This is a genomic window from Acinetobacter junii CIP 64.5, assembly GCF_000368765.1.
In the GTDB taxonomy this organism is placed as follows: Bacteria; Pseudomonadota; Gammaproteobacteria; order Pseudomonadales; family Moraxellaceae; genus Acinetobacter; species Acinetobacter junii.
Genome location: NZ_KB849655.1, coordinates 917,231 through 974,901 on the forward strand (window position 1 = coordinate 917,231; position 57,671 = coordinate 974,901).

The 57,671-nt window shown below is 39.4% G+C and carries 50 protein-coding genes, 4 tRNA genes and 6 pseudogenes (1 of these 60 cut by a window edge); 23 read left to right on the forward strand and 37 right to left on the reverse strand.

Annotated features, from left to right (window positions below; genetic code table 11):
- Nucleotides 1-87 precede the first annotated feature (87 nt).
- Complete coding sequence (locus F948_RS09975; RefSeq protein WP_004963341.1) at nt 88-702, reverse strand: carbonic anhydrase; 615 nt, start codon at nt 700-702, stop codon at nt 88-90.
- A 236-nt stretch (nt 703-938) separates the two neighbouring features.
- On the opposite strand from F948_RS09975, the gene F948_RS09980 reads away from it, so the two are divergent.
- The gene (locus F948_RS09980; RefSeq protein WP_004963343.1) at nt 939-1,955 is read left to right on the forward strand and encodes an alpha/beta fold hydrolase; all 1,017 of its coding nucleotides are present in this window, start codon (nt 939-941) and stop codon (nt 1,953-1,955) included.
- A gap of 19 nt (nt 1,956-1,974) precedes the next feature.
- Complete coding sequence (locus F948_RS09985) at nt 1,975-2,988, forward strand: hypothetical protein (RefSeq protein WP_004963346.1); 1,014 nt, start codon at nt 1,975-1,977, stop codon at nt 2,986-2,988.
- A gap of 27 nt (nt 2,989-3,015) precedes the next feature.
- Here F948_RS09985 and F948_RS09990 read toward each other — a convergent pair whose 3' ends face one another.
- Nucleotides 3,016-5,025, reverse strand: coding sequence for a ligand-gated channel protein (locus tag F948_RS09990; protein WP_004912665.1), 2,010 nt, complete (start codon nt 5,023-5,025; stop codon nt 3,016-3,018).
- A gap of 227 nt (nt 5,026-5,252) precedes the next feature.
- Nucleotides 5,253-5,891 carry a Fe-S biogenesis protein NfuA gene (nfuA, locus tag F948_RS09995; RefSeq protein ID WP_004956172.1) on the reverse strand — a complete coding sequence of 213 codons (639 nt, stop codon included), beginning with the start codon at nt 5,889-5,891 and terminating at the stop codon, nt 5,253-5,255.
- Nucleotides 5,892-6,044: 153 nt separating this feature from the next.
- Here nfuA and F948_RS10000 point away from each other — a divergent pair, with 153 nt between their 5' ends.
- The 3 genes from F948_RS10000 to F948_RS10010 all read left to right on the forward strand — a co-directional run bounded on the left by F948_RS10000 (nt 6,045) and on the right by F948_RS10010 (nt 8,324).
- On the forward strand, nt 6,045-6,662 hold the full coding sequence (locus tag F948_RS10000; protein ID WP_004963349.1) for a rhomboid family intramembrane serine protease: 618 nt from the start codon (nt 6,045-6,047) through the stop codon (nt 6,660-6,662).
- Nucleotides 6,663-6,826: 164 nt separating this feature from the next.
- Nucleotides 6,827-6,991, forward strand: coding sequence for a hypothetical protein (locus F948_RS16495; protein ID WP_004912673.1), 165 nt, complete (start codon nt 6,827-6,829; stop codon nt 6,989-6,991).
- A 205-nt stretch (nt 6,992-7,196) separates the two neighbouring features.
- Nucleotides 7,197-8,324 carry a helix-turn-helix transcriptional regulator gene (locus F948_RS10010; protein WP_004963353.1) on the forward strand — a complete coding sequence of 376 codons (1,128 nt, stop codon included), beginning with the start codon at nt 7,197-7,199 and terminating at the stop codon, nt 8,322-8,324.
- Between the two features lie 5 nt (nt 8,325-8,329).
- Here the strand turns inward: F948_RS10010 and epmA are convergent, their stop codons facing one another.
- Together epmA and F948_RS10020 are read right to left on the reverse strand one after the other, a co-directional pair.
- The gene (epmA, locus tag F948_RS10015) at nt 8,330-9,313 is read right to left on the reverse strand and encodes an EF-P lysine aminoacylase EpmA (protein WP_004963354.1); all 984 of its coding nucleotides are present in this window, start codon (nt 9,311-9,313) and stop codon (nt 8,330-8,332) included.
- Nucleotides 9,310-10,377: a 4-phosphoerythronate dehydrogenase gene (locus tag F948_RS10020; protein ID WP_004963357.1), complete on the reverse strand. Its 1,068-nt coding sequence runs from the start codon at nt 10,375-10,377 to the stop codon at nt 9,310-9,312. Before F948_RS10020 ends, epmA begins: the two co-directional genes overlap by 4 nt.
- A gap of 192 nt (nt 10,378-10,569) precedes the next feature.
- Here F948_RS10020 and F948_RS10025 point away from each other — a divergent pair, with 192 nt between their 5' ends.
- Nucleotides 10,570-10,944: a diacylglycerol kinase gene (locus tag F948_RS10025; protein WP_004963359.1), complete on the forward strand. Its 375-nt coding sequence runs from the start codon at nt 10,570-10,572 to the stop codon at nt 10,942-10,944.
- Nucleotides 10,945-11,010: 66 nt separating this feature from the next.
- On the opposite strand, the gene F948_RS10030 is transcribed toward F948_RS10025, so the two are convergent.
- From F948_RS10030 to F948_RS10050, 5 genes are all read right to left on the reverse strand, one after another.
- The gene (locus tag F948_RS10030; RefSeq protein WP_228128839.1) at nt 11,011-11,682 is read right to left on the reverse strand and encodes a porin family protein; all 672 of its coding nucleotides are present in this window, start codon (nt 11,680-11,682) and stop codon (nt 11,011-11,013) included.
- Between the two features lie 225 nt (nt 11,683-11,907).
- Complete coding sequence (gene groL, locus F948_RS10035; protein ID WP_001274625.1) at nt 11,908-13,542, reverse strand: chaperonin GroEL; 1,635 nt, start codon at nt 13,540-13,542, stop codon at nt 11,908-11,910.
- Nucleotides 13,543-13,599: 57 nt separating this feature from the next.
- Nucleotides 13,600-13,890, reverse strand: coding sequence for a co-chaperone GroES (locus F948_RS10040; protein ID WP_000065579.1), 291 nt, complete (start codon nt 13,888-13,890; stop codon nt 13,600-13,602).
- 175 nt (nt 13,891-14,065) lie between these two features.
- Complete coding sequence (locus F948_RS10045; RefSeq protein ID WP_004963365.1) at nt 14,066-14,836, reverse strand: metallophosphoesterase family protein; 771 nt, start codon at nt 14,834-14,836, stop codon at nt 14,066-14,068.
- Nucleotides 14,817-15,755 carry a diacylglycerol/lipid kinase family protein gene (locus F948_RS10050; protein WP_004963368.1) on the reverse strand — a complete coding sequence of 313 codons (939 nt, stop codon included), beginning with the start codon at nt 15,753-15,755 and terminating at the stop codon, nt 14,817-14,819. Before F948_RS10050 ends, F948_RS10045 begins: the two co-directional genes overlap by 20 nt.
- Before the next feature lie 395 nt (nt 15,756-16,150).
- On the opposite strand from F948_RS10050, the gene F948_RS10055 reads away from it, so the two are divergent.
- Entirely contained in the window at nt 16,151-17,980 is a 1,830-nt protein-coding gene (locus F948_RS10055) for a phosphoenolpyruvate carboxykinase (GTP) (protein ID WP_004963370.1), read from the forward strand.
- Between the two features lie 85 nt (nt 17,981-18,065).
- Here the strand turns inward: F948_RS10055 and glpD are convergent, their stop codons facing one another.
- The 3 genes from glpD to glpK form a co-directional block, all read right to left on the reverse strand.
- Complete coding sequence (gene glpD / locus F948_RS10060; protein WP_004963374.1) at nt 18,066-19,586, reverse strand: glycerol-3-phosphate dehydrogenase; 1,521 nt, start codon at nt 19,584-19,586, stop codon at nt 18,066-18,068.
- Nucleotides 19,587-19,840: 254 nt separating this feature from the next.
- Nucleotides 19,841-20,599, reverse strand: coding sequence for a DeoR/GlpR family DNA-binding transcription regulator (locus F948_RS10065; RefSeq protein WP_004963376.1), 759 nt, complete (start codon nt 20,597-20,599; stop codon nt 19,841-19,843).
- Nucleotides 20,600-20,645: 46 nt separating this feature from the next.
- On the reverse strand, nt 20,646-22,160 hold the full coding sequence (gene glpK / locus F948_RS10070) for a glycerol kinase GlpK (protein WP_004963379.1): 1,515 nt from the start codon (nt 22,158-22,160) through the stop codon (nt 20,646-20,648).
- A 264-nt stretch (nt 22,161-22,424) separates the two neighbouring features.
- On the opposite strand from glpK, the gene F948_RS10075 reads away from it, so the two are divergent.
- Entirely contained in the window at nt 22,425-22,847 is a 423-nt protein-coding gene (locus F948_RS10075; RefSeq protein ID WP_004963386.1) for a hypothetical protein, read from the forward strand.
- A gap of 55 nt (nt 22,848-22,902) precedes the next feature.
- Here F948_RS10075 and F948_RS10080 read toward each other — a convergent pair whose 3' ends face one another.
- The 3 genes from F948_RS10080 to folD all read right to left on the reverse strand — a co-directional run bounded on the left by F948_RS10080 (nt 22,903) and on the right by folD (nt 24,933).
- Nucleotides 22,903-23,187 carry a GNAT family N-acetyltransferase gene (locus tag F948_RS10080; protein WP_004963389.1) on the reverse strand — a complete coding sequence of 95 codons (285 nt, stop codon included), beginning with the start codon at nt 23,185-23,187 and terminating at the stop codon, nt 22,903-22,905.
- Nucleotides 23,188-23,355: 168 nt separating this feature from the next.
- On the reverse strand, nt 23,356-24,030 hold the full coding sequence (locus tag F948_RS10085; protein ID WP_004956126.1) for a class I SAM-dependent methyltransferase: 675 nt from the start codon (nt 24,028-24,030) through the stop codon (nt 23,356-23,358).
- A 54-nt stretch (nt 24,031-24,084) separates the two neighbouring features.
- Nucleotides 24,085-24,933 carry a bifunctional methylenetetrahydrofolate dehydrogenase/methenyltetrahydrofolate cyclohydrolase FolD gene (folD, locus tag F948_RS10090; RefSeq protein ID WP_004956122.1) on the reverse strand — a complete coding sequence of 283 codons (849 nt, stop codon included), beginning with the start codon at nt 24,931-24,933 and terminating at the stop codon, nt 24,085-24,087.
- 152 nt (nt 24,934-25,085) lie between these two features.
- Here folD and F948_RS10095 point away from each other — a divergent pair.
- Nucleotides 25,086-25,159, forward strand: a tRNA-Cys gene (locus tag F948_RS10095).
- An 8-nt stretch (nt 25,160-25,167) separates the two neighbouring features.
- Nucleotides 25,168-25,253: transfer RNA gene (locus F948_RS10100), tRNA-Leu, on the forward strand.
- Between the two features lie 121 nt (nt 25,254-25,374).
- Here the strand turns inward: F948_RS10100 and F948_RS10105 are convergent.
- Nucleotides 25,375-27,135, reverse strand: a complete 1,761-nt coding sequence (locus F948_RS10105) for an alkaline phosphatase D family protein (RefSeq protein ID WP_004963392.1) — start codon at nt 27,133-27,135, stop codon at nt 25,375-25,377.
- 208 nt (nt 27,136-27,343) lie between these two features.
- Here F948_RS10105 and F948_RS10110 point away from each other — a divergent pair.
- Nucleotides 27,344-27,429 (forward strand) — tRNA-Leu (locus F948_RS10110).
- 134 nt (nt 27,430-27,563) lie between these two features.
- Here F948_RS10110 and pgaD read toward each other — a convergent pair.
- The 7 genes from pgaD to F948_RS10145 all read right to left on the reverse strand — a co-directional run bounded on the left by pgaD (nt 27,564) and on the right by F948_RS10145 (nt 34,275).
- Nucleotides 27,564-27,980, reverse strand: coding sequence for a poly-beta-1,6-N-acetyl-D-glucosamine biosynthesis protein PgaD (gene pgaD / locus F948_RS10115; RefSeq protein WP_004963395.1), 417 nt, complete (start codon nt 27,978-27,980; stop codon nt 27,564-27,566).
- Nucleotides 27,981-28,012: 32 nt separating this feature from the next.
- Nucleotides 28,013-29,269 carry a poly-beta-1,6-N-acetyl-D-glucosamine synthase gene (pgaC, locus tag F948_RS10120; RefSeq protein ID WP_004963397.1) on the reverse strand — a complete coding sequence of 419 codons (1,257 nt, stop codon included), beginning with the start codon at nt 29,267-29,269 and terminating at the stop codon, nt 28,013-28,015.
- 13 nt (nt 29,270-29,282) lie between these two features.
- A complete protein-coding gene (pgaB, locus tag F948_RS10125; protein WP_004963399.1) occupies nt 29,283-31,280 on the reverse strand; it encodes a poly-beta-1,6-N-acetyl-D-glucosamine N-deacetylase PgaB in 1,998 nt (665 codons plus the stop codon).
- A 223-nt stretch (nt 31,281-31,503) separates the two neighbouring features.
- Nucleotides 31,504-31,899, reverse strand: coding sequence for a hypothetical protein (locus F948_RS10130; protein ID WP_004963404.1), 396 nt, complete (start codon nt 31,897-31,899; stop codon nt 31,504-31,506).
- A gap of 389 nt (nt 31,900-32,288) precedes the next feature.
- Nucleotides 32,289-32,630: an FKBP-type peptidyl-prolyl cis-trans isomerase gene (locus F948_RS10135; protein ID WP_004912770.1), complete on the reverse strand. Its 342-nt coding sequence runs from the start codon at nt 32,628-32,630 to the stop codon at nt 32,289-32,291.
- A 32-nt stretch (nt 32,631-32,662) separates the two neighbouring features.
- Nucleotides 32,663-33,193 carry a YaeQ family protein gene (locus tag F948_RS10140; protein ID WP_004963407.1) on the reverse strand — a complete coding sequence of 177 codons (531 nt, stop codon included), beginning with the start codon at nt 33,191-33,193 and terminating at the stop codon, nt 32,663-32,665.
- A gap of 80 nt (nt 33,194-33,273) precedes the next feature.
- Complete coding sequence (locus F948_RS10145; protein ID WP_004963410.1) at nt 33,274-34,275, reverse strand: CobW family GTP-binding protein; 1,002 nt, start codon at nt 34,273-34,275, stop codon at nt 33,274-33,276.
- Between the two features lie 474 nt (nt 34,276-34,749).
- Between F948_RS10145 and F948_RS10150 the strand changes: the two genes are divergently transcribed.
- Entirely contained in the window at nt 34,750-34,962 is a 213-nt protein-coding gene (locus F948_RS10150; protein WP_004963411.1) for a hypothetical protein, read from the forward strand.
- A gap of 120 nt (nt 34,963-35,082) precedes the next feature.
- Here the strand turns inward: F948_RS10150 and F948_RS10155 are convergent, their stop codons facing one another.
- From F948_RS10155 to F948_RS10165, 3 genes are all read right to left on the reverse strand, one after another.
- Entirely contained in the window at nt 35,083-35,604 is a 522-nt protein-coding gene (locus F948_RS10155; protein WP_004912784.1) for an acyl-CoA thioesterase, read from the reverse strand.
- A gap of 200 nt (nt 35,605-35,804) precedes the next feature.
- Nucleotides 35,805-36,431 carry a MarC family protein gene (locus F948_RS10160; RefSeq protein ID WP_004956101.1) on the reverse strand — a complete coding sequence of 209 codons (627 nt, stop codon included), beginning with the start codon at nt 36,429-36,431 and terminating at the stop codon, nt 35,805-35,807.
- Nucleotides 36,432-36,815: 384 nt separating this feature from the next.
- Nucleotides 36,816-38,231 (reverse strand): aspartate ammonia-lyase, encoded by a 1,416-nt coding sequence (locus F948_RS10165; protein WP_004963414.1) that lies wholly within the window; start codon nt 38,229-38,231, stop codon nt 36,816-36,818.
- 135 nt (nt 38,232-38,366) lie between these two features.
- Here F948_RS10165 and F948_RS10170 point away from each other — a divergent pair, with 135 nt between their 5' ends.
- Entirely contained in the window at nt 38,367-39,257 is an 891-nt protein-coding gene (locus F948_RS10170; RefSeq protein WP_004963417.1) for a LysR family transcriptional regulator, read from the forward strand.
- Between the two features lie 124 nt (nt 39,258-39,381).
- Here F948_RS10170 and F948_RS10175 read toward each other — a convergent pair whose 3' ends face one another.
- The 3 genes and pseudogenes from F948_RS10175 to F948_RS10185 form a co-directional block, all read right to left on the reverse strand.
- Complete coding sequence (locus tag F948_RS10175) at nt 39,382-40,680, reverse strand: dicarboxylate/amino acid:cation symporter (protein ID WP_017397543.1); 1,299 nt, start codon at nt 40,678-40,680, stop codon at nt 39,382-39,384.
- A 499-nt stretch (nt 40,681-41,179) separates the two neighbouring features.
- Nucleotides 41,180-41,269, reverse strand: a tRNA-Ser gene (locus F948_RS10180).
- Nucleotides 41,270-41,365: 96 nt separating this feature from the next.
- Nucleotides 41,366-41,713, reverse strand: a pseudogene (locus tag F948_RS10185) (GreA/GreB family elongation factor); the annotation flags it as partial.
- Nucleotides 41,714-41,821: 108 nt separating this feature from the next.
- Between F948_RS10185 and gmtY the strand changes: the two are divergent.
- The 7 genes and pseudogenes from gmtY (at nt 41,822) to F948_RS16115 (ending at nt 49,366) form a co-directional block, all read left to right on the forward strand.
- Nucleotides 41,822-43,132, forward strand: a pseudogene (gene gmtY / locus F948_RS16820) (gamma-mobile-trio recombinase GmtY).
- Nucleotides 43,129-45,889, forward strand: a pseudogene (gene gmtZ, locus F948_RS10195) (gamma-mobile-trio integrase GmtZ). The pseudogenes gmtY and gmtZ overlap by 4 nt, the downstream one beginning before the upstream one ends.
- Nucleotides 45,879-46,489: pseudogene (gmtX, locus tag F948_RS16800) on the forward strand (gamma-mobile-trio protein GmtX). Before gmtZ ends, gmtX begins: the two co-directional pseudogenes overlap by 11 nt.
- Entirely contained in the window at nt 46,486-46,986 is a 501-nt protein-coding gene (gene greB / locus F948_RS10205; protein WP_004963439.1) for a transcription elongation factor GreB, read from the forward strand. Before gmtX ends, greB begins: the two are co-directional and overlap by 4 nt.
- A 40-nt stretch (nt 46,987-47,026) precedes the next feature.
- Nucleotides 47,027-47,547: pseudogene (locus tag F948_RS16110) on the forward strand (transposase); the annotation flags it as partial.
- Between the two features lie 228 nt (nt 47,548-47,775).
- The gene (locus F948_RS10215; protein WP_004963450.1) at nt 47,776-48,030 is read left to right on the forward strand and encodes a hypothetical protein; all 255 of its coding nucleotides are present in this window, start codon (nt 47,776-47,778) and stop codon (nt 48,028-48,030) included.
- A gap of 636 nt (nt 48,031-48,666) precedes the next feature.
- Nucleotides 48,667-49,366 (forward strand): IS1 family transposase gene (locus F948_RS16115; RefSeq protein WP_415271139.1). Its coding sequence is split into 2 segments (ribosomal slippage): nt 48,667-48,869 and nt 48,868-49,366, totalling 702 coding nucleotides; the frame shifts between segments, so codons are not numbered across the junction.
- A 1,110-nt stretch (nt 49,367-50,476) separates the two neighbouring features.
- On the opposite strand, the gene F948_RS10225 is transcribed toward F948_RS16115, so the two are convergent.
- From F948_RS10225 to F948_RS16130, 4 genes are all read right to left on the reverse strand, one after another.
- Entirely contained in the window at nt 50,477-51,628 is a 1,152-nt protein-coding gene (locus tag F948_RS10225; protein ID WP_004963463.1) for a S1C family serine protease, read from the reverse strand.
- A gap of 19 nt (nt 51,629-51,647) precedes the next feature.
- The gene (locus tag F948_RS16120; RefSeq protein ID WP_004963468.1) at nt 51,648-52,508 is read right to left on the reverse strand and encodes a zinc metalloprotease HtpX; all 861 of its coding nucleotides are present in this window, start codon (nt 52,506-52,508) and stop codon (nt 51,648-51,650) included.
- Nucleotides 52,495-52,983, reverse strand: coding sequence for a phosphate-starvation-inducible PsiE family protein (locus F948_RS16125; RefSeq protein WP_004733151.1), 489 nt, complete (start codon nt 52,981-52,983; stop codon nt 52,495-52,497). The genes F948_RS16120 and F948_RS16125 overlap by 14 nt, the downstream gene beginning before the upstream one ends.
- A gap of 116 nt (nt 52,984-53,099) precedes the next feature.
- Nucleotides 53,100-53,396, reverse strand: coding sequence for a GGDEF domain-containing protein (locus F948_RS16130; RefSeq protein WP_228128837.1), 297 nt, complete (start codon nt 53,394-53,396; stop codon nt 53,100-53,102).
- Between F948_RS16130 and F948_RS10245 the strand changes: the two genes are divergently transcribed.
- The 3 genes from F948_RS10245 (at nt 53,384) to F948_RS10255 (ending at nt 54,402) form a co-directional block, all read left to right on the forward strand.
- Entirely contained in the window at nt 53,384-53,731 is a 348-nt protein-coding gene (locus F948_RS10245) for an IS630 transposase-related protein (protein ID WP_004963471.1), read from the forward strand. The genes F948_RS16130 and F948_RS10245 overlap by 13 nt on opposite strands.
- 66 nt (nt 53,732-53,797) lie before the next feature.
- On the forward strand, nt 53,798-54,049 hold the full coding sequence (locus tag F948_RS10250) for a transposase (protein WP_004963474.1): 252 nt from the start codon (nt 53,798-53,800) through the stop codon (nt 54,047-54,049).
- Between the two features lie 32 nt (nt 54,050-54,081).
- Complete coding sequence (locus tag F948_RS10255; RefSeq protein WP_004963478.1) at nt 54,082-54,402, forward strand: IS630 transposase-related protein; 321 nt, start codon at nt 54,082-54,084, stop codon at nt 54,400-54,402.
- Nucleotides 54,403-54,423: 21 nt separating this feature from the next.
- On the opposite strand, the pseudogene F948_RS10260 reads toward F948_RS10255, so the two are convergent.
- The 3 genes and pseudogenes from F948_RS10260 to clpK all read right to left on the reverse strand — a co-directional run.
- Nucleotides 54,424-54,765 (reverse strand): annotated as a pseudogene (locus F948_RS10260) (transposase); the annotation flags it as partial.
- On the reverse strand, nt 54,738-55,049 hold the full coding sequence (locus F948_RS16890) for a PLDc N-terminal domain-containing protein (RefSeq protein WP_249888003.1): 312 nt from the start codon (nt 55,047-55,049) through the stop codon (nt 54,738-54,740). The gene F948_RS16890 and the pseudogene F948_RS10260, both read right to left, overlap by 28 nt.
- A protein-coding gene (gene clpK, locus F948_RS10265; RefSeq protein ID WP_004963481.1) for a heat shock survival AAA family ATPase ClpK crosses the window boundary here: on the reverse strand, nt 54,964-57,671 show its 3' portion. The gene runs 145 nt beyond the window's last position; the window shows 2,708 of its 2,853 coding nt (coding positions 146-2,853); the start codon falls outside the window, past its right edge — the gene reads right to left on this strand; the stop codon is at nt 54,964-54,966. Before clpK ends, F948_RS16890 begins: the two co-directional genes overlap by 86 nt.

A 57,671-nucleotide genomic window follows, 5' to 3' on the forward strand; every position in this document is an offset into this window, starting at 1 on the left:
AACCTCAATTGAGGTTCTTCTTGTGATATTTGTGGGACAGCAGTGCCTTGTAGGCACCTTTTATAATTTGACAATCTATAACTTTATTTAGAAATCAAAAAAAGTCACTTCACCTGTCTCAAGTGAGTATTCAGCTCCTACCACGATCATTTTGCCTTTCTCGATTAAGCTTTCAAGTACAGCGGAACCATGACGCAACTGATTTACTGAAGCAAATACATTAGAGCGTACAGCATGTGCCGATAACTTTTTCAAATCATCTTTCAATTCTGTTTGCATTAAGATTTCAACAGATGGGCGTACACGGTTTACGATCGACATTAAGTTCGAAGAAGGTGCTTGATCAGGATGCTTTAAAGTATCGATCGTTGCTTGAATTGCGCCACAGTGACTATGACCTAATACCACAACAACAGCACAATCATAACGTTCAGCAGCAAATTCAACGCTACCTACTTGAGAAGGTGCAACAATATTTCCTGCTACACGAATAACGAATAAATCACCTAAGCCTTGATCAAAAACCATCTCCGCTGGCACTCGAGAATCGGAACATCCTAAAACAATAGCAAAAGGGTTTTGTTCACTTGCCATTTCAGCACGTTCTTGGTGAGTGAGTTGCTTCTGTAGGGCGGCTTCCCCTTTCACAAAACGAGCATTACCAGCTTTTAAACGTTCTAGAGCTTCATTAGCGGTGAGCATGCTTAAATCCATCTATGATTGACATGAAAAAATAGTTTAATGTGAGGACGATAGATTGTCACTGACAAAAATAAAAACTCTCAAACATTTGGTGATCGATTTATCAAGAAAAATAAGGAAAAAATAATCATTTCATTGGCAATAATTTACAGACATCTGTTGAATATGCAAATGACTATGTTTGAAACTTCAACAATAATCAAAAGGTTTAAAAATAAATCAAGGACAGAAAAATCATGATGAATAGAAGCTTTTCCATACCAATCCGAAAAACACTGACGGCAATCGCTTTCAGTTGCGGTCTGGCTGCAACCATGACAACAACGATGACTCAAGCCGCTGAAATCGAAATGAGTTTCCAAAATGTATTACAACAGGAACGTGCTTGGGCTGGGTTACAAAGTAAAACGCTTAAAGTTGGTGATATTACATGGTCTTATAGTGAAGGTGGTCAAGTCGGTAAACCGATTGTTGTACTTATTCATGGCTTGGCTGGTAGTCGTGATAACTGGAATCGTGTCGCGAATGCATTAACAGGCAACTATCATGTGATCATTCCAGATTTACCTGCTAGTGGAGAAACCCAAGTTCCGAAAGAATTTGATTATTCTGTACCTAATGTCACAGAAAAATTACGCCGTTTTATTGAGGCTGCAAACTTAACAGGACCTGCTCATATTGCAGGACACTCTCTAGGTGGCTCTATTGCGATGCTTTATGCGGGTCAATATCCATTTGAAACCAAGAGTTTATTTTTAGTTGATGCGGCTGGTGTCTACAAAGCTGGAAATACACCTTACTTGAAAGACCCAAATCAAATCAGAAGTATGATCGTCAGTAAAAAAGGCGACTTTAATTTCTTAATGCAGCAAGCAATGCATAACCCGCCGTTTATTCCTAAAGAAATTGCCCAAGCACAAGAAAAGATGATGATTGGACAAATAGAACAAACTCAGAAAATGGTTGACCAAATCATTGCACTCAATAAATTGTTTACACCAGACTCATTTGCCTTACTTGCTAAATCAATTGATGCACCAACACTGATTTTATGGGGCAAGCAAGATAAAATTATCAATGTTGAAGTCGCACCTGAGTTAAAATCACTTTTGAAAAACGCTCAAGCACCTGTCATCTTGGATAATGTCGGTCATATGCCGATCTTAGAAGCAGATCAGCTCGTCGTTCAACAATATCTACCGTTCTTGAGTAAAACCCAAGCCCAAAAGTCGGTGACTGCTCCTACTCCTTAATCATTTATTTAGAGTCTTTATGCTTAAACACCCAATGATAGAACAACTGATTGATGCTCAACTGGACTTTTTAGATCAACAGTTTTCGCAATCAGAAACAATTCAACAAGAGTTCTCGCAGTTCTATCATTGGATACGTTTACAACAACTACAACATATTTGGTCTTTTGAACAAATTTATACCTTAATTGAAAAACAGATCTTAAATACACCTGTTAGTTCATTTGTAGTTGAACAAATTGCCGAGCACATTCGATTTGCACTTATTCATCCTTTAAATGATGAAACAACCATTGAAAAAATTATTCCTGTTTTAACGATCGATACGATTGCTCAATACGTTGCAAGTAAAAGTGGACATCGCCAACGCTTAATTAAAACGATTGTTAACAATCCTGCATTTTCTGCTCTGATTACTCAACTTATTCAACACTCTATTCAAGATTATTTGGATAATTCAGTGATGTCTAAACGTGTCCCAGGCGTTGGTCATTTCATGAAAATGGGGAAATCTGTATTAGAGACTGTTACGGACTCTAATCTAAATGACACAGTCGGCCATTATTTACAGAAGAATATTCTTAAAATTAGCCAAATGAGTGAGCGCGTACTCAATCAGCATTTTAATGATGAAAAGCTATATCATTTCCAAGCTAATATTTGGCACAAAATTAAAGTTATGCCCGTTTCCGTGTTAAAAAACTATGTTGAAGTTCAAGATCTAACGCAAACTGTTGGTATGGGACATGAGATCTGGGATCATCTTCGTCAGACACCCTATATGAAACAACAAGTACATGATGGTGTTTACGCATGGTATGCACGCAATCAGGAGCGTACGTTTGATCAACTCCTTCGAGATCTCAATATTAATGAGAGTTTGATTAAAAATGAATTAAGTCTTTTATTAACACCAGTGTTAAAGCGTTTGATTGACACTGGTTATCTAAGACAACGCGCACGTATTCATTTAGAGAAGTTTTATTATTCTGACCAAGTAATGAACATCCTCAATCATGAACAAGGCGCCTAAGCGCCTTGTTTTTTTTATCATTTAAAGTTAGAAACTATACGTAAGTCCTAAATTATAACGTCGACCATCCAACACATAACTATAAGTTTCTGTATCTATTTCCTTATCTAGCAAATTATATACCCCTGCGGCAATTGCGACATTTTGCGTAGGTTTATAATTGACACCAACATCTAGCATGGTATAGGCAGGTTTACCTTTCGCCATCGCTGTTCGACTTAAATAGTCAGATGTTTTACTGCGATAATTTAATCTTGCCCAACTAGAAAACTGATCCGATACTTCCCAATCCGCTGTTGTATTGAACATATGCTTAGGCATTTCATTTAAAGGCTTACCTTTATTGATACCACTCTTTTGTTCTGTATCTGTAAAGGTGTAATTCGCTGATACATTCACATTAGGCAACGCCTGCCAACCAAACGTCAGTTCAGCACCCCGCATATTGGCTTTATCCACGTTCTCACGTAAGCTGACAAAGTCGAATTTTTCACCTAACCAATCACACTCTAAGGCGCCAACATTTTCACCCTGACAGGTTCTAACTTCTGTAATTTTATCTTTGAAATCACTATTAAAAATAGTAAGTCCAGCCGTGATATGATCTAAATTATCCCAGTTGAAAGACACCTCATAGTTAACACTTTTTTCAGGTTTTAGGTCTGGATTACCAACAATTACGCCCTTACTTTGACCACCACCTGTTGCTTGCCCCCACTCTGCTACCGTCGCACGAAGTGCAGGCGTTTTATATCCTGTAGACACGCCTCCTTTAATCACCCAATGATCATTTAAACCCCAAACGCCATAGATTTTTGGACTCCAATGATCACCAAACTTCTCATCTTCATCTAAACGTAATGATGTAGTCAGAGTGAAATCATCTATAACATTCCATGCATTTTCAGCAAACAGCGCCCAACTATAACGATCTAAACTTGAGACAGGTTTTGCCCCTCCCACACTGAGTTGATTGCCTTGATCATCTAATTCTTCTTTTAAGTACATTCCACCAAAACTCAAACTATGACGATCAAAGTTAATCTTGTTAATCGTATTAAAAGTAGTATTGATGGCTTCCATATTGCGTGATGGATTTTCATTTTCTTCACGCTGAATATATGAATGTGTTTCAACAGGACCAAGCTGACCTCGATGAGTTAAGCTGTACTCTGTTCGATAATAATCTGTAAGTGAATCTACTGGAGGATTTCGATCTGTTTGCACAGGAGAGATACTTTTTCCAACCGTTCCATTACGATTTTGAATTGAACGCTGATAGTCCAAATCAATCGTATGCTGATCATTCGGAGTCAGACTCAAGGCTGCACCACCCGCCCGAATTTTCTGCTCCTTGTAACCTCCATAAATCTCGTCTTCATCTCGCTGAGAATATAAGCCATTTGCTTTGAACGACAACAGATTTGCAATTAAAGGACCAGCGATATATGCATTGGTTTGATAAAGATGACCTGATTTTGAATTTTCTTGTAGTGTTGTATCTAGCTTAATAGAACCTGTCCATTCAGCTGTATTTTTTTTAGTAATAATATTAATTACACCGCCCATCGCATCCGAGCCATATAAACCAGACATTGGACCACGAATTACCTCAATTCGTTCAATCGCGCCAATATTGGGTAACCAACCTTGCTCAATCCCAGAATTATCACTATTTGGTCTCACAGAGCGGGTATTTACTTTTTTACCATCGACCATAATCACGGTATAGGCACTTCCCATACCCCGTATACTAATATCACTAGAACTGCCTCCCCCCGTCACTACAACACCTGGAATATCTTTCAGTGCATCTGTGACATCACGATAAGCTTTTTTATTAATTTCTTCTTGTGAAAGTACTGAGATCGAGGCTGCTGCTTTCTTTATGTCTTGTTCAAAACCACTCGCTATCACCACGATAGTCTCTAATTGATTAAGCTCTTGTGTTTTAGTTTCTGCTGCAAATGCAATGGAAAGCATTCCGCTCATCACTGAAAGCGTGAGTAAAGATTTATGGGTTATTTTATTCGACATAGTTTTCACCTAAACGACACAAATCTTAAGATTTGCTTAAAAATTTATGTGAATTCCAACAAAAAACAAGTAAAACTCAATACAAATGATAATTATTATTATTTATATATTCATTAGTACACATGATTTTATTGTTATGAAACAATATTAAAAACAAAATAAAGGTTCAAAAATTAAAAAAGAGCCTCATATAGGCTCTTTTTTATTCATAAATGCAATCCTTCAAATTACTTGAAATATGCACCTTCTGATTGAGTATGATCTGTTTGATCTACAACACGCTGTAATTCTGGAACATGCTGTTTTAAAGTGGTTTCAACACCTTGTTTCAAAGTCACATCAATCGCTGAACAACCTTGGCAACCACCGCCAAACTTCAATACGGCTGTTAAACCATGTTCTGGATCATTTTGTACTTCCACAAGGCTACAATTACCGCCATGACCTTCTAAACCTGGATTAATTTCAGATTGTAATACATAAGTAATACGCTCTTCGATTGATGCATCAGGCCCTACACGTGGAACTTTCGAGTTAGGTGCACGGAAAGTCAGCTGACCACCAAAACGATCTTTATTGTAATCAATGACTGCATCAACTAAATAAGGAATCGATGGTGCATCTACATATGCAGGAAAGTCTGGATAATCCTGTTTATAGTCCGTTGGTACCACTTCTTCAGGCGCGCTATAAGCCATACAACACTCAGCACGTGGTGTTCCTGGATGCTCTACAAAAACTCGAACGCCAATTCCTGGAGTATTTTGTTTTGCTAATAGATCACGTAAATACTCTTGTGCAGAGGGAGTAATCAAAAGGTTTGGAATTTCTTCTGCGACAGCAGTGTTGGTGTTCTCAGTCGACATAACAATAATCCTCAAGCTGATGTCGTTATATTAACCGAAGATGGAGGGTAATAAAAAAAAATCAACCATTTTTGTAGGAATTATATGCAAGATGATTGTTTATTAACTTTTTAATGGCATTATTGCTTAGACACTGATCAATTTAATTCATTTATGCTACATCTACCCTTTGGTCACACTGTGACTCTGATCATTATTACCGTTGCGATTTCTTTATTAGCATTTAGCAATCAAACCGTGATGAATCGTTTGATTTTTTGGCCACCTGCGATGCAACGCGGGCAATTTGACCGTTTTATTACCCATGGCTTTGTACATGCAGATGGAACACATTTACTGTTCAACATGATTACCCTATTTTTCTTCGGTAATATTATTGAAAGCTTTTATCGTGAATTCTTCTACGATATGGGCTTTGTACTGTTTTATTTGGGTGGATTAATTTTTGCTATCTTGCCAAGTTATTTAAAACATAAGAATGATGTCCGTTGGGCGAGTCTGGGTGCTTCTGGAGCAGTCTCAGCCGTTTTATTTGCATATATTTTATTTCAACCGTGGAATTTAATTTTCGTATTCTTTATTCCTGTTCCTGCGATTATTTTCGCTATTTTATATGTGGCTTACAGTATTTGGTCTGGTAAACGTGGAAATACCAATATCAACCATAGTGCTCACTTATGGGGAGCAGCATACGGTGTCATTGTTACCCTTATCCTCGAACCTAAAGTTCTGCCACATTTTCTCAGCCAACTCACAAAACTCCCCTTCTAAACTAAAATATTTACACTCAATCCCTTTTGTAAATTACAAAAGGGATTATTGACTATTGCTGCCATGATACAGAAATTGAATAAAAAAATGCGTCATTCATCTAGTAGAAAAATGAATTGCACATTAAAGTCTAAAATGAATAAACAAAACTTTGGGATGAAGTTATGAAGAAAGCATTATTGTGCCTAAGCGCATTGTTCTGTTTAGGTTTATCAGCGTGTGCTGTACATACACCTCATGGTAGTGTCGTTGTTGATCCAGATCGTACCTATGGTGGTGGCCATGGAGATTTCTGTCCTCCTGGACAGGCTAAAAAAGGTCGCTGCTAAGTTTAATTTTGTCTAAACTCACTTGTTGGGTTTAGACAATTTCCTCCTCCTGCAATCAAATGAAAATCATTACTAATTCAAAGACACATTTCATCGAATAATTGCCTAAAACTTCACACTTTTTTACTTCTAGCGATTTCATTTATTAAAATGCCATATAAAATATAAGGAAATCTATTCTCTTCATTTTGATGGGATTTCTTCAATGGATATAATTCAACGTTGTGCAGTTAAAGAAATCCTGAATCAAGTTCAGAATGCGGATGACTGGGTTATTTTTTTAGAGCATCTCAATCATCATTTTGATGTCCAAGCATCTCAACTTTTAGCAGTTGATCTCGAAGTTCAAGCACTTTCATTTAGTATTCATCACGGTGTCAACCTTGACTCGCATCAACTTGAACAAGCAGCACTCAAGCAAATTCGTCTTGAAATTGACGATGATCCTCGTTTAAAAAAAATGTTATCTGCACCGATGAATGGTTGGATGCATTGCAAAGAGCATTTCCAAGAAGATGAGATCACCCAAACACAAGTTTATCAACAAGTATTAAAACCACTTGATCTAAGATTCTGTTCTGCCATCCAAGTTATTTTTGATCATAAGGTATGTGTCATTCTTTCATTTCTAACCAGTTATGATCGTGGTGCCTTAAGCTGTTCTGAGTTGAAGCCTGTTTATGAAATTTTGCCGATCTTGCAGCAAAAAATTCAGCAATATCGACATCATTTTGAATATTCCACAATGACCCTTTTAGGCTCCCAACTTATTCAAAAGATGAAGCAAGCTATTGCGATCATTAATTTTAACGGTGATATTTTAGAACTTAATGCGGAGGCACAACAATTATTTGAAATAAATCCTCAAATTCAAATAAAACAGCGACGCTTTGTTTTTACTGGTGAGAATCAAACTATTTTCGACCAAAATCTAATCGAATTGGAGCGAAATTATAAAAATAATCCAGATCTAAGTTATGCCGAGCGAACAAAAATTATGATGTTGGATCACCAACTTTTCCTGAGCCTAGATTTACTCTCTCCTGAAAAAGCGCATAAGATTTTTGGTTTGCGACCAGTTTTGTTAGTAACATTCTCAGGCTTAAAACATAGACCCAAATATCAGAAAGAAATTTGCGCAAAACTATTTATGTTTACACCTGTAGAACACAGAATCTGTGAACAACTCCTAGATGGAAAAACGGTCAAAGAAATTGCTATGTCACAAGATATTCAATCAGATACTGTCAAAAAGCATTTACAGTCCATCTTTAAAAAGACCCAAACTCACCGTCAAAGTGAGTTGATCCAATTATTAATGCAATTTCTATAACAGCTCTAGGCAATTTCAGCAGGAAAAGCGATCACTTGATCAATTTTCATCTTATTCATTACAACCATAAGTAAACGATCAATACCCAATGCAATACCCGAGCATTCAGGCATATGAGGTAAAGCAGATAATAGATATTGATCAGTAGGTATCACAGGTAAACCTTGTAAAGCACGTTCTTGATTATCGGCTTCAAATCGTGCTGCTAATATTTCTGCATCCAGAAGTTCGTCATAGGCATTAGCAAGCTCTAAGCCTTCAATATAGACCTCAAAACGAGCTGCAACCCATTCCCCATCTTCATCTTGTTTTACTTTTGCTAATGATGCCATCTCAGGTGGAAAATCTGTCAAAAATACAGGTTTGTCAAAGCCCAAACTTGGCTCTACAAAATGAGAAAATAATAAGTCCATGTAAGCCAAACGATCATCACCCAAATCAAGATTCAGACCGACACGATGTGCGGTGTCCTTAAGTTGTTTTAAGCTGGCTTGTAATGGGTTGATCTCTAAACGATCTTGAAAAGCATGCTTATAGCTCAAAATAATAGGACGAATTTCACCAAAACGATGTGCTAAACAGGTTTCCAATAGATCCGCTGTCTCATGCATTAAGGCTTTCAAATCCATAGCAGGTCGATACCATTCCAACATGGTGAATTCGCTATTGTGTTTACGTCCATGCTCATCATCACGAAAGACTTTACAAATTTGAAAGATTGGGCCACTACCACTCGCCAACAATCGCTTCATCGGGAACTCAGGCGAAGTCTGTAAATATTGAGTATTTAATTTTCCATGAATATGACGCTGTACTTGTACTGACGCCAAATGCACATCTGTGACCCCTGCTTGAGACAAAACTGGGGTTTCAACTTCTAAAACATTTCGTTCAGCAAAAAACTGACGAATTTTATTGTACATCTCTGCACGGGCTTTTATTGCCTCAAGCGAACAAGTCGGTTGATAAGATTTCTTAGTCTGGCTCATGCTTTTGGTCCACCGTGTGCTGCCCATTCACGGCGTAATGGATAATTCTTTCGGAGCAAATCAAACGCTTTTTGTTCAACTTTTCCATCCATGACACAAGCCCTTAATTTTTTATCATCTTCAGCAATATTATAAATTTGGCTAAGATGCTGCTTGAGTACTTCTTTCAAGTCTTGTTGTTCAAAGAATTGCTCAACATGCGGTAATTGGGTTTCGAACTGTTTAGATATTGGATAATCAAATTTATGACAAAATGCCTCATAAATCATCTGTGTACCACGGGCCTTACCTTCAAGACTATAACCCGCAATATGCGGTGTTGCTAAAGCCAACATATCTAGTAACTGTTGCGAAATTTCAGGTTCAAACTCAAATACATCTAATATAACTTTTCGATTATTCCTTTGGATATCTGTCATTAAAGCTGCTTCTTGAATCACTGGACCACGCGCGCTATTAATCAGTATCGCGGATTCTTTCATTTGAGCAAACGTTGCTTCATTAAATAAATGTTGTGTTGGATGATCACCAGTTGACGTTAACGGTACATGAATGGATATGGCATCAGCACGTGCTAGTAACGCATCAAACGATACATTTTCAATACCATCTAGCTGTACAAGAGGATCATAGCCAATCACTGTCCAACCTAATAATTGGGCCATTTTTGCAAGTCGACGACCAACATTACCTAAGCCAACAATCGCTAATGTAAATTCATGATTTCTTTCTAATAATTCGATGTCTAGGTGCAGCAACGCAGTGATAACATATTCTGCGACCGCTTGAGCATTACAACCCGCTGCATTCGTCCACGTGATGTTTTGTTGTTCTAGCGCTTGAATATCGAGATGATCTGTTCCAATCGTTGCACTACCGACAAACTGAATTGTAGTCTGGTCAATTAGGGCATGATTAACTTTAGTAACCGATCTAACCAATAAAGCATCAGCATTTTGAACATCTGCATGAGTCAATGTTCGCCCCGCTCGATGTTGTATTTCTGCAAACTCCGCAAAGAAATAATCGGTAAAAGCCAAATTTTCATCTGCGATAATTTTCATGCAGGATATTCCATCTGTTGATCTAGGCTTATTATCCTTAGCATCAGTCAAATTGACAAATTAAATCTCAACGTTTCCAATAAAATGGCGAGAAACATTACAACTTTGCAGAGATCATGCGACTTATTGCCAATCCTCAGAAGCAGTTTTACTTTTATAATGGCGACATATTTTATCTTTTAAAGTTCTGTTATGACGCCTTACTCTCCCTACAAAGGCAAAAATGGTATCAAGCGTATTTTGAATGCAACGGGTTATTCTCTCGCTGGTTTTAAAGCCGCATTCAGCTATGAAGCCGCTTTTAGACAAATTTTATTACTCAATCTTGTTTTAATTCCAACTAGCTTTTTTGTTCATTTTTCTGCCCTTGAACAAGCATTGATGGTCGCTGTTTGCTTACTTGCTATTATTGTAGAGTTATTTAATTCTGCAATTGAAGCTGTGGTTGATCGCATATCGTTGGAGATACATCAGCTCTCAAAAAATGCCAAAGATATGGGCAGTGCTGCTCAATTTGTATCTCTTGGAATCATTTTTTCAACATGGATGATTATCCTGTTAAAGTGATTTGTAAATAAGAAATGCTTTTGCATTTCTTATTTTTTTCAATACTCATAGTCATTTGATTCTAAATTAAAATCCGAATCCTAGACCAACGACAGGACCTTTTTGTACGGTATCCCATTTAAAGTTACCATCAGAATAGTCTTGTGATACGTATCGATAACCCACTCTAAAATTTACTGGGGTTGAAAATACAGCTTTACGGTATCCCAAATAAGCCTGAGCGATTTGTGTTTGTTCGGTACCGTGAGTGTATTGCGCTGCTAAATTCCACGGAGAAGTAGAGTTGTAACGTATCCGCGCCCCACCAAAATATTCAAACCAGTGTTTTTCAACAGCAACACCTTTGCCCAAAGCATCTAAGGTTCCCTCTAGATCTGTATAATTCACACCTAAAGTGGGTTCAATGATCCAGCCTGTACCATCAGAAAATTGTTCAAATGCACGATAATAAATTCCTGCATTACTTAAGTTTACAGTGGTCGATAATGCAATTGGGTAATTATAAACTTGCTTTTCTTCTTCAGTCTTTACATATTGAATATCAGTATAAATCCCCCACTTCCCTTTGGTTACTTCCAGATGTCCCATCAAAGCTTGATCAAGCGCCTCTAGGGTATCTTTAACAGGTTGATCTAACTGATAGTTAATCCCTTGATAACCTATTATTCCATTTATGTCCGCCGCAAAACCATAAATATTCAAAAAAACCTTAGTCTCACCTTGGAATGAATCTTTTATCGTATCCGCGTAGGCTTACGAGCTTAAAGCCATACACCCAAGAATTAATAATGATAACCGAACCATTTTCTACTCCTAAAACCGTTTAATTATTTAAAATTTACTTATCAAGTTATTTATTTAAGTCAGATCATCAATAACGTTTTGATTGTGATTTTTCTATACTTCAAACGTAAAAAATCCCTGCCAAGGCAGGGATTTTTTTAAATATGAGCGACAATGTGATTACATCATTCCGCCCATACCACCCATACCGCCCATATCTGGAACAGCTGGTTTGTCTTCAGGAATGTCAGTAATCATACATTCTGTAGTTAACATTAAGCCAGCAACAGAAGCAGCGTGCTCAAGTGCAGAACGAGTTACTTTAGCTGGGTCAAGGATACCCATTTCTAACATATCACCATATTCGCCAGTTGCAGCGTTGTAACCAAAGTTACCTTCACCATTCTTAACAGCGTTGATAACTACAGATGGCTCATCACCAGCATTCGCAACGATTTGACGAAGTGGAGCTTCGATCGCACGGCGTAAAATGTTGATACCAGCTGTTTGATCTTCGTTAGCGCCTTTTAAGCCTTCAAGAGCATTTACAGCGCGAACAAGAGCAACACCACCACCAGCAACAACACCTTCTTCAACTGCTGCACGAGTTGCGTGAAGTGCGTCGTCTACGCGGTCTTTCTTCTCTTTCATTTCAACTTCAGTTGCTGCACCGATTTTAATTACAGCAACACCGCCTGCTAACTTAGCAACACGTTCTTGTAATTTTTCACGGTCATATTCTGAAGTAGATTCTTCGATTTGAGCACGGATTTGTTGAACACGCTCAGCGATAGCAGCAGCATCACCAGCACCGTCAACAATAACTGTGTTTTCTTTAGAAACAGTGATTTTGTGCGCTGTACCTAAATCTTGAAGAGTTGCTTGTTCTAAAGACATACCAACTTCTTCAGAAATAACTGTTGCGCCAGTCAAGATCGCGATGTCTTGAAGCATTGCTTTACGACGGTCACCGAAACCAGGAGCTTTAACAGCACATACTTTGATGATACCGCGCATGTTGTTTACAACAAGAGTTGCAAGCGCTTCACCTTCAACATCTTCAGCGATGATAAGAAGTGGTTTACCAGTTTTAGCAACTGCTTCTAAAACAGAAATCAATTCACGAATGTTGCTGATTTTTTTATCAACAAGAAGGATGAACGGATTTTCAAGTTCAGCAGTTAAAGTATCTTGTTTGTTTGCAAAGTACGGAGAGATATAACCACGGTCAAACTGCATACCTTCTACAACGTCTAATGCATCTTCGAAGCCAGAGCCTTCTTCTACAGTGATTACGCCTTCTTTACCTACTTTTTCCATTGCTTGAGCAATAAGTTTACCAACAGTAGTATCAGAGTTAGCAGAGATTGAACCTACTTGTTCAATTGCTTTGAAATCATCAGCTGGTTTAGCAATAGAACGGATATTTTCAACTACAGTTTTTACTGCAATGTCGATACCGCGTTTTAAATCCATTGGGTTCATACCAGCAGTTACTGATTTGATACCTTCATTTAAAATTGCTTGAGCAAGTACAGTTGCAGTCGTTGTACCATCACCCGCGATGTCATTTGTTTTTGAAGAAACTTCACGAACAAGTTGAGCACCCATGTTTTCAAACTTGTCTTTTAAAGAAATTTCTTTAGCAACAGTTACACCATCTTTAGTGATGTGAGGTGCACCGAAAGAACGATCGATTACAACGTTACGACCTTTAGGACCTAAAGTGACTTTAACCGCATCTGCAAGTACGTTTACACCTGCAATCATTTTTGAGCGAGCTGAATCACCAAATTTTACGTCTTTAGCTGACATGTTAAACTCCGAATCTTTAAATACTTTATCTGATAATAAATGTGAGTTATGTGTCGATTAGCCTTCAAGCACAGCTAAGATATCTGACTCTTTCATAATCAAGAGTTCTTCACCGTTTACTTTTACAGTTGTACCTGCATAAGTACCGAATAATACTTTGTCTCCAACTTTAACATCCAAAGCACGCACACCATTGTCAGTGATTTGACCATTACCTACTGCGATCACTTCACCTTGAGAAGGTTTTTCAGCAGCAGAACCTGGAAGTAAAATACCACCAGCAGTCTTGGTTTCTTCTTCTACGCGACGAATCACAACACGATCATGTAACGGACGAATGTTGCTCATAGTTAACTCCATCAGACTTAGTCTTTTTTGATTAATTTGCATTGCTAATCAGTAGCAATGAACAAAAAATTTGATATGCCACATTTGTGGGGTTAAAAAAAAAGGCTTCAAGGGTAAAAATAAAAAAATTTATACTTTTTTGATGATTTTTTAATCCAACAAAAAAATGATTGACTCATAAATCGACACTATTTGATTTTAAAAAATTTTTTTCATTTTCATCAAACCAATAATGTTCGATTTTGCCATTTGCTGAAATTATATTAAAACTGTTAGACAAGCCAAAACGCAATCGATTAGAAATAGCTGTTCCAGCATGAATGTCATAAATTGAATGATCAAATCCCAAATTAAACACCTGATTCAAATCATGGATAGCGACTTTATGCAAATGTCCATGTAACAGTCCCCAAAGTCCTGTCTTACCCCATTGTTCAAGCGCTATCTTCGCCAGTACAGGACAATCTTTATCCCCATGATCATGAGGAAATGTATAAAAAGGTTGATGAAAAACAACGAGCTTGGTTTTATTATTCGGAGCATTTCTTAGCTTTTCAGCTACTTCATGTATTTGTTCTAGTGATACATGACCGCGTGTATGATAGCGGCGACGTATGCTATTCACCCCAACAATATAGAAATTCGATGTTTCTAGTGTCGTTTCTAATCGACCAAAAAATGCCTGATAACGAACAAATGGTGAAAAAAAGCGATTCCATACGTGAAACAAGGGAATATCATGGTTACCTGGAACAACCAAATAAGGCAAATCTAAGGAATCGAGAAATTGTCGACAATCAAAAAACTGTTTCAATCTCGCTCTTTGCGTCAAATCTCCACTGACAATCACAGCTTCTGGGCGGTGTAATTCACAAAAATCACGAATTGCCTGAATACAAACTTCACGCTCAGTTCCAAAATGTAAGTCAGACAGGTGTAATAACATGGGGAACCATCACTTTTAATGCTGATTTTTTTACTGCGAAATTTAAAGGAGTTTCCAACTCGACAATTTCACCATCGAGTGCAACCGTTAATTTTTTCTTTTTAGATTCAACCTGAATATGTTCTGCGCAAAATGAATAAACATCAGATGCTTGATCAATTTTTCCTTGAACAAACTGAAATAACATTCTTAATAAACTCAATCGATCATTTTTAGCCACCAAAACACCAGCCAGTTTTCCATTTGCAGCACATTCTGCAATTCTTAATTTCATATCACAGAGCTGCAATTGATTATTTCCAAAAAAAATCAAAGGTGTTTTAACTGGATATTTTTTTTCATCAATACTAATCGATAATTTCAAAGATTGATGCTCACGCAATAAAACATCTAAAGCGGATGTATAAGCATGTAAGGGGAAGCGACCAAAAAGTCGATTGAATGTTTCTCTTTTTTTTATAAACAATGGGTATAAACCTAAACTTGCATTATTTAAATAGATCTGATCATTTAAAGTTGCAATATGCACTTCTCGATAAGTACCTGTCGCAATCACCTCGGCAGCTTTAAAAATATCAATTGGAATTTCTAAAACACGAGCAACATAATTAAATGTTCCTAAAGGAATAATTCCCATAGGAATATCAGTGTGCATTAATTTTTTTGCAACAGCATTCAGAGTACCATCTCCCCCAGCAGCCACAATAACACCAGTTTTTTCTGATTGCTGATGTCTTAGTAATACTGTTTCCATCATCGCATCAAAATCATTTCTCGCATTTAGCTCAAATACCTGAATCTCAAAACCATATCGAGTCCAAAATGTCATCAAACGCTCGTAGACTTCATCTTGTTGAGCTGCATGAAATCCAGACTTTTGATTATAAATAATAGATAAGGGCTGTAACTCTTGATTCATATACTGCAGCCTTGACGACGATATCCAATATATTTGTTTATAAAAACAACAATTAAAAGCTAGTTTATGTAAAATTCGGATGATGATTATTCAATTTATCAATAATAATTCTCAAGAAAAGTTAAAAATCATAAACTATTGTTTTTAATAAGTATTTATAATAAAAATAACACACATAAAAAAATCACATGCGAACAAAAACCATAACCAAAAACATCAAAAACAATAACTTATGAAAAAATATACATTCTTTCACTAATCGGGAATATGATCCGATAGTCTTATTTTTTTTACGATTTTGTGCTTTAATACAGCCACTTTTTTTACTTCATCTATTTTCATTGTCACCCAATGAATAGAACTGTACGTCGTACACACTTTAAAAAGGCATCACCATGACCCAAGTGAACGCACCAGAATTCGTTCGTCACCCTAAGCTTATTGCATGGGTGGAAGAAATTGCAAAATTAACCAAACCAGCAAAAATCGAATGGTGTGACGGAAGCGAAGAAGAATATCAACGTCTGATCGACTTGATGATCGCTAACGGCACCATGCAAAAACTTAACCAAGAAAAACATCCTGGTTCTTACCTTGCAAATTCTGACCCTTCTGACGTTGCTCGTGTTGAAGATCGCACTTATATCTGCTCTCAAAACCAAGAAGATGCTGGTGCAACGAATAACTGGGTTGCTCCTGCAGAAATGCGCGAAAAGTTAAATGGTTTATTTGATGGCTCAATGGAAGGCCGCACCATGTATGTGGTTCCTTTCTCTATGGGTCCATTAGGTAGCCACATTGCACATATCGGTATCGAATTAACAGATTCACCTTACGTTGCTGTTAGCATGACTAAAATGGCGCGTATGGGTAAAGCAGTTTATGACGTGTTAGGTACAGATGGTGAATTCATCCCATGTGTACACACAGTAGCTGCTCCACTTAAAGAAGGTCAAAAAGATGTTGCTTGGCCTTGTAACAATGAAAAATATATCGTGCATTACCCAGAAACTCGTGAAATCTGGTCTTACGGTTCTGGTTATGGTGGTAACGCTTTACTTGGTAAAAAATGTTTAGCTTTACGTATTGCATCTGCAATGGGTCGTGAACAAGGCTGGTTAGCTGAGCACATGCTTATTTTGGGCGTAACAAACCCACAAGGTGAAAAACACTACATCGCAGCGGCATTCCCTTCTGCTTGTGGTAAAACTAACTTTGCAATGTTAATTCCACCAGCGGGTTATGAAGGTTGGAAGATTGAGACTGTAGGTGACGATATTGCTTGGATTAAACCAGGTGAAGATGGTCGTTTATATGCAATCAACCCAGAAGCTGGTTTCTTCGGTGTTGCACCTGGTACAAACACCAAAACCAACCCGAACTGTATGGCGACATTAACTAAAGATGTAATCTATACAAACGTTGCAGTTACTGAAGACGGTGAAGTTTGGTGGGAAGGTCTTTCTAAAGAAGTTCCATCAAACCTTACCAACTGGAAAGGTCAGCCACACGTTGCTGGTGAAAAAGCGGCACATCCAAATGCACGTTTCACAGTTTCAGCAGGTCAATGCCCTTCTATCGACGCTGACTGGGAAAATCCAGCAGGTGTACCGATCTCTGCATTCATTTTCGGCGGTCGTCGCGCAGACACAGTACCTTTAGTTTCTGAAGCATTTGACTGGGTTGATGGCGTGTATAAAGCTGCAACTATGGGCTCAGAAACAACTGCTGCTGCTGTTGGTCAACAAGGTATTGTTCGTCGTGATCCATTTGCGATGCTTCCTTTCGCAGGTTATAACATGGCTGATTACTTCGGTCACTGGTTACAACTTGGTCAAGAAGTGGGTGCTAAAGCAGAAGCTGCAGGTAATAAATTACCAAAAATCTTCAACGTAAACTGGTTCCGTCGTGATGCTGAAGGCAACTTCGTATGGCCTGGTTTCGGTCAAAACATGCGTGTTCTTGAGTGGATCATTGATCGTTGTGAAGGTCGTGCTGAAGCAACTGAAACTCCTATTGGTTACGTTCCAACTTATGAACAATTGAACTGGACAGGTATCGACTTCTCTAAAGAGCAATTCGAAACTGTTACAGCACAAGACAAAGACCAATGGATCAAAGAGCTTGAAAGCCACACTGAGTTATTTACTAAACTTGGTGATCGTTTACCACAAGCACTTAAAGATCGTCAAAATGAATTATTAGCAGCTGTTAAATCTGCTTAATTACCTTAGCTCCCTCCCTTTAATAAAGAGGGATCAAGGGATAATAAAAAAGATCGCTTCAGCGATCTTTTTTATATTAGTCTATTTAAGCGGCTACAATATGATTCGGCTTATTTGATAAATAGGCATCTAAGCGATCAATTTCATTTTGCGAAAAAACCAATCCTAATTTAGAACGTCTCCAAAGAATATCTTCGCTAGTTGTTACCCATTCAAATCGACATAAGTAATCCACTTCTTTAGCAAATAATCCATGTCCAAAACTCAGTCCAAGCTGATCAATTGAAACAGCCTCGCCCAAGATATTCCAAATACGCGAACCATAAGAAGTCGCCCAACGTTTTGCTAAGCTCTCAGAAACATCTGTAATTTGTGCACGAATCTCATTCACTAATTGTTCAGCAGATGCCATATTTTCGCCACCAGGTAAAGCCTCAGTTGCAGTCCAACTCCCCTTCATTTCAGGGAAGAATGCTTTTAACTGCTGCATAGCCGACTCAGCCAATTTCCGATAAGTCGTTAACTTTCCACCAAAAACAGAAAGTAATGGTGCCTGATCATGAGTTTCTTGAGATAAAGCTAAGGTATAGTCTCGTGTAATGGCTGAAGGATTATCGGACTCATCATCACATAATGGTCTAACCCCAGAAAATGTCCAAATAATATCAGCTTGAGTAAGCTGTTTTTTGAAATGTGCATTACTCACTTCAAGCAAATAATCTGTTTCTGCTTGCGTAATTTGTACTTTTGATGGATCACCCTGATATTCACGATCAGTCGTACCAATCATTGTATATTGATCTAAATACGGAATCGCAAACACAATACGGCGGTCATCATTTTGCATAATAAATGCTTTGTCACCTTCATACAGTTTCGGCACAACAATATGACTACCTTGAATCAAACGAATGCCATAAGGTGATTTGAGCTCTAAATCTTGTTTGATGAATTGTGCGACCCAAGGACCTGCAGCATTAACTAAAGCTTTAGCTTTAATTTTAAATGAACCTTGTGCATTCTCTAGTTCTACAACCCAATAACCCTCTACACGTTGAGCTGATAAACAACGTGTGCGAGTAATAACATCAGCGCCTTTTTCACGTGCATGCATAGCATTTAACACAACCAGACGTGAATCATCAACCGCACAATCAGAATATTCAAAACCGCGAGTAATTGCTGAATTTAGTGGGCTATCATCTTTAAAATAGACATTATTTGATCCCAATAATTTCTCACGTTTACCTAAATGGTCGTAAAAAAATAGGCCTGTTCGAATCAGCCATGCTGGACGTAAATGTGGGCGATGCGGCATGATAAATCGCATTGGACGAATGATATGCGGCGCTTTAGCCAATAACACTTCACGCTCAGCCAATGCCTCACGGACGAGACGGAATTCTTTATGTTCGAGGTAGCGCAATCCACCATGAATGAGCTTGCTACTTGCAGATGATGTATGACTTGCTAAATCATCTTTTTCGCATAAGAACACAGACAAACCACGTCCTGCTGCATCTGCAGCGATACCTACACCATTGATACCACCACCAATCACAGCGATATCATAAATTTTGTCTTTTAACAGAGGAGAAGTTTGCATATGTCACCGCAAATTTTCATTATTGTTCAATAATGAAAATTAAAACACATCAAATGAAAATAAACAATAAAAAATAGACATAAAAATGCCAATCAGCAGTCATTTAAAGATAAATGGTAAATTTATAAATCACAGGAAAAATGCTGAAGTATTAAACAAAAAAGATTTTTTGAAAGTTTTTAGACTAAATAATAGAAATATTGAGCTAAATCAATTAGCTCAAATAGTACATCGCAATGTTCGAAAATGAATACTTATTTTGCGACAATCAAACCAACATCCAATTCACGGATTGTCTTCATGTATTCTTCATTAGGCTGCTGATCTGTAAATATACAATCAACTTGTTTGAGTGATCCCAATCGGATCATGGCATTACGACCAAATTTACTACTGTCGGCTGCTAAAAACACTTGCCTAGCACTAGATAAAATTTCTTGAGAAACACACACTTCTTGAAAATCAAAATCAAGAAGCGTTCCATCTTCTTCAATACCACTAATACCAATCAACGCATAATCAGCTTTAAATTGTTTAAAAAAATCAGCCGTAGCTTGACCAATAACCCCACCATCAGGACGAACACGACCACTCGCAATTAAGACCTCAAAGTCTTCCTTATTACTCAAAATCTTAGCCACATTAAGATTATTAGTAATGATTTTTAAACCAGTATGATTTAAAAGTGCATGAGCGATTGCTTCAGTTGTTGTACCAATATTAATAAATAAAGATGCATGGTCTGGAACAGCCGCTGCTACAGCCGCTGCAATCGTTCTTTTTTCTTCAAGCATGTAGCCAACACGAGTCGTATATTCAGTGTTTTCCACCGTTGAATCATGTGCCGCTCCGCCATGATAGCGACGCAGCAAACCTTCATCAGCAAGCTGGTTGATATCACGACGAATCGTTTGAGGTGTTACATCAAAATATTGAGCAAGCTCTTCAATACTTATATAGCCACGTTCTCTCACTAATTCGAGGGTTTTTTGTTGGCGTAGTATCAAGCTCATGCTCATATATCCTGTGTTGTTGTATATCTTCGGCGGCTATTTTACCCTAATCTTCTGCCCAATCACGAGTACGTCCAACAGCTTTTAACCACCCTTTATAGAGTTTTTCGGTTTCGTCGCGGGTACATTCAGGAGTAAAACTACGCTCAATCGTCATTCTACTCTTTAATTCATTCAAATCAGACCAAAACCCGACCGCTAAACCAGCTAAAAACGCAGCGCCCATACCTGTAGTTTCTTTCATTGCAGGTCGTTCAACTGAAGTGCCTAAAATATCAGCTTGGAATTGCATCAAGAAATTGTTTGCAGTTACGCCACCATCAACGCGTAATGTGCGTAATTTCTCACCCGAATCTTGTTGCATTGCATCTAAAACATCACGTGTTTGATATGCAATCGATTCTAAAGTTGCTCGAATAATATGCTCAATACTCACACCGCGTGTAATACCCAAAATCGCACCGCGTGCTGTAGGGTCCCAATATGGCGCACCTAAACCTGTAAACGCAGGTACAACATAGACCCCATTACTGTCTTTTACTTTTGTTGCGTAGTATTCAGAATCATGTGAGTCATTAATCGCTTTTAATTCATCACGCAACCATTGCACACATGAACCACCATTAAACACAGCACCTTCTAATGCATAATTCACTTCACCTTTTGCACCACATGCAATTGTTGTAAGTAAACCATGTTCAGACTGAACAATTCGCTTGCCCGTGTTCATTAAAAGGAAGCAACCCGTACCATAAGTGTTTTTAGCTTGTCCAACTTCTACGCACATTTGTCCAAACAATGCTGCTTGCTGATCACCAGCAATACCTGCAATTGGAATTCCAACTTCTTGCCCACTAATTGTATGTGTATATCCGTACACTTCCGAAGAACTACGTACCTCAGGCAACATTGCTTTCGGAATATTTAAAGCTTTGAGTAACTTATCATCCCATTCCAAAGTTTCAATGTTGAAAAGCATAGTACGAGAAGCATTAGTATAATCAGTTACATGTGCTTGCCCATTGGTAAGTTTCCAAATCAACCATGTATCAATCGTACCGAAAAGAAGCTCACCACGCTCCGCACGCTCACGACTACCTTCTACTCGATCTAGGATCCACTTAATTTTTGTTGCAGAAAAATAAGGATCAATTACAAGCCCTGTGACTTTACGAATATAGTCTTGCCAACCATCTTGACGAAGCTGATTACAAATTTCGTTGCTTTGACGACTTTGCCAAACAATCGCATTGTAGATAGGTTTACCTGTTTTTTTATCCCAAATTACAGTAGTTTCGCGTTGGTTGGTGATCCCAATCGCTGCGATTTGATCACTTGAAATACTTGCCTGTGCAAGTGCCTCAACCCAGACTGCACTTTGTGTTGCCCAGATCTCCATCGGATCATGCTCTACCCAACCTGGTTGTGGGTAGATTTGAGTAAACTCACGTTGAGCGATCGTGATTACATTTGCATCGTGATCCAAAACGATCGCACGTGAACTCGTGGTACCTTGGTCAAATGCAACCACATATTTTTTTTGACTATCTGTAGAGATCATGACATACCTATCCAGACTTGCCTTATTTATTTGAGCAACAAATTAAATGCCCGTTAAAAAACGGGCTTCGATACTGCAATAAAGCAATGACTTCTGTATTAAATAAAAAAACTTGGCAGATTATATGCAAAATTGTTCGAAAACGAAAATTCTTTCTTTAACTTTGAACCCATATGCGATGAATAGCTTAGGTTTTAAAGAATCCTAACAACTTAAAGCTGATTTTATGCGATACTTAAAAACAGAAATAACAGGACCATTGATATGAAAAAAACTAATTTATTCGTTATTGTAAGCGGTAGTCTTTTCATTGCAGCATGTCAAACTAGTCCGCATCAATATAATGGCGTGACTGGCTATCAAATTGAAAATAAAACAGCAACATCAGCGACTCTAGCATACACCTTAGCAGCACATAGCAATCGTGATGTTGACGAGCGCAAATTACAACATGCTTGTAAACAAGTTTTAGGTGCTGATAAAAATTATAAAATCTCAGTGCTGAGTGTGAATGAAATCATGAACCCAACTCAACAAGAACAATACGGTGTTAAGCTTGGCAATAGCCGTACTACTTTTGGTCTTACAAATTCGCCAGATCTGAACAATAGTGAAGCTTATGCGACTCGTCAGGCTTTAGAAGCTCGACCTTCTACCCTTAAAGTCGTTCGCTATCACTGCAACTAATTCATAAAAGACATAAAACGTATCTGAATCAATTTCAGATACGTTTTATCAATCGTTATACTTTTAGCACATCGTGAATTGACTGATCTTTATCAAAAACAGATTTAAAGAAAGGACACAAAGGAATAACTTTAATCTCTCGTTCACGTGCAAATGCAACCAAAGCATCCAACAATTGACGACCAATTCCTTGTCCACGAAATTGATCTTCGACATCTGTATGATCAATGATTAACATTGAATCACCTGCCCACGTGTAAGCCATTTCACCAGCTTTTACATCAGCATCAAAAATCTCAAAAGTTCCGTGTTTAGTGTCATCTGATTGTTTAATATTCACTATTTAAGCCTCATTTTGATTGTATTGCGATCAAGTACGAAAGCATTTATATGAATTAACTTTCAAAACTTGAATCGTTGAGACTTGTTTTATTATCCACTCAAAATAATCTCTGTTGCTATTTGATAAACAGAGAACACAACAAAGTGCCCTATCTTGATTTAGAACCTATTGAGGATGTGTACGATAAAAACTTACATTTCGAAATTCTTTGGCTTCATCTAAATCGGGCCAAGTCGTTGCACTTCTTTCATCTATTTTCAAATATTGCGGATGGCTAAAATTTTTCACACGACTATCCGCCACCCATACTTCAGGTGCGAACTTCAAAAACTCATCTAAAAAGAAACGATTACACTGATCATAAAGTACATCAGCAGCAAGTAAGACATCGACCTGTTCAGATTTGTATAAATCATCTAGATATTCAAGTTCTACATTATTGAGTAATGCATTTTCACGGCATGACTCCAAGCTTACTTGGTCAATATCACAGCAAATAACACGTTTTGCACCAGCCATTTTTGCTGCTATTGCAACCACACCTGAGCCTGCACCAAAATCCAATACCACCTTATCTTTTACATGATGTGGTTCAGCGAGTAGCCATTGCGCCATCGCCAACCCTGAAGCCCAGCAAAAGATCCAATAAGGAGTTTCATTCCAAATACGACGAATCACCTCATCATCTAAACGATCAGTTGGAAATACAGGAGGAATTAGCCACAATGAAATTGGGGTTTCAGGTAACTGCTGAGCCAATAAATCAGTGTTTGGAATAACTTCATGTAAGGCTTTAAGCAATTGATCAGGTGCTTTCGCAAATTGAAATGTACAGCTCATATTTCTTAAATTCTTAAAAAAGCCCCTCTATTTAGAAGGGCTTAAAGTGGATATTTAACCTAAAGCTTTTTCAGCAGCTTCAACTGTTTGACGAATCAAGGTCGTGATCGTCATAGGTCCTACGCCACCTGGGACTGGTGTATAAGCTGATGCAACATCTTCAATACCCACTAATTGGATATCACCCACACCACCGCCATCACGTGGATGGAAACCAGCATCAACGACAACAGCACCTTGTTTGATCCAATCTTTCTGAATTAATTCAGCCTTACCTACTGCACCCACAATAATATCGGCTTGCTTCACTAACTCAGGAAGGTTTTGAGTACGTGAATGACAAATCGTCACGGTAGCATTGGCTTGTAATAGCATCATTGCCATTGGTTTACCTAAAATTGCTGAACGACCAACAACAACGGCATGCTTACCTGCAATTTCAATCTTGTTTTCTTTTAAAATCGTCATGATACCCGCTGGAGTTGCTGAACCATACGCGGCTTCGCCCATTGACATACGACCAAAACCAAGACAAGTCACACCATCCACATCTTTTTCGAGTGAAATCGCATCGAAACATGCTCTTTCATCAATTTGTTCAGGTACTGGATGTTGAAGCAAAATACCGTGCACATCAGGATTTGCATTTAATTTTTCAATTTCAGCAAGTAATTGTTCAGTTGTCGTTTCTTTTGGCAGTTCAACCTTTAGAGAATCCATGCCTACACGGCGGCAAGCATTTCCTTTCATACGCACATAAGTTGCAGATGCACCATCATCACCAACTAAAATTGTTGCCAAAATTGGGGTACGACCCGATTTTGCTTTTAATGCTTCTACACGTACCAACAAATCAGCTTCGATTTGTGTTGCCAATGCACGACCGTCTAAAACCAATGCCACAGCGCATCTCCAAAGTGGGTATGAATCAATAATGCAAATAATACATGATAATTTAGCCAATATTCTTTTAGATGTTGTTTTTATGTGCATATTCACCGCAAACACTATTGTTTTTTTTCTAAAGATTGCTAATATGTGCATCACCAAGAGATGGCGGGGTGGCAGAGTGGTCATGCAGCGGACTGCAACTCCGTGTACGCCGGTTCGATTCCGACCTCCGCCTCCATTGGTAAAGCCCGAGTGGTGAAATCGGTAGACACAGGGGATTTAAAATCCCCCGCCCACAAAGCGTGCCAGTTCGAGTCTGGCCTCGGGCACCATACTTCAACTACTGAAGTTTGGTGCAGTAAAAATCCAGCGTAAGCTGGTTTTTTTATGTCTAAAATTTGATGTTTTATAAAAAGCCAAGCTTTGCATACTTGGCTTTTTTGATTTCAAAAATTATGCAACTTGCTGAGCTGTCTGAATGGGCAATAAATTGACATCTAAATTAAGTTGGTGCTGTCGACTTTCATCAACGGAATAGTTTGCTTGCTTAATAGAATCAACAAAAATCCACTTCGACTGTACCTGTAACTGATCAAATTCAACCACCAAATATCCACGTTGATTCAAATTACAATAATTCAATTCATCAATTAGTGTCTTGAATGCAAATTCAAATTGTTGCAATTGCGCCAAAGGAATGTTGAGGTATTTTTCCAATCCTGGTGAAGAAACTGAACTGGTAGCTAACTCTACTCCAACGAATGCCCCATCTTTACTGTATAAATTTGAAGACCAAGCATTGTGTGTATCACCCGCCAAGACCACGATTTTCTTTTTCAACTGCGCTAATGTGCCATACAAAATCTCGCGTTCAGTGAAATAACCATCCCAAGCGTCTAAATTATACGGTGCAGTCGTAAGTACACGCGCTTTCTCTTGTTGAGTAAGTGTTGGATCATTATTTTGTAGTCGAACTTTTAGCATTACCAGTTCAGTAATTTGCGTATTCATTTTTGAGAGTGTTTCAGCTGTTGGATTGCCTGAAGTTATTTCAGCCAAAGAAAGTAACAACTCAGCAGGAATAAACATTTTAGACATTAAAATTTGCTGTCCTAAAACATTCCAAGTTGCATTTGATTGCTGTAATTTGCCTAATAACCAATCACGTTGTTCAAACCCCATCAAAGTACGCGTTGGACTAGTAAGATCAGCTTGAAACTTTGCAACGTCTATGCCTGTCGCAGTTAAATAATTTGCATAATCTAATTGTTGATCTCGAGCAATAATACGGGTATCCAACATAGTCAATTGAACAAGATTACCAAAATCGAATTGGCGATAAATCTTTACATGCTGATCATCTACAGGACGAATTGGCATCCATTCGAAATATGCCTGTAAGGCAGCCAACTTACGCTCAAGGAACGAACCTTCATTTTCTTGATGATTTTCAGCACCATTTTTCCAAGTATCATTCGTCAACTCATGGTCATCCCAAATCACGATAAATGGATGGCGTTGATGTGCAGCTTGTAAGTCCTGATCTTTTCGATATAGTGCATATCGCTTTCGGTAATCATCTAATTTAATAATTTCTTTATTGTTATCTGCCGCTAAAGTACGACCAAGTTTTGCAGCATCTTCAGTGGCATATCCATCAGCACCATACTCATAAATATAGTCACCTAAATGAATCACCACATCTACATTTTGCTTTGCAATTTCACGATATACATAAAAATATCCCGCTGGATAATTTGAGCATGAACATACTGCAAAACTAACTTTAGATGTGCTTAGGGGTAACGTTTTGGTCTGCCCTATTGGAGAAATCTTATTTCCAAAAATAAACCGATAATAATAACTTGTATCAGCCCGAAGTCCCGTTGCATCCACTTTCACCGTAAAATCTTGTGATGCTGATGTAGTCACTTTGTCTGTTTTAATGATTTGTTTAAACTGTTGATCTAATGCAAGCTCCCATGTCACTTGTAAACGTGCACTGGTTTCATTTGGTGTTAAACGCGTCCATAAAATAACGCGATCTTGCAACGGATCACCACTCGCAACACCATGTTCAAAACTCACCTTTAAACTAGAAGTTTCATGATCTGAACTATCATTACAACCTGTCATTCCCACAGTGAGTGATAATGCACCCAAACCGAATAAACTTTTTTGAATGAGTTCCCGTCGTGAAATATTTACAGTCATTTAAGTACTACCTTATTTTTATCACCTTAAATGCTTAAACCTAATCAGCTAATATGAACAAATGATCTCAATTTTGTGAAAGAACTATGAAAAATACATAGCACATGATTATTTTTTATAGGTTAAAAACATGTTTTGATTGAAAATAAAGCAAATAGTTGATTTTACTCTTGCCAAGATTTAAAGCCTCCACTATTATTGCGCACATGCCCGAGTGGTGAAATCGGTAGACACAGGGGATTTAAAATCCCCCGCCCACAAAGCGTGCCAGTTCGAGTCTGGCCTCGGGCACCATCCTTCAACTACTGAAGTTTGGTGCAGTAAAAAAATCCAGCGTATGCTGGTTTTTTTATGCCTAAAATTTATAAAATAAAAAAAAATACCTCAGTCGAAACTAAGGTATCTAATAAATCTATTAGAATTGAATGTTATTCCACTCGGATGATTTTACCATTCTCATCGTGGTGAACGATTGAGATCTTTTGCTGGCGACCAGAAGATATTTCTTGTTCTGATAGTTCAAAATAGCGAGCAAAATCCGAGATTCGCTTTTCAACAGTTTGCCTTTCACTCACTGATTTAGAAGGCAATAAACCCCATAACATGAGTATGACAGCGCAAAAAATTAATGCGATTACACCATGTTCAATACCATTACTAAATCCTGACATTAAACGCTGTGCTAGATGGGTTTTCTGAATTTCAATCAATACCCAAACTAAAACGAATGGACGCCATAATAATAACCAGCCTGCCCACATCATCGCTGTTGTTGTGGTCGAAAAATAGCGTTTATGCCATGGGAGTTGGCGACGTAAATCAATAATCAAGCTATTTACTTTCATTTCACTATACTCTGTAAGATTAGACTTACAACTTAACGAATACCACGATCAGGACTAATCCAACGTGCACGTTTTTCCTGTCCACGAAGCAGTACTTTTGGAAAGGCGACGATTGTAGCAGTTATCGTAATTAACCAAAATACAAAGGGATACCAAATCATCCAGTAGTAATTTTTACCCAAGTTTGGTTCATAACGACTATCCATCCATTTGCTTAAAGCAAACTGAATTAAACAGGTTGCCCCTAATAAAATCCCACTTCCGTAAGGCAAAAATGGCGAACTTACAATAGCGAGACTTGGGAGTGTAATAACAAAATGTAATAGCCATATGACAGCCATAATTAGCATCAAATATGACCATACCAAGGTCAAGCATAATTCAAGCATTAATGGCCATAAGAAGTTAAGTTTGGGTTTCAAGAAGACGTCCAAATTCTTGATTAAGACCTGTGCTCCGCCCATCGCCCACCGTAAACGCTGCTTCCACAAACCATTAAAGGTTTCTGGCATCAAAATCCACACCAAGGCATTCGGTTCAAAACGTACATCCCACCCTGCTCGTTGAAGCTTCCAAGTAATATCAATATCTTCAGTCAACATATTTGGAGACCAATAATCGACTTGATGTACGGCACTTTTACGAAATGCCGTAATCACCCCCGATACCGTAAATAATCGACCAAACGTGCGCTGTGCTCTTTTAATCATTCCAACGATAGATGAGAATTCACCCACTTGAATTCGACCAAGCAAGGTTGATCGTGTTCTTATACGTGGATTTCCTGTGACCGCTGCAACCGTTTCATCCTCTATAAAATGTCTCATCATCCATTTAGCTGCATGAGGATCAAGTAAAGCATCACCATCAATGCCAATCAAAAACTCAGCATCAGTCATCAAGCTACCCGCCTGCAATCCCATTGCCTTGCCTTGATTTTGAGCTAAATGTACAACACGCAATTTTTCAGATTGACTTGCGAGACGATCAAGTACTTGTCCCGTATTGTCTGAACTACCATCATTGATCGCAATCACTTCAAAATTCGGATAATCCAGCTGTAAAGCATGGCTAATGGTTTCTTCAGCGTTATCACCTTCATTAAAACAAGGAATAAGTACTGCAACTTTTGGGTAAAGCTCTAAACTTTTTGGCTGTTGATAAGGTGGGTCTTGGCGTTCTTTCCAATAAAATAGAATTGCCCCCATCATCCATAAATAAGACATGAATAACGGATAATAGAATACGAACTTAATGGCATATGACCATAAGGCTGCAATTTCAGTCATTTCACATACTCAATTAAGGCACTAGTTGCGATGATTTCTGTGCAAAAGCATCATGCATTTGCTTTACATCAGGGTGATCTTTAATCGGATCATCTGGATAGTAAGCAATGTGCATTGCACCCTGTTGATATAATGATTTGATTGTCGCAGCCATCTCTTCAGATGGTATTTTTTGATCATTTCGCCAGTTCACGGCTTGTAATTCCATCACTGACTTTTTAATACCATTTGGATATTTTTTAAGACGGTTTAAAATGTTGCTATAGAACTGTTCAGGCTGATCTACCTTTTCCATATATGGCATTGCCATAATTGCGGTGAAATCATAACGATTTAAAGATTGTTCTAGCGATTGTGCATACCAGTTTTCTGCATAAGCATTTAATGCAACTTGAGCATATAGATTCCGTGCAGTCATTAAATAAGGTTGGTATTGTCGCACTTCATTTGCTAATTCCATTGCAAAATCATCAAGATATTGAGTTTTGTATGCAGTCCACTTCTGCAGATCAGCATCATTATTCCGAATTTTAGCTAAGTCGGTTGTTAAGCCTTGTTGCGCATAAGCAGCCAAAGCCTGAGGACTAGCATCTTCATAATCAGATAAAGTCACATCGTCATGAAATAGCAGACCATCAAATGGTGTGGATTTCGCTAAATCTTGGTAAATTTCTTTGATCGTTTGTCGAGTTTTTGGCGAGAATGGGCTCAGACGTATATAGCCCATGTTTAAATGTTCACCTGCTTTGGCCTGCTCTGTTTGAACCAGCTCATTTGCAACAGGATTAGTCTTTGGTAGTTCCCAAGCCAACATTGGCATCCATGCATAAAGTCGTTGCACTGAGGTACGCGTTTGAATTTGCCAAGCTACACGATTAAATAGATCAGCCCGCATTGGTATATGACGATTTGGAAAATACACCATATCTGCTGAACCATTGGCATCAGGATCAGAGAACGCTTGCAAATAAACTGTATTCACGCCCATACCATTAATACGATCAAGCAAATGGCTTAAGTTGCGTTCTTCTTGTTGAGGGTCGGGATCATAAATGTAATCAAGATCGACATGCATAATTTTTTGCGGTCGATTATTGTCATTTAAATTCAATTCTCTATTTTTAATTTCTTGTGCCAAAGCATTTGTCGACATATTACCTTGTATTAATATACGACTCATATTCTGCAAAGACTGTTTGGCATGATCTGCACCATCATCCAAAGTAATGGTGATTGGCATACCAAGTTGTTTTGCTGTTTGCACAAGCTGCATATTGTATCGACCATATGGCCATACCATAACTCGTGGTGATCGCAATCCATGTGCCTGTAGTAAATCATTGTTCTTTTTTAAATCTTGATAAATACGTTGCTGGTAAGCTGAATCGCTTTCATAACTTTGATTTTTGGGATCATAAATTCGAGAAATTGCAGCAGGTTCTAAATTACCTTGTGGATTTGCATTGACTCCTTCGTGCAGATGATAACTGTGGCTAGCAATTTCCACTAAACCCGAACTCTGCATTTCTTTAAGTTCACTCCAACTTAAGATTTTATTTCTATCAATCGGCTCACCACCGAAATCGACTTTTTCAAGATTGGATGGCTCTAACCAAGAACCCACCACTGCAAGTAAGACTGGAATTTTATTTTTACGAATAATTGGATAAGCATTTTGGTAGAAAGACTGATAACCATCATCTACTGTTAATAAAACAGGTTTTTGGGGTAATCTATACTTGCCTTGATGAGCCTTAATAAGTTGATCTACATTAATAAAATGGTAACCATTTTTCTTTAACCATTGGATATGCTCACTAAATTGCTGCGTTGTTACCGCATAGCTTGGTATCAGGGCATCTTTTTCATCGGTAATCTCATGATAACCAATCACCGTCAAGGTAGTAGCATCAATTTTGGGGTTGGCTGCGAAAGTTGCCGCGTTGCATAACATACCAACCACGAGCCCTAAAAAGCATTTTAAAGCTGGCGATCTTGAAGGAGTAGACATGGAGAATATTCTCAATAATAAAGAAAAATCAGTACAGAGATATGCAGAAGGATTTCATCTTATCGACAATTAGATGGCTGACTTTGTCGGGTAATATGAGGATTGTAGTTATAATTTTTTAAACTGAAAATAATCTTAAAAATAAATTGTTATTTTAAACCCACAAAAAAATTTGCCTCGATCATCTTAGATAGTCGAGGCAATCTTTATCAATGTATCCAGACTAGTATTGAATAAGTTGGAAATTTGGATGTTCTGCACGGTCTTGTAAGTAGCAGCGCTCTTTATGATAAAAGTAACGATAAAGACGGTTGACCCAATCACCACGACGGAAAGTTAAAATCTTTTTATTGAATCCATCATAATCAAGAAGAACTACATTACCTTCCTCAGGTGAAAGTAATGTAATTTTATAATTACATTCTGCATGAGGATTAGAAGAACTCAACTCTCGAATTATTTCAACTTTGTTGTCTCCATCCATCCAGTAATGTTTATCCGTCAATGCTTTAGAATTTGCCCAAAAACCATTTTCCGAGCCATCATACGTATCAATCATGAAAAAATTATTTAGCTCTTTTAATAGCTCAGACGCGGTAATATCCAAATAGTCATTCATACCCACCTCTACTCACTCAATTTTTATCACTTGGTTCACTCAAGTGAAATATTTTTATATTTAGCCAATTACATCAATAAGCTAGTTTGCCTAATGATTATCCAGTTTAATCAATTTTTCCAAAAGGTAAACTTAATTCACATTTTATGAAAAAAGTTTGATTCACAAAACACTGCTCTTTTATCTCAAAGATATACAGAACTGTCTATAGAATCAATAACTTTATACTTAAATCGCCTAAAAAATTAATTAGATAAAATTCATATAAATCAAAAACTTAAATTAATTATCACATATTTATTTGTATTGTTTTTGTACAAAGGACAAAAATCACAATAAAATCATAAATTAAGATTAAATTGTGATTTTTATCAACATATTTTTTTTAATTATTCATCACGTGTTTTGACATCAAATAATTCGATTTCAAATATCAAGTTTGAATGCGCAGGAATTATTTTTCCCATTTTTCTTTCACCATATGCCAAGTGTGACGGAACAATCAGCTTACGCTTTCCACCCACGCGCATTCCCATGATACCTTGATCCCAACCTTTGATTACACGACCTGTGCCAATCACGGTTTCAAAGTAATTTCCACGGTCAATTGAAGAATCGAATTTAGTACCATCTTCTAACCATCCCGTGTAGTGAGTGGTAATAAGCGCACCTTTAACCGCTTCTTTACCTTCACCAATTTTTAAATCAATAATTTCTAATTCAGTTATCATCTCAAATTATCTCCTAATATCGATCAAACCAATTATTGCAATTTTTGCCATTTAATATCGACTTGACCTTTATCGCTCAACAAAGTCCACTCACCATCTAAAATATTCAGTTGTAACTGCATCGTTCTTTCGCACAACTCCTCTAGTTCACTGGTAGTTTTATCATCTAGCTGCCAAACTTCGACATTCGTTAAAGTTTTGATTTTACTATTACGTTTCCACCAATCATCTACTTGCGAACCATATGCAACAACTGCGACTTGCTTGCAACGAGCACTTGCTTTTTTGACTTTATCTTCTGCTGGACAACCTACTTCGATCCACTTTTCCAAAAGCCCTGTTAGATCCTTTTGCCATAAAGCAGGTTCGTCAGTTTCAAACAGATCTTTTGTGAATTCTAAACGCTCGTCAGCGAAACGCGCGTAAGCGAGCACACGAACCATGAGTCGTTCAATTGTTTCAGACGGATGCAGCGCAAGTGTAAGTTGATAATCAGCATAAATATGCTCATCCATATTGGCAATATTCAAATCTGCCTTATATATCGTTGCTTTTAGAGCCATAGAATACATCCTCAAATTTGGCGCTAAGCATACTCTATTTTGAAAAAATAAAGATGCCATTTGACCGTTATGACGATGAATCATTCATCTTTTAGCTGACAATCTAACAACTCTGATTCAAACTTAAACCAGTCATGTGATGCCTGCGTAATAATTTCAATTCGATTATCTAGCCCTGCTTCAGTTGACTTGTAATTAAATTGCTCAGGATTAAAGTTGAAACTTTTCCAACCTTGATCTGTATTAAAAATACCTTTTATACGCACCCAATCCTGTTGTGCACAAAACAAATCTAAAAGCTCATTAAAATTAAACATCCAACGTTTAGGCAATTTCCATCCTGCAACGGTATAGCCTTGTGATGACTCAACATAATGGTACGGTAGTTGTTTCACTGCGCTGACATTTTCATCTAGCGTTTGATGCTGTTGTAATTTTAATAATGGTTGAATGTTACGTAAAACACGTCGCTGTGCTTTATCAATCACTTCGAGTTGGACGTGGCCATGTTCAGCTTCAATCCAATCCTGCACATAAGCCTGAAATTCTTTTTTTAGTTCAAAATAAATCTGTTGATCACTATCCGTCATGCAATCAGCATGTGAAATTACAACAATTTGTGCAGCTTTAAGTTGATCTGTATATAAGTTCTGTCTGACCCAATTTTCATCATGTAATCGACTTCCATCAACAACAATGACCAACGCGCGCATATCTAAACTTCGTTGCCAGTGCAGTTCTGTAAGTTGCTCAAGCAATTGGGCAGGATGCCCTAAACCTGTCGGCTCAATAAACAAACGATCTGGTTGTGTTTCACTTAAGAGTCGTGAAAGTGCAATCTGCATAGGAAGCTGACTACTACAGCATAAACATCCACCTAATAATTCTTTAACTGTATAGCCTTGCTGTTGAGTAATAAGCTGCTGATCCACACCAATTTGCCCAAATTCATTCATTAAAACAGCCCAAGTCTCATGTTCAGGTTTTTGAGTCAATAAATACTGGAGTAATGTGGTTTTACCAGCACCGAGAAAACCAGAAATAATATGAGTGGGTACAGCTTTACGGCTAATGAGTTTCACGACAATCTCAATCTAAGTGTTAAGCCTATTGTATCGAGAAAGAAAACTGAAAATGAAGCAATTTATTAAAAACCACCAGTTGAGACTTAAGTCACATAATTATTATTTTCCAAGACAAAATCACCATATTAAATCAAATAAAGAAATTAAATTAAAAAATATAATCGTTTTATACAATCAACAGATTTTATATAAATCCGAGTTTATGTTTCCCGTTCGTAATTCACCTGTTCTATTTTTAATCAAAAAAACATATTTGCACACATTTTAATGATTCATTTTGGCGTTTTGTTTTACATGTCTGCAACATAACATTAATTATTATTTCACATTGTTAAGCTAGGCGTAAAACATTGTTAAGAATATTGCTGTAAATAATTTTGGCACTTAGCATGAACCCATGTCGAAATCAGGCTCTGCTTGTTCAGTAAACTTGATAGCGGCTTTTAAAAATTGAATTTAAGGATGCCAATTATGAAACTTATTAAGACTTTGTTAGCTACTACGCTTACACTTGCTGCTGCAACAACCTTTGCTGCTACAGCACATGATCAATCACATGCTGCGCATGAAACAGAAGAGAAAGTTATTGTCTCAACTCAAGAACAGCCAGAAACTCAAGGTCAAGCAACAACTGATGCAACTGCGAGTGAAACACCTGCATCTGCACCTGCTGCTACAAACTAAACTGATCTCAAGGTTCCTCCAGACCTTTAGACCACATTAATAACAATCAAATGTTGTTATTAATGCAAAAGAACGAACCATGCTGCGGTTCGTTCTTTTTTAAATCAGAGAATTAAGCTATTAGCATTGAGAAGATTTTTTGAAAATGCTGCATGATGGTTGTTGCACTTCTTCTAAACGATGAATTTTGCGTAATTCAGCTGCTTCAAAACGACAACGCTTCCAATCTGTATCTAAATTTAATGCTGGAACTGCTTTTGGCTGACGTTGTTCATCTACTGCTACCATCGTGAAGTAGCATGTGTTGGTATGACGAATCGTTCTTTTTTGGATATTTTGAGCTTCCACTCGAATACCAATCTCCATAGATGTACGACCAACATGATTCACACTTGCTAAAAAGGTAACCAGCTCTCCTACATAAATAGGTTCTTTGAAATTGACCTTATCCACAGATAAAGTCACAACATAACTACCTGAATAACGACTAGCGCAGGCGTATGCGACTTGATCAAGTAACTTTAAAATTGCTCCACCATGAACATTGCCTGAAAAATTTGCCATATCAGGTGTCATAAGCACTGACATCGTTAATTCAGATTGATCATCGGGAGCTTGGTTTAATTGATCTAAAGGAGACATGAGTAAAACTCGTAAATATGCTACGCGACTATTATCCTTTATTCAGACAATTAAACATATGCAAATTAGCTCAAAATACCATCAAATATATTTATATAAATTACGATGAATATTTCAAAATGATTACATCGCACCAATTTTCGGATAGTAATGAGAAAATTGTTCATTTGGTATTTATATTTTAAATACCATATATACTTCTATTTAATAATATTAGCACTTTCGATCAGCCCCATAATCCCATTGACTATCATATCAACAGCGATTGTGCCAATCAGCAGAGCCGACAAACGCCCTACAATGTCAAAATAACGATCAATATATTTTGCATGTTTATAGCGTAAATGATCGTGTGCAAATTTCATCAGAATCAAAATACTACACGTTAACATCAACGTAATCGCAATGACTGCAACTGCACCTGAAAATGGAACACTAATCCCTGTGACTACTGCAGCACTTATGGTTCCTGGTCCAATCATAAATGGCATAGCTATTGTTCCAGCTAAATGTTCAGGTGCACCTCTCATCTCACCAATTGTTTCTGCACCTTGAAAAACGTAACGATAACCAATGACTAAAAAGATGAGACCACCGAAAATTTGAAATGATTCAAATCGAACATTCAAATAACGGCTAAAAATACTTTCACCACCCCAAGCAAATAAAATAAAGACAATAAATGCGATTAAACATCCTTGAATCAATGCTTTGCTAAAAACTTTGGCATCCGTATTACGAATCATGCCAATCATGTAAACACTCATAAGGAATGGATTCAGTAAGGAAAAAAACAATGCAAATGCATGGATGTAGGGAGAAAACATAAATGTCTCTAAATCAGCTTCGGTTTTAGACTTGGATAAACCCAATAGATGGATCAAAATTTCAAATTGGAATGATTAATAAGATCATCTATTTCCAAATATGGTTTGAACGTTTACACGAGGATTCAATGTCAGCTTCAACACTAAATTTTTGTAAACTACGATCAAAACTATAAAAATTAATTAATTTTTCATATTTTACATTGCAAGAATAATTCTGCTCGATCCCACATGTATAGGACTAGTATTGAAAATGTAAAAATACGATTTTATTTCTTATTTTTTCAGAGCGGTTTAGAGCTATATCGTTTTGAAGATCAATAACCCAAGAAAGCTGTCACAAGCTTTCTTGGGTTTAACAAATTTACATCAAGTCTTTAAAAGTCAGACTGATTGCTTTGGATGTACCATATTTTTTACAGCTAAAATATCTGCCAAAACTTCATCAGAAATTAGATTTTCAGCTTTAATTAGACTCAGCACACTTTGACCAGATTCATTTGCTTGTTTAGCGATACGTGTCGTGGTTTCATAACCTAAAAATGGATTTAATGCTGTAATAATACCAATCGAATTTTCAACTTGTGACTGACAAAGTTCCGCATTAGCACGAATCGTATCAATACATTTGAGTTGGAACATTTGCATTGCTTTTCCTAGCAAATCAATTGATTCAAATAGTTTGAATGCAATCAATGGTTCCATTGCATTAAGCTGCAACTGCCCTGCCTCAGCAGCTAAAGTGACGGCCAAATCATTTGCAATCACTTGGAAACAAATTAAATTCATTGCCTCTGGAATTACAGGATTCACTTTACCTGGCATGATTGAACTTCCAGGCTGACGTGGCTCAAGATAAATTTCACTTAAACCAGCACGTGGACCACTCGATAATAGACGCAAGTCATTGGCGATTTTTGAAAGCTTCGTCGCTGTACGATTTAAGAAACTCGACAATAAAACAAAATCACCCATATCTGATGTGGCTTCGATTAAATCAGGTGAACTGCTAATCTTACGACCCGTAATTTCTGACAAAGCTTCGATAGCATATTCACGATACTTCACTTCAGTATTGATGCCTGTACCTATCGCGGTACCACCTAGATTTACAACACTCAAAGCATCGGGCATGATCTGATTTAATTTATCTAAATCATTTTGTAATGTAGCAGCAAAAGCCCCAAATTCTTGTCCTAATGTCATCGGCACGGCATCTTGTAACTGAGTTCTACCCATTTTCAAAATATCCGAAAACTCTTCAGATTTTGCTCTAAAACTCGCAATTAGATGATTAAAAGGTACATTTAACTGTTCAATTGCCGCAATTAAACCTATTTTGATTGCAGTAGGATATACATCGTTGGTCGACTGAGACATATTCACATCATTGTTAGGATGTAAGTATTGATATTCACCCTTACTATGGCCTAGATATTCCAATCCAATATTTGTCACAACCTCATTTATATTCATATTGGTTGAGGTTCCAGCACCACCTTGGATCATATCCACCATAAATTGGTCATGATATTGGTTATTTAAAATCTGCTGGCATGCATATTGAATTGCTTTGTTTTTATTTTCATCAATTTTATTTAATTTAAGATTTGAATAAGCACACGCAGACTTAACCATTGCCAATGCTTTAATAAAGTTTGGAAACTGGCTTAATTTACTTTGGCTTAAATTAAAATTCTCGATTGCTCTTAAAGTTTGTACACCATAATAACAATTCGAAGGAATTTCTTTAAAACCCAATAAATCTTTTTCAGTCCGCGTATTAATCTTAATGTTCATTTGAATAAATCCTGTACGACTATATTTTTATGTTAAAAGACTGTATGTGTTTTTTCTAATGTAAAAAAATATTACTACATGCATTTTTTGCATAATAGATTATAATAGTGTATGAGCATGCATTAAGGATAATTTATGACCTTGGAAATTCGATGGATTGAAGATTTACTTGCATTAGAACAGGAAAAATCAATCTCCCAAGCAGCAGAGATCAGGCATGTAACTCAGTCTGCCTTCTCACGTAGACTACAAAATATTGAAAATGCTTTGGGTTTCCCAATCCTCGATCGAGAAAGTAAAAATATTGATTTCACTGAAGCTGGACTAATTTTATTAGCTACTGCTAAAAACATTCACAACCAACTTTCAAGCACAATTACCTATTTAGAAAAAAATATTAAAAACAATGAACTAAATACCAAATTCGCTGTTTCGCATTCACTTATTACACAATTTTTCCCTCGTTTTATTCATGAGCTTTCCGAAGATCTGAGTGATTTAAAATTAGAAATTATTGCAGCAAACCTCAAACAAGGCATGCGCTTGCTCACAGATGGTTCTTGCGATTTCTTGATTTGTTATTGTGACCAGAAAACTTTAGCTCAAATGGATTTTTCACTTTTTCTTTTCCACAAAATCGTGAAAGTGGAAATTTTGCCTGTCACCGCCCTTTATAATAACCAACCAAAATATTCATTTAATGAATTATTTCCGTTGTTATCATATAGCAAACAGGCTTATCTGAGAAAATGTGTCGATGATATTATAGAAAATCAACTAAACTATCGAATATTATATGAAACTGATAATGCAAGCGATTTAAAAGAACTCGTTTTACAAGGTTTAGGAATTGCTTGGCTACCAAAGCTTCTTGTTGAAAAAGAGATTGCAGAAAATAAACTTAAAATCGTTGAACCAATTAATTTTCACACATATCAAGACGTTTATATCATCAGAAGAAAAATCGTACTCTCCAAAAGAATAAACTATATTTGGGATTTTTTAACCTCACAAGAATTCAAATAATAATAATTATGAAATAAAAAAGATTGCTTAATACCGATGATCTAAAATCAGATTCAAAGATATTAAACAATCATTTTAGTTTATAAATTTACTTGTCATCCAATCTTTTTACTGGTTTCAAAAGTTAGGTGTTATCTGCTAAACGACTCACTGGCACAATTGAATCAACAACCACTTCCTCAACCTCATCGACTTCCTCATTGCCCACTTCAGTTCTAGCAATCACAGCTGTAGCAATACTGTTGCCTATGACATTTGTTGCAGTTCTGCCCATATCCAAAAATTGATCAACCGCAAGGATCAATAAAATTCCAGCCTCAGGCAATTTAAACATCACTAAAGTAGATGCAATCACAACAATTGAAGCCCTTGAAACACCGGCTATTCCTTTACTGGTGATCATTAACGTTAATAGAATTAAAACTTGTTGAGTAAAGCTTAGATCAATATTGTAAGCTTGTGCAATAAAGAGTACTGCAAAAGACATATACATCATTGAACCATCTAGGTTAAATGAATAACCAAGTGGTAACACAAAACTGGTAATCCGTTTGGGTACACCAAACTTATTCAACGCTTCCATTGTCTTAGGATAAGCAGATTCACTACTTGCCGTAGCAAAAGCTAAAATTGTCGGTTCACGTACAGCTTTGACCAATCTAAAAACATCTTTCTCCAAGAAAATATAACCAAAAGAAATCAGGATCATCCATAAGATCAACAGCCCCACATAGAACTGCCCGATAAAAATACTATATTCTAAGATCAGCTTCGGACCCTGAACTGTGATTGCAGATGCAATTGCCGCGAAAACAGCGATTGGCGCAGCAGCCATCACGTAATCCGTGATACGGAACATCACACGACATAGTTCATCAATAATGCGCCCAATGACGGTAGCCCCAGATTGATGTTGGACATAAGCTAAAGCCGAACCAAGAAATATCGAAAAAACTAAAATTTGAAGAATTTCATTATTCGCCATTGCCTCAGCGAAACTACGCGGGAAGATATGCGTAATAAATGTTTGAAGACTTAAGCTTGATGCACTTACACCCACATCTACAGCTTCCTTTGGTATAACGAGATTCATTCCCACACCCGGTTGGAAATAATTCGCAAGTCCCATACCTAGCAATAGTGAAATAAATGAAGCGCCAATAAACCAACTCATGGCTTTGACTGTAATCGATCCTAAAGAGGATGATTTACCCATCGAAATTAATCCTGAAACAATCGTTGCAAAGACTAATGGAGCAATAATCATCTTAATCAATCGAAGAAAGACATCCGTGACAATCTTAAAATAAGATGCAATATCCGTTGCTTGTGCTGTACTTACTGAGCTATGACATGCCCAACCAACTAATATTCCCGATATCATTGCGATGAGAATATATTTGAGCAACCTTTTTTGGTTCATAATAATTATTCCTTCCCTATCCTTCTTTACACCAATGTGATCAATACACATCAAACCTTGGTGATAATCCATGTTGACTCAGTCAAAATTTTTCAGCCATACAACAGAACTTTCGACTCAACAATAAGCACAGGCAAGTGTCACTTTTTTCTTTTAAAAACGATAATGCAAAAATTAAATATTTCATGCAAAAAATGCATGATTTTTAAAGCAGTACAAAACATAGATAATAGTTATGCAATGATATCAGCAAAGATTTTTCTTGTTTTTTAGCATACAAAATTTATTTTTATTTTAGATAACAATTCTCTTAATTTATCAAACAATCAATTTTGTATGAAATTTGCTTGGGTGAATGCATTAACATCAGTATTCTTTTTCACAAAATCTATCCACTTTAGATTCCATAAAAAGATTAACTTAATAAATAGAATAGATAGTTGAAATTTTCTTATAGAAATAAAAAAGCCTCTGTATAAACAGAGGCTTTTTAAGTATTTGGCGGAAGCGGTGAGATTCGAACTCACGGAGGACTCACGCCCTCGTCGGTTTTCAAGACCGGTGCATTAAACCGCTCTGCCACGCTTCCAATGGCGGCTATCATATAAATAAAAATTCAACTTGGCAAATCTTTTATTCAAAATAATGCACTGAACGCTCAAAATAAAATCAACAGCTTATAAATTTATTGATTTTGAGATTTTTCATAGCGAATTGAATTGATATACCAAAGTTTTTTCCCTAGAGGAGTGATGACCTCAACTTCGTCGTCCACTTGTTTACTCAATAAAGCACGCGCCATTGGTGATTCAATGGATATATGTTGTGGATGATGATCATATATTTCATCGACACCGACAATACGTAAGGTTTTTTGATCGCCAGCATCATTTTCTATCTCTACCCAAGCTCCAAAGTAAACTTTTCCTTCTTGCTCAGGGACATAATCTACAATTTTTAATTCTTCTAAACGCTTTCCTAAATATCTAACCCTGCGATCAATTTTCCTAAGTAATTGTTTATTATACTGATATTACAACCCCGCCATATAAAATACTATTACCTAATAAATTAGTTTGACAATTGATCAATTACTGATACTTTGAATGTTAAACATCCTAAACTTCATACTAAATAGTATATGGCTTATGTTAAGAAAATTTATGTAAATTACAAAGATTGCTCCACACAAACTACTTTGGTCTTACCATGTATCTTGACTGAGAAAGGAATCATTATTTCTCATTTACGTTATTTGGCATGGTTCAATTCAAAAAGTGAAGCATGGAAAGAAAGATCATGTTACGCGCTTAAACTTCTATTGAAATATATTAATGCTACTCCCAACCTTGATAGTGCCACAAAAGTCCTAAAAGCCTTCACTGAGGCGTTAATCACAGGCACTATACATTCTCCCAATAATACTGACCCACTTGAACTTTATTGGAGACCAAGAACAGTTCGAGATACAAATAATTTACTGTTCCATATCACGCATTACACAGATTTTTTAGCTCTTCAAGATGAACATGCAACGAATAGAGTAAATCCATTTCGTAAAGCAACAAGTTATGAAGAACGTCTGAATTGGTGTGCTTATTAGCATAAGCAAGCAAATGTTTTTCTAAATCACTTAACCAAGAAAGATCTTTCTCTACCAAAAGTGCGGTTAGTTGGAAGTTATAGAGAAGATTTAGTTGACTTTGAATATGCTGTACGTTTCCCAGAAGATCATATTGAAAGACTTTTATATCTAGGTTTTGAAAAGAATGGGGTAATTGATTACAAATCCCAAGCTATCACTATGTTAATGAATTATTGTGGTCTAAGAAAAAGTGAAATTTTCCATATTTACACTTCAGATATTACTTTAAATCCCAACAAGCCTAAAGAAGCCTTAGTTCGTGTTTATCACCCTGAATTAGGTGCTTCCCCAGACCCTTACTTCAAAAACAGACGAGAATACTTGTTAGCCAAAACATCTTATAAACCACGGAATAATTATCTGTTATCCGAAAGACTGTATGCTGGGTGGAAAACACCATTATTGACTTCAAAATTAGGCTACTTTGAGGTTGTATTTAACCCTCCTGAAAAAGCTAAAGAATTTTTATTAATCTGGGCAAATTATCTAAAATATCAACGTATAGAGCCTTCAAAAAGTTCTCCTCATCCTTTTGCATTTACAAATAGTCTAGGTGAACCTGAAACTATAAAAAATTTCCAAAGATTACATAAAAATGCCGTAGAACGTATTGGATTAATCTGTAAAAAAGATCTTGGAACGACCGAACATGGTCATCGACATGCTTACGGTTTTCGAGCACGTCAGGCTGGCTTAAATCAGGTTGAAATTCAAAAAGCGATGCATCACAAAAGCCCAACTTCTTGCCTTGTTTATATCAAACCGACATTAGAAGAAGTTCAAGATAAATTAAGAGATATTAAATGATAAAACCACAAGCTATAAAGCAAATTGAAAATAAAAGATTTAATAGCAAATTTCCTACTTTAGAATCTTTAAAACAAACTTGTAAGAGTTTAGGTATTACAAACTCTGTAATTTATAAAGAAAAATATAAAGAATATGGACTTCCAGCACATCCTGAAAGAATCTATAAAGAATGGGTCAGTTATAAAGATTTTTTTGATATCGTTGAATTTATTTCATATGCTGAGTTACAAAAATTAGTTATTGAAAAAAATTTAACAACTTTAAATCAGTACAAAAAATTTGTAAAACAGCAGAATGATCCATCATTACCTCTTGACCTAGAAGGTGTTTACAAAAATGAATGGAAAAATAGTTACAATTTTTTTGGTAAAGATGAACCATTTAAGCCAGATTTCATCTCTCCCGAATATATTACTTGGGCGATTAAAATAAAAGAATTTATGACTACAGCACGAGGGGGAGATAGTAAAAAAAACTCATCTTTGCCGCTTTGTTCGTCTTTATATTGAACGAATTGACCAAAGTAAAACACCCCACGCTTTTCTCATGCAAGAAAAGTTTGATGTAAAGTCCTTTCGTGATGTGCTTGCGAATATAGAATCTGAACCTACGAAGCGTAAACTAGTAGTTGCTGTTAATGAGTTCTTAGATTACATCATTAATAATGATTTAACCATTGAAGATGAAGAAACAGGAGAAATTGTTCGGGTTGAGAATACTCGCAATCCATTTTCTTTTTTTTTAACTCAACAGAATATATCTTCAAGTTCAATTCGTTCAGAAACAACTAAGCCATGCTTACAGTACCATTTTGTTAAAAAGGCTCAAGAATGGATTATACCAACCAGTGCGAGGTGTTTTCAGGATCTTGAGCATCTGCATAACTTTGATGCCGACTGGATCAAAGTTGATTTTGATCAATTAGATCCGTATGATCCTGAATGTGTCTATCGTATCGAAAATAATCAAGCATATTTATGGTGTCCTACTGACTGGATTCATACATATGCGCTTACTAAGGTTCCTTTACGAGGACGACAAATTGCCTATAATGATTCTGGTGAAGCTGATGAATATATAGCTGAATTAGATTCACAAAATAAAGTTATTTGGCAAAAGAATACTTCCCCACTATCAGGGATGACTAAAGAACAATCTTTTATCAAAAAAATGCCTAATGGACAAATAGGCATGTTTACCACCACCAATAAAACAAACAATAATGGACAGGGTTACACAATTCCATGGATGCCTGAAGATTTAGCTTATTGGCTAGTTAAACTACGCCAATGGCAACAAAAATATAATCCTATAAATAGACCAAGTGAATGGAAAGATTGTGAAAGAACAAATTTAAATGAATTACAAAGAATAGCAAAAGGTTTAAATTGCTTTCTATTCAGGCGGTTTAATGATTTTGAACCCGCAGCTGTTTCAAATGCACTTACCCCGAGACTAGCCGCTGCGCTATGGAATATACAACCTTCTAACTTAACTTTAACAACTTTAGAAGGAAACCCTGCTACACTCGGTTGCTATAAATCAAAATATACTCCTCATAGCATGCGTGTCAGTTTAATTACAGCTTATGTTACTGAAATGGGTATGCCAATTGAAATAGTGATGAAAATTGTTGGGCATAGCTCTGTCATCATGTCTATTTACTATTGCAAGGTTTCAAATAGTGATATTCGAAAAAAACTGGAAGAAGGTGAAAAAATAGCGCTAAAATCTGAAGCAGAATCGATTCAAAAAACAATTGAACAAAACAAAATTGAAGATGTCAAAAATCAATTAATTGGGAATAATTCCGAATTATTACAAGCGTTATCAAATGAAGTTCCTGCGGGAAATTACGTTTTTAGAGATTATGGTATTTGCCCTTTTGCAGCATCAAGGTGTGAAGATGGTGGTGAAACAATCAAAAGTAGTTCTTTCTATACACCTACACCACAAGGTTATTTAGGTATTCAAAATTGCTTAAGATGTAGGCATTTCATTACAGGACCCGCTTTTATTGGTGGACTTTTAGCAATTACTAACGAAATTTTACTCCAATCCAATGATCAATCTGATATCTGCGCAAAATTACAACTAAAAATCAATATGATTAATGAAGGTATTGATCAACTTGAAAAAGAAGAATATAGCGCCAATCTAAAGCAACAAAAATTTGAAGGAGCTGCTGAAAGATCAAAATTGGAGACTGATCTTCGTAATTTTGAATCTGAATATGAAACAGCAGCAAAAAAATTAGACATGCTCTTGTGTGATATACAAGCTGCTTATAGCTATATAACTAAATGTCATAAGCTAATTAACAATGATGTTTTATTAGAAGATTCAAACAAGCTATCTCTAATTACCACTGCTAATGCAGAGTTAGTTTTAGAATTGGAAGAAGTCAGTCACTATCAGCAATTACAGGAAGTCTGTGAAAATGCGGTAATTTATAAATCATGCCATGCAGATCAGGCTATTTATCCACGAACACAACTAATCGACAAAATGGCGTTATTTAATGGCATTATGCCGAAGCTATTTACGCTATCAAAAGATCAACAACTCTCAGCAGGTAACCAAATTTTTAAGTTATTGATGAGTCGGCTTAAATCTTGGGATAAAATTCAAAAAGTCATAGAGGGCGAAATTAAACTAATTAAACTTTCAGAATCTGAGAAAATTTCAAAATCGGAAATTGAATTAATTCTTCATAATTCCCCTACTTTAATTGAGACAAGTTATGACTCCTGAAGATTTATTAAAAGAATTAAAAAAGGATAGCTCATTAAAAGTTCAACAATCTCTTGATAATATCTATGAAGTATGCGCTGAACAGCAAGAAAGAGGAATTCATGACTTCTCGATCAGCACTATTTCAAAATTAGGTTTTAACCGTGGTGTTCCAAAAGCCCAAAGTATTAGAAACAAGTCTGGTAACAAATACAAAGCGCTAATTCAATGCTTTACAGATATTGCATCACAAAAACCTAAATTAAAAAAACCTCACAAAGTGAAAATCAGTGGATTGAAGAAATTCAAAATCCCAAGCATCAATTACTAGTGCGTATCATGGCATCTGAGTTAAAAGAAGCCCAACAAGTGATTCGTGAAATCATTCCTCCTAAACAACGGATTGATATTTACGATCATAAGAATATGATACCAGATCAATCTTTTAAGCTTTCTGAACAAGAAGTTCGGGCGTTACAGTATTTACTTTCTACAGATTTTCAAAAAAAGTGGAATCTAAAACCTACACCTTATGGTGAGCTTGTGGATGAGTTGAATAAGCCAGTTTTTAAAGTTTCAACATTGGATGCCTTACGCAAGGCTTTGGAGTACTTGTCTTGAATCGTAAATTACTGACCGCTGAAGGCTACCAACGCTTACAAGATGAACTAAATGATTTGGTTCGTAAAGAACGCCCAGAAATTACTAAGATCGTTTCATGGGCTGCCAGTCTCGGCGATCGGTCTGAAAACGCAGATTACCACTATAATAAAAGAAAACTACGTGAAATTGACCGCAGAATTAGATACTTAACCAAACTTTTTGAGGTAGCTCATAAGGTCGAATATAGCCCTGAACAAGATGGAAAAGCTTATTTTGGAGCATGGGTTGAATTAGAAAATGATGAAGGTGAAACCATCAAGTTTCGCATCGTTGGCGATGAAGAAATATATGGTAGAAAAGACTATATTTCCCTTCAATCCCCTATAGCTAGAGCTTGCTTAGGTAAATCTATAGGTGATGAAGTTAAAGTGCAAACCCCGAAGGGAATAAATGAATGGTACATCATAAAAATTGAGTACTTAGATGGTAACCCCCCTAAAAATAATAGGATCTAAAAGTAGAATTTTCTCTTAAGATACAAACAAGAGATTCTACATGAAAACATCTAAATTTACTGATAGTCAAATTATATCCATCTTAAAACAGGCGGATCCTAGCAGACCTCTTACAGCCCTTTGTCTCGAACATGACATGAGTAATGCCATTCTTTTATAAATGGCGGGCCAAATATGGTGGTATGGATAAATCATTTATGGCAAAACTTAAAGAGCTAGAAGCCGAAAATACCAGACTTAAAAAGATGTATGCGGAAGAGCGATTAAAGGCCCAAATCATCCAGGAAGCGATGGCAATGAGTAGTACTGCTACGTAATGGTGAAGCCATCTTGCCAGCGTAAGATGGCACATCAGGCAGTTGCCCATCATGCATTAGTATTTGTTTGGCTTGTAAAGCATTTGGTATTAGTTAAACCTGCTACCGCTAGCAAGCCAAACTCAGCCATGACAATGCAATAATTGCTAAACAGCTCCTTGAACTTACTGAGAAAAATTCCGATTGGGGATTTGGTCTGTGCTTCTCATATTTACGGCATGTTAAGAGTTACTACTGTAATCACTAGCGGGTTACCGCATTTACTGCATATACTTTTATAAATCGTCCAGTAGTTCTTATTTTCAATCTACCCCTATCTCTTATTCACAATAGTCCATGATAAGTAAAGTTAAGATATTGAAGTGAATTTAGGTTAGTGAATAAAATTTCATATTTTTATTTTGAACACCAATCTTTTTTATAGTAAAAGTTAGATGTAGCATCGGAAACTATCACTACTGAGGCTTTAGATATGACAACTAGTAAGGCAATAGATGAAGATGATATAGATGAACATGATATTGCTACCGCAGCAGCTCATATACTTCGAGAAAGATTTATTACAGTTTCTCGTACGGAAACAGTATTTTATGTAAAGAATGATATTGTATGGAGTAAAGCTCCAAATGATAGCCCTGTTTTCATTAAACAATTATCTGGTCGTAACCTTGATCTTTCAAAAAAGTTCATTAGTCGCGGAACATTTAAATTTAAAAAACGGAATTAAACATTTTGCTATTTTAGTAAATTAAAGATTTTTATTTTAATTGAGCATTTATCTGATATTTAACTTCAGCCAACCATTTAAATGCTTCTTAGAAACTGCAAAAGAAATGTCTAAGTATAATTGGACTCTAAAAATCTATTTTGTTTATATGTTTACTTAATAGACCTCTTGCGAAAGTATCGTTTTGCCTAATTTTTGAATTGGCTAAAACCTTATTAAATGTAGCTTTAGACTGTTTAAATTTTGACTAACGCAAGAGGTCTAATGTTGATAAGAAGCCTAGGAAGGAAGAGTAAGCACATTAGTTTTTCCATCGTTCTTAATAATTAAATGAGGCAACATAACATCCTTAAAAAATCATAGGTAATAATTTCTGGATGATGCAAATCTATAGCTTAACCAATAAAAACTCAGGCTGCATTTGATGCACATAGTAATAAATGGACTCTTTTAACATCATATTTATGTTTCAAGTCATGTAGTAATTACTGTACTCGTACACAGAATTTTTTCCACTCTCTGGGTTAGGGATTGCTCCATTCCCTAAAGACTTTGGTAATGCGGTTATTTCTATTATTGGTGGTGTTTCAAAAAGTATGCTGAAAAAAACAATATGGCTTTTGATAAAATAGAGGTATGAAAATAACGCTACAAATCAAATGTCCTACCTGTCTAAGTAACAATATAAAGAGAAATGGCATCAAAGTAGATGGGAAACAAAACCATCAATGCAAAGATTGCAAACGTCAGTTTATTGGTGATCATGCATTAAGCTATCAAGGGTGTAACTCAGGTATTACCGGCAAGATATTACATTTAATGGTCAGAGGAAGCGGTGAGAGATATTGCTGAAGTCGAGCGTATCAGCATTGGCAAGGTATTACGAACCTTAAGTGAATCGATCTATCAGATTCAGCCTAAACAAAGCAACTACGAATGTCTTGAAGTCGATGAACTCTGGACTTTTGTAGGGAATAAGAAAAATAAACAATGGCTTATTTATGCCTACCATCGAGAATCTGGAGAAATTGTTGCTTATGTTTGGGGTAAGCGGGATTTAGCAACGGTTCAACGTCTTAAAGCTAGACTTAAAAAGCTTGGGGTTCAATATGCTCGAATTGCGAGTGATCATTGGGATAGTTTTATCACAGCATTTCAATGTTGCAAGCAAGTGATCGGTAAGTTTTTTACCGTCGGTATTGAAGGTAACAACTGTAGAATTCGTCATCGAATCAGGCGTGGATTTAGGAGAAGTTGCAACTTTTCTAAAAAGCTCGAAAATCATTTTAAAGCCTTTGATTTGACTTTCTTTTACCTTAATAACGGATTTGTTTAACGCCAGCATACTTTTTGAAACACCACCAAGATTTATACTTGGATATCGTTTTCTAAGTTTTGGTTCAATATAGTTTCGGAAATTTAAGGCTAGGCGTTTGTTTTCAATGAATTCACACTTAGTTTTTTTTAATTTTCCATTTAGACTGATGTAGGCATGAGCTTTTTCATTTTCACCTATTCCCACTTCTTCGAAGTGTAATCCGAAACTTGGAGACCAACCTTCACGAAAATTTTTGGGTAAATCACCATAATCTAAGAATGCTTCAATTGTATAAAGTTTTCTTAATTCTTCGTCCTTCATTGCCACTCCATGAACATTAGACTGATTCAATGATGTAATCTATACCTAGCGCCATTTTCCCTGACCAACTTTCTACAGTGTCTTTGGCTTTTATTATTTTAATGTATTGATCCCCATCTTCGGGATACATCTTAACCAACCTTACAAGTCATTAAAAGCTAAGATTGTAGTTAGCTTAAAAGCTTACTACAATCAATAAACTAAACCATTATTAGGTTTAAGATGATATATAATCAAAAAATAGCTTATAAAATTCATTATATTACTATTTTTGATTATATATTTACTAAGTACTTATAAAGTTTCATCCTAACCCTAAAAACAGAGAGAAACGTCGCGCGCTCTCCTATTCATAAAAAATCACTTTTATATCAGTATGTTGTGATCACTTTCACCCAAGACTGGATCGTTTTGCTTTTCATGGGAGAATGATTAAGGGCGCTAAAGTATCATCCTAATTTTCGCCCAGGCTCGAAATATACGGTAAATGGTGAAAATAAAAATTCATCCTTTTCCGATGTTGCCCGTTCCAACACGTAAGCAGTCAGTCAGAAAAAACACATAGATCCAATCCCTAGCGAGCATTGAGTTCTCTCATCCGTGCCAACTGCTCCAACCCTTGGACGCCCTAAATGCTTACCCAAAAAAATCAACACCTTCTTTTAAAAATACAATCAAAAATGACTCCCTTATATCCATTTAACCTAAACAGCCTTCCCCCCCAATGCACTAGCTAGGGCTCGTAGTTCGGCACAAGGCTGAAGTCGCTTGGCTGCTTCGCTGTGCAGATCCATGACCCACTTTCCATCAAACTCCCGGTTGTAGTTCCACAAGTATCTCGCGAGTCTTGCCTGCCCGCTCCACTAACAAGACCACAACATCTCCAACGTTCTTGTCGTCTAGCCGGGCCTGTAATGTGGTGACGTCGTCGACGGCGATACCGTCGATGCTGATAACGCGATCGCCGGGCACGATGCCGCCTGCGGTGACCTCGACGCCGACGAGCCCGGCCCTGTGCGCCACCGAGCCCGGCGTCACGCGCAATACGAATACGCCCTTACTACCGGTCAGTGCCTGCAGACGCGCGTTGAGCTGCTCATCCACCTCGATGCCCAGCGCCGGACGGATGTACTTGCCGGTCTTTATGAGTTGCGGCACCACGCGCATGACGGTATCCACTGGCACAGCGAAACCGATGCCAGCGGACGCACCCGAAGGGCTGTAGATGGCGGTGTTGATGCCGATCAGCCTCCCGGCCGAATCGAGCAGCGGGCCGCCGGAGTTGCCGGGGTTGATAGCGGCGTCGGTCTGGATCAGGTGATCGATGGCAGGCCCGCCCCCTTCGCCGTCGAGGGTGCGGTCGAGCGCCGAGACGATGCCGGTGGTGAGCGTCCAGTCCAATCCGAAGGGATTGCCGATAGCGAACACTTTCTGCCCGACCTTGAGGTCGGCACTGGTGCCCACCGGTACAGCGGGCGGGCGCTTGAAGCCGACGCCGATCTTGAGCACGGCGATGTCGTGCTCGGGGCTGGCGCCCACCAGCGCAGCCTGATAATCGCGACCGTCGGCCAGTTTGACCGTGGCAGACGATGCCCCCTGGATGACGTGGAAGTTGGTCACCACGTGGCCGGCATCGTCCCAGATGAAGCCGGAGCCGGTGCCGCGCGGCACGGAAAAGACATTGCGCGACCAGACGTCACGCACCAGTTGAGCCGTGGTGATGTAAACCACCGACCCGCGCGATTTCTCGAACAGTTGGATGGTGGTCTGCTCGTCTGCCGCCAGATCACCACGCGGTGTCACCGTTCGCTCGGCCGCTTCGCGCGGACTGAACCAGGCTTCGATGGCAGGCAAGAACTGCCACAGCAGCATGAGTGCGGCGATGCAGCCAGTGATGACGAGCCAGCGCCGGATGAATCGGTCCGGCGCCGGGCGGCTGTTGAGGTCGGGGTAGGTCATGCCATTCTCCTTGTTGAAATCAGCGCCAGACACCGCTGGCGCGCCAACGCGGTGGGCGTGGCGCCAAGGGGATGTCCGGCAGAAATGGGCTGGAATAAAGCGGTTGCGGTGCCATCGAATCAGCCAATTCCCGCAAGCGTTGGATGCGCTCTGTCGTCGCCGGATGCGTGCGCAACCAGGAGGGTTCCGGGTTGCCCCATCCGGGCAGCAGCCAGGCGCGACTCTCCCGCTCGATCTTGGCGAGCGCCAAAGCCAATCCCTGTGGGTCGCCGGTCAATTCGGCGGCGAGCCGGTCGGCGTCGAATTCGCGCACCCGCGACAAACCCAGTTGCGCCAGCAGCGCGAGCTGCGGCGAAACGACCAGCAACAGCAGCGCCGGCCACTGGATAGCGACTGTGCCCCACAGCAAGGCCGGCAGGCTGAAGAGGAGCATGATTTGCCCCAACAAGGCCAGAAGATGGGTGGGCCGGCTGATGGAATCGGCCAGGCCCATGACACGCAAATCCTCGTTCGCAATATGCGCGATTTCGTGGCCGAGCACGCCGGTCAACTCGCGGGGCGTGAGGCTACGCAGCAGACCATCGGTCAGCGCGATGGCCGCGTGATGCTTCGTACCGGTGGCGAAGGCGTTGACGACCCCGCTGGGCACGTAGTGCGGTACCGGCACGGCAGGCAACCCGGCCCGCACCGCCAGTTCGCGCAACACAGCCCAAAGATCGGGCGCTTCATTCGGGTGCAGAGGGCGTGCGCCATACAGCAGGCTGCCGGCGACGGCGGCAATCCCGAGCAGGGTCAGCACCAACAGCGCGGTTTGCAGGCGATTGAGCCAGCGATGCCGCGCGCCGGCAGCCTGCGCGTGGCGCCGATCACGATGGCTCATTTGGGCTTTCCCCGGCGGCCCGGTCATCGCGCTCGCGCAGCAGCCAGTAAGTCGCCCCGAGGGCCAGAATCGCGCCTGCGAGCGCCGCGATCTTGGCGGGGCTGGTCTCCGGGTCGAGGATCACGAACTTGCGCGCCAGGGCGATCAGCCCGATCAGGATCACCGTCTTGACCTGGATGATGCTATCGCGGCGCAAGGCCACCCGCACGATGGAATGCTTGAACTCCATGGCGATGAGCAGCGTCATGATCATGCCGAACACGGTCTGGAAGACCTTGTGATCGAGCGGATTGAACGCATCGATGACCAGCAGGCTGAAGACGATCGAGATCAGCTGCAGCAGCGAGACCACGATGATCACGGCAATGATTGCGGACAGCGCGAGCGCGATCACCTGTTCGAAGCGCTCGTAGAACGTCATCACTGCCCATTGGGCACGAAATGTTTTGATCGGGTCCGGTTGCTTTTCCTTCATCGCCATTCCTCTCAATTCTGAAATACTTGTGCGCCCACAATTTGGTTGCACCCTTGTCTTTTTGCCTGGTAGAGCGCGCTGTCCGCCTGCTGCATCACCCGCTCGGAAGAGTTTAATCAGACGTCAAGGGAGGCCACCCCCATGCTGGCGCTATAGCTGATCGACACCTCTCCACACACCACCGCTGTCGTCGCAACGTCCTGACGAAATCGCTCCGCCCATACTTGGGCGTCTTCAATCGATGCCGCTTCCAACAACATAGCGAATTCCCCCCCAATCCGGGCAGCCATGTCGGTTGCGCGAATGTGTTCCCTCAACCGTGCAGCAAAGTGCTTGAGCACCTCATCGCCGCACCCGTGTCCATATAGTAAGCACGCAAAAAAACCAATACAATACCGATATGAGTTATCCAATACATTTTAGAAAGAAAATATTAGCCAAGCTTGAAGAAGGCCAATCTATTCGAGCGGTTGCTCAGCACTTCGAAATTGATAAAAATACAATTGTCGAATGGAAAAAGCGAATTGAAATAAAAAGAACTCGACCAAGAAAACCATCTAAAGTTGATGATGATGCCTTACGTGCAGATGTTGAACAATATCCTGATGATTATCAATATGAACGCGCTGCTCGTTTTGGTTGTGGTACTTCTACAATTGGAGATGCGCTCAAGCGTCTAAATATCACAGTTAAAAAAAGACCTTACTGCACCCGAAAGCAAAAACAGAACTCAGAGAGCAGTATTTAAAAGATTTAAAGCGATTAAGGTATCAACACCCGATCATCTATCTTGATGAAAGTGGATTTAAATCTCATGAACATAGACCTCATGGTTATTCAAAACAGGGAAATCCTTGATGGAATATATAATTGGCAATTAAAAAATCAAACCAATGCAATAGGAGCAATCCATGAGGGTAAATTATTTGCAGTTGGTTTATTTGATAGCAAAGTAAATTCGGATGTATTTCATTTTTGGGTAGATAAGTTTTTATTACCAGAATTACCCTCGAATAGTGTAATTGTCATGGACAATGCAGCCTTCCATAAACGACAAGATATATAGTCAAATCATTATAAAACCAATACAATGGTGCAATGAGTTATTCAGAACATTTTAGACGCAAAATTTTAGCTAAGCTTGAAGAAGGTTATTCTATTCGAGCGGTAGCTGCACAATTTGAAATTAATAAAAATACCATTGTTGAATGGAAGAAACGTGTAGAGATTAAAAAAACTCGTGTACGTAAACCTTCTAAAATTAACGATGATGCTTTACGTGAAGATGTTGAAAAGTATCCTGATGCTTATCAATATGAACGTGCTGCACGTTTTAATTGTGGTGTTTCATCTATTGGTGCTGCATTAAAGCGCTTAAATATTACAGTGGCTTTGTTGCACAAAGGTTTGAAAGATTGAGCTACCCTAGAAGATCCAAATTTAAGATACAACTTGGGTATGAGGGCGACCTAATTCCGTAAATCTGTTAAGGACTGCTACACGTGCATGAATTTCATTGACTTGGCTTTGAAAGTTTCTTGCACTGAGTTTATCGCCTAATAACTTGATGCAATGCATCTTGGTTTCAACCAAACTGCGACGGTGATAGCCCGACCATTTTTTCCATAGTGTCCTGCTAAAACGTTTAACTGTTCGAAGTAATTCATTTCGCTCGAGCGAGCTACTCTTTGTATCTTTCCATGGTTTCGCATTTTTTCTTGGCGGAATCACTGCATGCGCTTGCCTATCTGCAATCACCTGACGGCATTGCTTGGTGTCAAACGGTTGATGCCGAACAGCCCATACAGCAGCGAACCGCCCAGCGGCAACAGCGCGATCAGCAGTACCCACAGCGTGGCCGATCGAGGGTCACGCTTGTAGATGACCGCGTGCCCCGCTGTGGGGATAGCGACCGCCAGCGACACGAGGGTGGCTGCCCATGTCAGCCCATTGGGGTCGGACACGACAGCCTCCCATCGCTCAAGATTCGCCGTCCGCTGACTTCTTCTTCTTGCGCGCAGGCTTGCTCGCGTCGCTCGGCGGCGCCTCAGCCACGTTCGCGGCATCGGGCTTTTCAGGCTCAGCCGGCTTCGCGGGTGGCTCCTGGCGCTCGAAGACCACCCGTTCGGCCTTGTCGTCCCAGCGGGCGCTGGCGTGATCGCCCTTGCCGATACCGCCACCCAGCATCTCGCGCGCCAGTGCCGTCTCCAGCTCGCTGCGGATCAGCCGCTTGAGCTCACGCGCGCCGAACTCGGGCTTGTAGCCTTCCTCCGAGAAGTGATCGATCAAGGTCTGATCGAAGGTCAGCGTCACGCCCTGGCTGGCGGCGTTGCGGGCCACACGATCGAGCTGCAGGCCGACGATATGGCGGATCTCCTCCTTGCCCAGCGCATGGAAGACGATGATCTCGTCGATGCGGTTGATGAACTCGGGTCGGAAGTGTCCGCGCAGCACGTCCATCACCTCGGACTTGGTCTTCTCGTATTCCTCGCCGGCGGCGCTACGGGCCTTCAGCCGACGCTGGATGATGTCCGAGCCCAAGTTCGAGGTGGCGATGATGATGGTATTGGTGAAATCCACCACCCGGCCCTTGCCGTCGGTGAGCCGCCCGTCGTCGAACACCTGCAGCAGGATGTTGTAGACGTCGGGGTGAGCCTTCTCGATCTCGTCCAGCAGCAACACGCTGTAGGGCTTGCGACGCACCTTCTCGGTGAGCTGGCCGCCCTCGTCATAGCCCACATAACCCGGAGGCGCGCCCACCAGGCGTGCCACGGTATGGCGTTCCCCGTACTCGGACATGTCGATGCGCAGCAGCGCACCTTCATCGCCATAGATGGACTCGGCCAGCGCCTTGGCGAGCTCGGTCTTGCCCACGCCGGTCGGCCCGAGGAACAGAAAAGTCGCCACCGGCTTGCTGCCTTCGCGCAGGCCCGCGCGCGACAACCGCACGGCATCGGCCACCGCGCGCACCGCTTCGTCCTGGCCCACCAGGCGCTCGTGCAGCCGCTGCTCCAGATGCAGCAGCTTCTCGCGTTCTTCCACCGTCAGCTCGTTGACCGGAATGCCGGTCAGGCGCGAGACGATCTGCGCGACATGCTCGGCCTTGACTTCGGCGCTGCCCGAGGCGCGCTCGCGCTCCCAATCTTCGATGAGCTTCTTGAGTTCGGCCTCTTTTGCCTCGATGCGCTTGCCCAGCTCGGCGGCCTTGTCGTACTGCTTGCGCGAGGCCATGTAGTCCTGCTCACGCCGCAACTGGTGCAGTTCGGACTCCAGCTCCTGCACCGCCACTGGGCGAGCCGTGGCCGACAGCTTCACGCGTGCGGCCGCCTGGTCAAGCAGGTCGATGGCCTTGTCAGGCAAAAAGCGCGCGGTGATGTAGCGGTCCGACAACTCGGCGGCGGCGATGATCGCATCCTCGGTGATGCTGACCTTGTGGTGCGCCTCGAAGGTGTCGCGCAGGCCGCGCAGGATCATCATGGTCTGCGCTACCGTCGGCTCGGGCACCATCACCGGCTGGAAGCGACGCTCCAGCGCGGCGTCCTTCTCGATGTACTTCTGATACTCGTTGAGCGTGGTGGCGCCGATCAGGTTCAGTTCGCCGCGCGCCATCATCGGCTTGAACACGTTGGCCACGTCCAGCCCGCCTTCGCCGCCACCCTGGCCGGCACCGACGATGGTGTGCACTTCATCGATGAAGAGAATCATCTCGCCCTGGTGCTCGGTCACTTCCTTGAGCACCTTCTGCACGCGCTCCTCGAACTCGCCGCGATACTTGGCGCCGGCCACCATGGCGTTGATGTTAAGTTCGACCAGACGCTTGTCGCGCAGCGTCTCGGGCACTTCACCGACGACCATCCGCTGCGCCAGCCCTTCGACAATGGCGGTCTTGCCGACGCCGGGCTCACCGATCAACACCGGGTTGTTTTTCTTGCGCCGGGCCAGCACCTCGATGGTGGTCTCGATCTCCTGCGCACGGCCGATGACTGGATCGAGTTTGCCCTCGCGCGCCATCTTGGTGAGGTCGCGCGAGTATTTATCCAGCTCGGGCGTGTTGGTCGGCGTCTCGGCGCGGCCATCCTCGGCCCCTTTGCCGACCACCTTGCTTACCTGCTGGCGCAGCGCTTGCGGCGTGAGGCCGTAACGGCGCAGCAGGTTGGCCGCCAAACCTTCGCCTTCCTCAGCGAGCCCGATCAGGAAATGCTCCGGACCGACATAGGAATGGCCGAGTTCATTGGAGGTCACGAAAGCGCGGCTGAGCGCATCCTTCACGCGCGGCGACACGCCGATCTCGCCCTCGAACGGCTTGTCTCCGCGCTTGGCCTCGGACTCGATCTGCCGCTTGAGGTCATCGACCTTGATCTTGAACTGACCCAGGATGGTCTTGACCACGTCGCTGTCGGCCAGCGCCAGCAGCAGATGTTCGGTATCCACCTCGGCGCGGCCAAATTCGGCAGCGTGTTTGGCGGCCTCCTGCAGCAGGGCTTCCGACTGTTCGCTGATGCGGCTGGCCAAACCACTGCCGCGACGGCGCGGCGCACCCGAACCTGCGGCGGCGAGCTCGCCGAACGAGGCATCGACCACGTCATCGGTATCGGCGGCCATCGGCGTCGCGTCGTCGCCGATGCGGAAGAAGTCACTGCCGAGGAAGTCCTCGAACAGGCCGCTGCGCGAGCCGAACAAGGCTTCCA

Coding starts and splice junctions, on each gene's coding strand:
- F948_RS09975 (WP_004963341.1), bottom strand. CDS start 702: ATGCTCACCGCTAATGAAGCTCTAGAACGTTTAAAAGCTGGTAATGCT.
- F948_RS09980 (WP_004963343.1), top strand. CDS start 939: ATGATGAATAGAAGCTTTTCCATACCAATCCGAAAAACACTGACGGCA.
- F948_RS09985 (WP_004963346.1), top strand. CDS start 1,975: ATGCTTAAACACCCAATGATAGAACAACTGATTGATGCTCAACTGGAC.
- F948_RS09990 (WP_004912665.1), bottom strand. CDS start 5,025: ATGTCGAATAAAATAACCCATAAATCTTTACTCACGCTTTCAGTGATG.
- nfuA (WP_004956172.1), bottom strand. CDS start 5,891: ATGTCGACTGAGAACACCAACACTGCTGTCGCAGAAGAAATTCCAAAC.
- F948_RS10000 (WP_004963349.1), top strand. CDS start 6,045: ATGCTACATCTACCCTTTGGTCACACTGTGACTCTGATCATTATTACC.
- F948_RS16495 (WP_004912673.1), top strand. CDS start 6,827: ATGAAGAAAGCATTATTGTGCCTAAGCGCATTGTTCTGTTTAGGTTTA.
- F948_RS10010 (WP_004963353.1), top strand. CDS start 7,197: ATGGATATAATTCAACGTTGTGCAGTTAAAGAAATCCTGAATCAAGTT.
- epmA (WP_004963354.1), bottom strand. CDS start 9,313: ATGAGCCAGACTAAGAAATCTTATCAACCGACTTGTTCGCTTGAGGCA.
- F948_RS10020 (WP_004963357.1), bottom strand. CDS start 10,377: ATGAAAATTATCGCAGATGAAAATTTGGCTTTTACCGATTATTTCTTT.
- F948_RS10025 (WP_004963359.1), top strand. CDS start 10,570: ATGACGCCTTACTCTCCCTACAAAGGCAAAAATGGTATCAAGCGTATT.
- groL (WP_001274625.1), bottom strand. CDS start 13,542: ATGTCAGCTAAAGACGTAAAATTTGGTGATTCAGCTCGCTCAAAAATG.
- F948_RS10040 (WP_000065579.1), bottom strand. CDS start 13,890: ATGAGCAACATTCGTCCGTTACATGATCGTGTTGTGATTCGTCGCGTA.
- F948_RS10045 (WP_004963365.1), bottom strand. CDS start 14,836: ATGTTATTACACCTGTCTGACTTACATTTTGGAACTGAGCGTGAAGTT.
- F948_RS10050 (WP_004963368.1), bottom strand. CDS start 15,755: ATGAATCAAGAGTTACAGCCCTTATCTATTATTTATAATCAAAAGTCT.
- F948_RS10055 (WP_004963370.1), top strand. CDS start 16,151: ATGACCCAAGTGAACGCACCAGAATTCGTTCGTCACCCTAAGCTTATT.
- glpD (WP_004963374.1), bottom strand. CDS start 19,586: ATGCAAACTTCTCCTCTGTTAAAAGACAAAATTTATGATATCGCTGTG.
- F948_RS10065 (WP_004963376.1), bottom strand. CDS start 20,599: ATGAGCTTGATACTACGCCAACAAAAAACCCTCGAATTAGTGAGAGAA.
- glpK (WP_004963379.1), bottom strand. CDS start 22,160: ATGATCTCTACAGATAGTCAAAAAAAATATGTGGTTGCATTTGACCAA.
- F948_RS10075 (WP_004963386.1), top strand. CDS start 22,425: ATGAAAAAAACTAATTTATTCGTTATTGTAAGCGGTAGTCTTTTCATT.
- F948_RS10085 (WP_004956126.1), bottom strand. CDS start 24,030: ATGAGCTGTACATTTCAATTTGCGAAAGCACCTGATCAATTGCTTAAA.
- F948_RS10105 (WP_004963392.1), bottom strand. CDS start 27,135: ATGACTGTAAATATTTCACGACGGGAACTCATTCAAAAAAGTTTATTC.
- pgaD (WP_004963395.1), bottom strand. CDS start 27,980: ATGAAAGTAAATAGCTTGATTATTGATTTACGTCGCCAACTCCCATGG.
- pgaC (WP_004963397.1), bottom strand. CDS start 29,269: ATGACTGAAATTGCAGCCTTATGGTCATATGCCATTAAGTTCGTATTC.
- pgaB (WP_004963399.1), bottom strand. CDS start 31,280: ATGTCTACTCCTTCAAGATCGCCAGCTTTAAAATGCTTTTTAGGGCTC.
- F948_RS10130 (WP_004963404.1), bottom strand. CDS start 31,899: ATGAATGACTATTTGGATATTACCGCGTCTGAGCTATTAAAAGAGCTA.
- F948_RS10135 (WP_004912770.1), bottom strand. CDS start 32,630: ATGATAACTGAATTAGAAATTATTGATTTAAAAATTGGTGAAGGTAAA.
- F948_RS10140 (WP_004963407.1), bottom strand. CDS start 33,193: ATGGCTCTAAAAGCAACGATATATAAGGCAGATTTGAATATTGCCAAT.
- F948_RS10150 (WP_004963411.1), top strand. CDS start 34,750: ATGAAACTTATTAAGACTTTGTTAGCTACTACGCTTACACTTGCTGCT.
- F948_RS10155 (WP_004912784.1), bottom strand. CDS start 35,604: ATGTCTCCTTTAGATCAATTAAACCAAGCTCCCGATGATCAATCTGAA.
- F948_RS10160 (WP_004956101.1), bottom strand. CDS start 36,431: ATGTTTTCTCCCTACATCCATGCATTTGCATTGTTTTTTTCCTTACTG.
- F948_RS10165 (WP_004963414.1), bottom strand. CDS start 38,231: ATGAACATTAAGATTAATACGCGGACTGAAAAAGATTTATTGGGTTTT.
- F948_RS10170 (WP_004963417.1), top strand. CDS start 38,367: ATGACCTTGGAAATTCGATGGATTGAAGATTTACTTGCATTAGAACAG.
- F948_RS10175 (WP_017397543.1), bottom strand. CDS start 40,680: ATGAACCAAAAAAGGTTGCTCAAATATATTCTCATCGCAATGATATCG.
- F948_RS10215 (WP_004963450.1), top strand. CDS start 47,776: ATGACAACTAGTAAGGCAATAGATGAAGATGATATAGATGAACATGAT.
- F948_RS10225 (WP_004963463.1), bottom strand. CDS start 51,628: ATGACCTACCCCGACCTCAACAGCCGCCCGGCGCCGGACCGATTCATC.
- F948_RS16120 (WP_004963468.1), bottom strand. CDS start 52,508: ATGAGCCATCGTGATCGGCGCCACGCGCAGGCTGCCGGCGCGCGGCAT.
- F948_RS16125 (WP_004733151.1), bottom strand. CDS start 52,983: ATGAAGGAAAAGCAACCGGACCCGATCAAAACATTTCGTGCCCAATGG.
- F948_RS10245 (WP_004963471.1), top strand. CDS start 53,384: ATGAGTTATCCAATACATTTTAGAAAGAAAATATTAGCCAAGCTTGAA.
- F948_RS10250 (WP_004963474.1), top strand. CDS start 53,798: ATGAACATAGACCTCATGGTTATTCAAAACAGGGAAATCCTTGATGGA.
- F948_RS10255 (WP_004963478.1), top strand. CDS start 54,082: ATGAGTTATTCAGAACATTTTAGACGCAAAATTTTAGCTAAGCTTGAA.
- F948_RS16890 (WP_249888003.1), bottom strand. CDS start 55,049: ATGCCGCGAACGTGGCTGAGGCGCCGCCGAGCGACGCGAGCAAGCCTG.